Below are 57,671 nucleotides of genomic sequence, written 5' to 3' on the forward strand. Positions count from 1 at the left end.
GCAACATCTTGTCGGCCCATATCATCAGCGATGATAAAAACAATATTAGGGGAGGATGGTGTATTATTTTTGTCCGCTTCTGCTTGAGTATTCATACCAATGAGCGCAATAGATGCGATGATGAGCTTTAATAATTTATTATTCATGTAAACAGCCGTAAATATTATTTGAGTTTAAACTATCAGTATCTGACAACGTTATCAATAGGTTGTTTCAAATTTACATTAAATTTACTTTTTTAGTTCGAAAGTTAAAAATATCAGTGTAAAGATATGTAAAACCAATGGTGAATGATAATTTTATTGTTAATGTTATGTTGAATAAATACATTTAACAGTGGTTATTATTATGAGTACTACAAATAGCAAAGCAACTATTGCAGCAAATCGATTTGGCCTAGGTGCTAAACCCGGTGAGTTAGAGCTAGCCAAACAAAACCCTAAAAAATGGTTAGCTGCGCAATTAACTCCTGTAGTGTTTGATCAAAACTTGCCTTCATCCAATGACGTATTTTTGCAGCTCAGTAAATATCAAGCGATCAAAAGACAAAACAAAAAAAATAAAGTCAGTGAAGAACAAGATAAAAAAGACAATAAAGTCAGACAAAAATTTATCCAAACAACCTACCGGAAACTTGCTAGTGATACTTTTGTGCAAAGTATTAACAGTGATAATAGTTTAGCTTGGCGGTTACTCGACTTTTTCTCAAATCATTTCAGTGTCTCGGCAAACGGAAATGTAATGACCGCTATTGCTGCCACTCTTGAAAGGGAGGCTATTGCAGCCAACTTATTTAATAACTTTGAAGATATGTTGCTAGCCGTGAGTAAACATCCTGCAATGCTGACTTACTTAAATAATGAACGTTCATTTGGTCCAAACTCTAAATTAGCGACAAAATCTAAAAAAGCGAAGAAAGGCGTTGGCCTTAATGAGAACTTAGCTCGCGAAATATTAGAGTTACACACTTTAGGTGTGAAGGGGGGCTATAGTCAGGCTGATGTTATTGAACTTGCTAAAGGCATAACAGGCTGGAGTGTAGCCAATTCGCATAAAGAAGATGCAACCGGCTTTATATACAGGGCGTGGGGTAAAGAACCTGGAAATAGAGTGTTATTGGGTAAAACTTACAAGCAAAAGGGAATTAAGCAAGGTGAGGCAATGTTAAAGGGTTTGGCCAACCATCCTAACACCGCAAAATTTATTTGCCATAAACTGGTAAAGCATTTCATTAGTGACAACCCTGACTCACAGTTGGTAGATATTTTAGTTAAACGCTGGCAAGAAACTGGCGGTAATATAAAAGAAGTAATGCTAGCGTTAATTAACTCTGAACAGGCATGGCATGTTGAGCAAGAAAAGTTCAAAACGCCACGAGAGTTTTTACAATCTACCTATCGAGCACTGCCGCAAAATACTATCAAATTTAAACAATTGTTTTTTACATTAAATACATTTGGTCAACAACCTTTTCAAGCCGGTTCACCAGCAGGTTTTAGCGATGAGCAACAAGATTGGGATGGCGGTAATGCGTTAATGTCGAAAATTGATTGGACAACCTTATATGCAAGTAGGATAAGATCAAATGCAGAAAATATTATGAATAATACTTTAGCATTAGCTTCATCACACAATACCTACAAGGCAGTTGTTAGAGCCGAAAGTAGAAAACAAGCATTAGTAATGTTGCTAATGAGTCCTGAATTTTTACGTAGATAATGGGGAGTATAATTATGAAAAGACGTCAATTTATTAAAACCCTTGGAGCTTCTGCGTCATTAGTTTTATTGCAAACACCAGCGTTAGCCGCTGTAAATAAATTAGTTTCTAAGCCGAAGAAAATTGTATGGGTTGTACTGCGAGGAGCAATGGATTCTTTGCATACAATAGTCCCTATTACTGATAAAAATTATCATGTCTTAAGACCTAAGTTAGCGCCTTCAATAGCCAACGATTTATTACCTTTATCAACTGATTTTGCTTTTCACCCAGCACTAAAACACATGCATGGTTTATACAAAAGTAAGCAATTATTACCTATTGTTGCCGTTGGCTCTGGTTATCCAAGACGTTCTCATTTTGATGGACAGGATTATTTAGAAAGTGGCTTGTCGTCATTGGATCATGATACTGGTTGGCTAGGTCGAGCTTTAAATGAGATGACAGCAAATACGAAAGCATTAGCTGTCGCTAATTCTGTTCCTATTAGTATGCGTAGCAGCAGTAAAGTAAGTACTTGGTATCCTTCTCGTTTAAAAGATGCAGATGAAAATATCTATGAAGCTTTAATGAACTTATATCAAAATGATGAAATGCTATCGTCGCGTTTGCAAGAGGGCTTGAATACTCAAGAAATGGCAGGCAATACTTCGACCAAAAAGAAAGGTAAGTTTGTTGATTTAGCTAAATCTTGCGGAAAACTTCTGGCAAATAATGATGGTGTTGATTGCGCTATGTTAGAAGTTGGTGGTTGGGATACTCATAATAACCAGACGGTTAGGTTAAATCGACAACTTGAAGGACTTGATCAAGGGATTGCTGCACTACAAGCAGAATTGGGTGAATATTGGCAAGACACCGTTGTAATTGTTGCAACTGAGTTTGGCCGAACTGCCAAAGAAAACGGTACTGGCGGTACTGATCATGGCACCGGTAGTGCCATGTTTATTGCTGGTGGTGCAGTGCAAGGTGGTAAAGTGTTAGGAGATTGGCCTGGTTTGGCAAAAGAACAACTCTTTAATAACAGAGATTTAATGCCAACAACCAGTACATTTTCATGGATTGGCGCCGTGTTACAACAACATTGGCAGCTAGATTCAAAAACAATTGCCAATGTTTTTCCGGATAATCCGGCATACACCACACAACTAATAAGTTAGCATCAGATTATTTGAACTCAGATCAATTAGAGCATGATTTTATCATGCTCTAATTTCTTTCATTATTTTAACAAACGGTATAATCTTTACGTCAGTTAGCATAACAAAAATAAAATATAGGCTTTTTGTGCATTTTTCAAACTCATTTTTTCAACTTTTCTTTTTCATTCTAACTCTAGCAAGTATTTGGCTTTCGCCGACTTTATCTGCAAACGAGAACAATAATGCTTGTATTAGCTGTCATCAAGATCAAACAACCCAATGGCAAAAATCTGATCATGCAAAGTCTATGGCTATTGCTGATAAGAGCAGTGTGGTTGGAAATTTTGATAAGCAAACGGCAGAGCATTATGGACAAAAAGCTTACTTTTATCATCAACAAGGTAAGTATTTTGTCGATATTTCTTATGATGAAAAAACTGAAACTCTACCAATAACTTATACCTTTGGCCATTACCCTCTGCAGCAGTATCTAGTAGAAACCGAAAAAGGTCGATTTCAAGTTTTACCATTTGCATGGGACGCTCGCTCAACTGAAGAAGGCGGACAACGTTGGTACCATAATTATCAAAATGAAGAAATTAAGCCAGCAGACAGACTTCATTGGCGTCAACCACTACAAAATTGGAATGGCATGTGCGCCGACTGTCATTCAGATGGTTTGAAACGAAACTATGACAGCAATAACAACCAATTTGATTCAAGCTTTACTGGTATCAATGTTGGTTGTGTGTCATGTCATGCAAACATGCAAGGCCATGAAGACAAAAAGCAATCTAGTGAAATTAAACAAGGTGGTTGGCAACGAACCTCTGGTGAAAGTACCGCTCATTGGGTAGGTGATAAACGTGATAATAGCTTTATGGACCAGTGTTTTTCGTGTCATGCGTTACGCGCACCACTAACGGATGGTATCGACCCGAGTAAAAAATTCTTAGATCAATTTGCACCACAATTTATCCAAGCTCCTAACTATCATGTTGATGGTCAAATTAAAGAAGAAGTGTATGTTTATGGCTCATTTTTACAAAGTAAGATGTATGCCAATGGCGTAAACTGTATTGATTGTCATGATCAGCACACAATGAAAATTAAAATTCCAGATAATGGTTTATGTTTGCAATGTCATGCCAGTGAAGTATTTGACAAACCTGAGCATCATCACCATGAAAAAGGCAGCGAAGGGGCACAGTGTGTAAGTTGTCATATGCCTGAAAATACTTATATGGGCGTTGATGATAGACGTGATCATAGCTTTAAAATCCCTCGTCCAGATTTATCAGAAAAATTCGCTAGTCCAAATGCTTGTACAACATGTCATGAGCAGCAAGATAATAAATGGGCGGTAAGCTTGTTAAAATCTTGGAAAGTTAAACCAAGGGTTGATAGTGAAACTAGACAAAATTTTTGGCGTTTACAGCATGGTCAAAGTATTACTTTAGAGCAACATCTAGCGATAGTTAACGATGACGCAATTGATATTATCTCAAGAGCAACAGCATTACAGATGTTGGCATTTAGTACTGAACCGCTAAGTCATCAACTGTTAAAACCATTCGTTAACAATGATGAAAACTTACTTCGCCTTGCAGCCGCAGGCACAGCTTCAATAATAAACGCTGGTTTTAGAGCCGAGTTATTAAGCCCATTACTTATTGATGATTTAGCCGCTATTCGTGTTGCAGCTGCTCGCTCGTTATTGGATGTGTATATTCCAGACAGTGACAAGGCAAGTTTTAAAAGTGCCTTAAATGAGCTTATCTTTGCCAATAGGCAAAGTGGTTGGCGTGGTGAAGGGCGGTTAAACCAAGGTATGGTTGATATGGCTAAAGAAGATATGCAGGCTGCTGAAAAATCTTATTTGAAAGCCATTTCTGTTGATCCTTACTTTGATTCTGCCTATTCAAATTTGGCCGAATTGTATCGTACTCAAGGTAAAACTAATCAAGTAGTTGCGGTATATAACAAAGCGTTAAAAAATATCCCTATTTCAGCGATATTGCATTATGGCTACGGACTGCATTTTGTTCGCCAACAGCAACTCAACAAAGCGATTCCTTTATTTAAAAAATCAATGGCATTATCTCCACAAGATCAACAATATGCCTATATTTATGCCCTTGCTATTGATGGTAGTGGAGATACTAATAGAGCTATTGGATTATTAAAAGAAATGGTAAACGTATATGCGCAAAATCAGCAGTTGGTAGAATTAGGTTTGTCATTGTCACAAAAAGCAAATAGCAGATCTGACTTTGATTATTTTATGAAATTAAGGTAAGAGGCATTTAGGTAAAAGCTATAAAGTATTAACCTGTTTGTCGATACCTTGAGTGAAGTATTTTTACTCGGTCGACATAGACTAATGTTTCCCCATATGGTGGTACGCCACCATATTTTTTCACCGCACCTTCACCGGCATTATAAGCTGCGGCGACTAATTTTATGTTGCCTCGATATTTTTTTAATAGCTTGGCTAAATGTTTAACTCCGCCTTGAATATTATCTTCAGCATTTAAAGAGTTTTTCACGCCCAGTTCTTTTGCTGTTGCAGGCATTAACTGCATTAAACCCTGAGCTCCTACCTTAGATATCGCGTTTTCTTTAAAGTGAGATTCGGCATGAATAATTGCTCGGATTAATGCGGGGTCGACATTATGTAAAAACGCATTTTTGAGAATTAAATCGCTATAGGCACTAGTATTTAATGGTGTTTTATACCAGTTAACCATAGATCCAACATTACAGGCGAAACAGCCTACTTGGACTATTTTATAATTTACATTTTGTGGTTCTATATCTGAAAAAGAAGGAATACCTCGCTTTGATTTATATTTATAAACCAACGGGGTTTCAGCTAAGCTTTTTGGGATCAATAAAACGCCACTTAACGCGAGTACTGCTAGCCAGACCTGAATTTTTGATGAGTTAAATCGCAATTTATTATTCTTTTTAATTTTTTATTTTGTTGATATTCGTTTAAATTTTCAATATTGAGCTTTTAATTATAGCTTGATATTGAACTATTGTGAAAACTAAGAGGTAGAAGTACTTGTGTTATTAGTCTTACTTTCAAAATCTTGAGTTACGATAGACAAGGCTTTTAGCACTGTTTCATTATCCAATTCATGTTCTTCTAGTATCTGAATAATATCGACCGCCAATTGAATATATGCCGGAGCATTTTTAAGTGTCATGTTATTTCTCTTATTATAACTAATTGTTTTGTATTAAAAATACACAAAATATACTAGCGGCTTTAGTTGTGTTTTTTTCTATTAATTACTCTCCCCCCTTACTTTTAAAAGGAATCGAGTTAATTTGTCAATTGAGTGTAAAGCTTTCGTACAACTTATTACAGTTAATAAAATAACATTTTGCTCAATATGTCTTAAAATTAAAGGACCAATTTCAATTATTTTCAAAAGTTATCAATATGTTCAAAAACATAATGTTAGCAATTTCAATTATTGCTCTCTCCGGTTGTGTAGCAACAGAAAACTCAACTGCTACTTCCAATGCTCAATTAGAACAAGTAAATAGTAGTATCACTAACCTTGAACAATCTCTCTCAAAACAAATTGTTGAGAGTTGTAATCAGGATAATCAGCAACTTATTGCAGAATTGAAAGCTGCGATTAATACCAACGAAAATGGTAATTCATTACCTGCAGATAAAGAGGTGGTATATGTGGAGCGATGCTCAGTTAAAAACAAGCAAGCGAACCCGTCAGGCATGATATTGATAGGGGAAGTTGAAAATATATTTTTAGTCAAAGAAAAAACAACTTTTGCCGCAAGAATAGATACTGGTGCCGACACCTCTTCTTTAGGTGTTTACAATATTACTAAATTTGAACGTGATGGAAAAAAATGGGTGAAGTTTTCTTTGCAAGGTGACAAAGACTCTAAAATATTTGAATACGCAATTTATGACACCGTTAAAATTAAGCAGCAAAGTAATATGAAAGCTGAAGAACGCATAGAGATAAAGCTTGCGATTAAAGTAGGCAAAAAAGAATATCGCGGCCAAATATTTAATCTTGCCGATCGAAGTCATTTAGAGTTTCAAGTCTTAATTGGCCGCAATTTTTTAAAAGATATTGCCTTGGTTGATGTCAGTAAAAAACATTTACTAGGTGGAGAATAATTTTGACCTCTAGAACACCTTTTTTAATAATTGTTTTTGCCCTTATCGTTGCCGGAATTAGTAGTATTTATTATCGCCATGTTGAAATGGGGGTGCCATTAACTGCTGGCGAACAAATAGATATTTGGCAAATTGAAGCCGAAATAGAATTCACCGGAAAAAATGAACCTGTAAATGCCAAACTAACCTTGCCCAAAGATCCTAAATTCGAACTTGTCGATGAATTTACCGCTTCGCCAGCCTATGGCGTGCATGTTTTTAGAGAAGAAGATAAGTCAGAAGTTGTGTGGAGTAAACGACAAGTTCAAGGTAAACAAACTTTGTACTATCAAGCCTCGTACAAACACACGTTAAACCCAGAGAAAGAACTTGCCCCTATTGAGGATGTTGTTGCAGAAACATGGTCTGAGCCTTATCAGAGTTCAGCACAAACCTTATTAAATAATGCAATGGAAAAATCCGGTAACCAACAGTTTCTGGTGTTACAAATTTTAAATGTAATAAAATCTGATGATCAAAATGTCGCTCTGCTGTTATCAAGGTATTCAAAAACTGAAATTTTTGTTCAGCTTATGCAAATGGCAAAGATACCGGCGATGATGGTACGGGGTTTAGTGCTTGAAGATAGCCGTCGTAATCAGCAATTAATCCCATTATTAAAAGTGTATATCAATAACGATTGGCAAATGTTTGATGTAGAAAATGGTGAATTAGGCAATGAATTGCCTATTTTAGTGTGGCAACAGGATTCGCCATCATTACTCGATGTGGTTGGCGGTAGAAATTCTAAGATTGTCTTTTCAATCAGCCACAGTACACAAAGCGCATTACAAGAAGCAAACAGCTCTGCCACTGAAGGTGACTTTTTCGACTTTGGCTTATATCACTTACCAATTGATGAACAAAACCTATTTAAGGGCATTCTGTTATTACCAATAGGTGCTTTAGTGGTGGTGTTTTTACGAGTGCTTATCGGCCTAAAATGCAGTGGTACTTTTATGCCTATATTAATTGCTACCTCGTTTATTCAAACTGAATTAGTCAATGGTGTGGTTGGCTTCTTATTAATTGTTTCTATCGGTCTTATAATTCGATCTTATCTGTCGCACTTGAATTTGCTGCTGGTGTCACGGATCTCGGCCGTGGTCATAGTTGTTATTGGCATTATCGTATTATTTACTGTTATCGCTTTTAGAATGGGCTTAACCGAAGCGTTAACCATTACATTTTTCCCAATGATTATTATGGCTTGGACTATAGAGCGGATGTCTATTTTATGGGAAGAAGAAGGCGGTAAAGAAGTACTTATCCAAGGCGGTGGTAGCTTAATTGTTGCTGTTATCGCGTATTTAATGATGGATAACTATTTAATTCGTCATTGGGCATTTAACTTCTTAGGCGTACATGCCTTGATTATGGCAGCCATTTTGTTAATGGGCCAATATACTGGTTACCGCTTATTAGAGCTTCGTCGATTTAAACCATTAGCAGAAGATTAAGGGGGTAACATGTTTGATTTTGTTAGCCCATTTAAGTTACGTGAACGCGGTATTATGGGAATGAACCAACGCAATTTTTCCTATATTGGTCGCTATAACGATAGAGCGTTATATCCTAATGTTGACGACAAATTAAAAACCAAAAAATTGGCTATTGAAAGCGGCATTTCGGTGCCTGATTTACTCGGTGTGGTTCACTTTCAATATGAAGTAAATAGGGTATTTGATATTCTCAAAGATCATGACGGATTTTGCATAAAGCCAGCGAAAGGAAGTGGTGGTAAAGGCATTCTAGTTATATTAAAAACCGATGAAAATGGCTATATGAAAGCCAGCGGTGAATATGTGCCTAGAGAAGAGGTTGTTCGCCATATCACTAATATCCTTGCCGGTCTTTTCAGCTTAGGCGGAGCAGCCGATGTGGCTGTAATTGAAGCACTAATTCAATTTGATCCAACCTTTAAAGGTTTAAGTCATGAAGGTGTGCCAGACATTCGTATTATTATTTTTCAAGGCTATCCGATGATGGCGATGCTGCGTTTAGCAACTCACGCAAGTGACGGCAAAGCGAACCTGCATCAAGGCGCTGTTGGTGTGGGTATAGACATTGCCACTGGAAAAGCTAAACGAGCGGTGCAATTTGATCGGCCAATTACTCATCATCCGGATACTGATAAAAGTTTTGCTGATGTTGCTATTGGCAACTGGGACCGCATGCTTACCCTTGCGGCAGGATGTTATGAGATGTCAGGTCTGAAATATTTAGGTGCAGATATAGTTCTGGATAAAGAAAAGGGCCCATTAGTACTAGAACTTAACGCTCGACCGGGATTAGCTATTCAAATAGCCAATGGCATGGGGATGTTGCCAAGACTGAAGCATATAGAGTCTATGGATCACCGCCGCACGGCAAGTATTGAGGATAGAGTGAATTATGCAAAAACTCATTTTAACGATTAGCCTGCTTTTTTCGATTTTAACGACAGTAAGCTTCGCTTCTAGCGTGAAACCAAGCGCTGCTTTTGGCGCTGATATTCAGCAGCGTTGTGTACAAATGACTACAAGCTTAACTATGCCAAAAGGATTTACTGAACAGGCCGATTTTTATGGCAATATTCAACAGTTGGAAAGTGTGTTAATTCCGGCTAATAATTTGTTGTTTGAAAGCTACCTATACGCCAATGTTTCCCCTGATAAATCGATCATAACTACAGCTGAGCAGTGCCAGTTAACTACGAGTGCCAACATAGATAACTTTATCGGTTCAGCTCAAGTCAGTGCATTATTAAAGAAAACAAATTCACTTGCGAAATCTGCATTAGAAAAACGAGTACAAGATAAGTACCAACGCTTAAATCAACAGCTCTCAAATAAGTATTACGCTAAGCTAAAAGCCGACGGCAAAGCAATTGCTGCTGAATTTCGCAAAGGCGTTAGTGTAAAGGTTACCGACACCTTTGTATTACCAGGTGAATGCGCCGAGGGCCTAGATAAAAAATATCAAAAACGTTATTTAAAAGATGGTCAAATGGTTGCTGAATTGAAGGGCAGTCATTATGCAACATTTGTTAAAAGGTTACCTGAAGAAGCATGTCGCAAACTTGCATACAGTCAGTATCAAGGTCGACATGAAAAAACTAATAAAGACAATTTGTTAGCGTTATTATCCGCACGTAATAATAGTGCTAAGAGCTTAGGTTACAGCAATTTTGCCGAGTTATCTTTTCAAGATACCATGATAGATAATATTTCTGATGTTGATGCGTTTTTATCAAATATTGCTAAAGCTCAACCTGCAACCTATGCACCTTGGGATTACCGCTATATCCCTTATGCAAAAACAACTGATAAAAAAAGTTCTCCTACATTAACTCCTGTTGAGGCTCATCAAGGATTATTTACATTATTAGAATCTGAATTTGGCTTAACCGTAGTTAAATTAGATGAAGCAGCATGGCACAGCAGTGTTGCTGTTTATATGTTAAAAGAAGGCAGTGAGAACATTGGTAAGTTTTATTTAGACTTGTATCCTCGTGCTAATAAATATACAAAGAATCGTCATCGAGCAATTAAACGTGGGGTTACAGGTGTACAAGCACCTAGTAGCGCACTTATCTTGAACTTACCAAAGAAAGAGTGGAAACAAACTCATGTTAAGTCATTTTTCCATGAGTTTGGCCATCTAATTCATAACTTAGTAGCGACGCAAAAATACCATATTGTTGCCGGAATAAGCATTGAAAGTGACTTAGGTGAAATGCCAGCAAAATGGTTTGAGTGGTTAAGCTTCGATCCTAAAATGCAACAACGCATGTTTGGCAAGGTTGTGCTTGCTGGTGAAGCGCCTGATTCTGGTACTACCTTTAATTTACGACTTTATCGTGCAGGAATGGCATTAGCGTATTTTTCTCAAGATGTAACCAGCAAAAATATAGAACAGATTAATGCTGAACTGGCATTAAAATATCTCGGACATCCTTATGCTAAAGGCTCATCAAGCCAGTACAGCTTTAGTCACTTAGGCACTTATGGACCAAGATATTATAGCTATATTTGGTCAGAGGTTGTCGCTCGTCGTTTACTCGAAGATTATTTTGCTGGACGCTTTAGTGGACGTGATTATTTAACTTCTTTATTTGAGCAGGGCGGTAGTATTGCCATGACTGAAATGTTTGCCAAACTGTATAAAAAGCCGCTTACCTTACAAGATATTATTAAATGGGTGTCGTATGAAAAAACTCTTTAACGCACTAATCACTTCGCTGTTCCTGTTCACCTCGGTATGTAGCGCTGATAGCAGTGAGGAGGTTACAAAATTGAGTTACCAAGACGTATCTCAGCGCATACAAACGACCTTTGAAAGTAATTTATACCAATTACCACCAAGGACTCAGGGCCATTATGGAATTCGCTTGTATAGAATGACAGGTGATAAAAAATACCTACCAACGGCATTGTATGATTACTATGTGGTGAGTGACAGAATGCATACCATAGTGCCGTACTTAAATGATGATGGGTACATTGAAAAAAGCTCGAAACGATTAACCGATGCAATGAGTAAAGGTACGCGAGGTAAGGCGCGTAGAAAAGCGTTAAAGAAATTTCCTGAATTTATATTTTATGCAGATGAATTACTTCGCTATAGTTCACGGCTAGATGCCTTTGGTGTTGAATTACCCGATACAGTTTTGAATACTCTTAAAGAATATGATTTTTTACCTGGGCTAACCGACAAAACTATGATCAGAGCTTGGGCGGCACAGTTGGCAAATTATGTGTATTGGTTAAAGCAGTTAGGCATTGCTGATTATTCGAAACAATATAAAAAGGCTTTTCTAGAGGCTTATCCTGACAGTGAAGATGGTCAGTTAAGTAAATGGCATTTTAGAAACAAGCTGTATGGCCTAACGCACTTCATTTTTGCTGCATCGGGTTACTACCAACATTATGTATCAACCGATGAATTTGGCTGGATATTAAATTACTTTGAAGCGAATCAAGCGCGTGTTTTAAAGGATGCAACTGATGATATAACCGCAGAAGTTGGTATTAGTTATTTACTGATGGAGAAAAAGGATCATCCACTAGTAACAGAAACTAAAGATAGATTAGTTCAAGCGTTTAATGCGGACGCTGGTATGGTGCCATCGGTTTCTGGGAAAATAGATTTAGCGTCTGGTGAACACCGAAACGTGCTGACATTTATGTTATTTACCTGGCCTGAAAAGATGACAGAAGGACCTTATTTCCATGAGATACATTCGGTAAAAAAATACTTACCTACCAATGAATTTGAAGATTATGAAGATGAAACCGATGGTGATCATTAATGAAAAATTTTAAAGTTATTTTATCTAAGCCAATACTTGTCGCTGGATTTGTTCTTTCTAGTTGTTTTTTGCTGCCATTGACAGCCTCTGCAGCTGAAGAAAAACAAGCGATACCAAGTTTAACCGAACAATATTTAGCAACCGCTAATCGTATACGTACCAATTATGATAATAATTTTGTAAAACTCAGCGGTAATGCGCAAAATCATTATGCAGTGCGCATGTACCGATTAACCGGCGAAAAATATTATGCTCAGCAATCTGGCTCTGAAGTATATCAAATTACCGATAGACTAAATTTTTATCTACAGAACCTAGATTCAGAAGGCTGGCGTGATGGCCAAGCGCAAGCAATGATCGATGCTTTACCAAATACCCGTCGTGGTAAATTAAGACAAAAGGCATTAAAGGACACAGGGGATAGACGCTTTGCTTTATATCTTGTTTATCAAATGGCAAAGTTGGATGAATATGGTATTAAGCATCCCGGCCATGAAAAGTTTGTCGCTTATTTAAAACAGGCTGACTTGCATGATTTATTAATGTCAGCAGATTTTATTCATGCCTATGCGGCGCAGGTTGCTAACTATGTATATTGGTTAAAATATACAGATGTTGTAGATTGGACTGCCGATTTAAAGCCAGCATTTGAACAAGCCTATCCAGATAAAAAGGATGACGAGTTAAGTAAAAACGAATTTAATAATAAACTTTATGGTTTAACTCATATTGTTTTAGCTGATAGTAACTATTATCAACAATCGGTGAGCTTAGATGAACATTCATGGATTCTAGATTATTTTAAATTACGACAAGATAGAATTGTTGAAAAAAGTAAGGAAGATATCCAAGCTGAAATTGGATTATGTTTTGTACTTGCAGGAGTTAATGAACATCCAACCTTGAATGCAATGAAGCAGGTTATCAATGATGCAGTACACCCAGATAAGAACATGGTGCTATCAATTAGTGGTAGTGATAATTTAAGTTCAGGTGAGCATCGAAATGTATTAGCATATGCATTGCTTAATTGGCCTGAAAAACTACATCAAGGCCCTTATTTAATGAAAGATAAAAAAATGAAAGCCAATCTGCCATTAGTGTATCAACAATAATTTATTAGGTAGTTAGGTAGTTAGGTAGTTAGGTAGTTAGGTAATTAGGAAATTAGGTTGTTAGGTGAGTCATGAATAGAAAAAAGAAAGTAAAATCAACATTGAAAGCACAGTTAAAACGCTCAAAAGCCAAGTTGCAAAAATCGAGCAAACCTAAGTATATTTCTAAAGCTGAACGAGCAAAACTAGAGCTCGAACAGCAGGGGAACAATGAAAACAACACAAATGACGAATAATTTGAGATGTTTATTAATTTAAACCACGTCATCCTGTGTGAGCCTAAGCGAGGCACGGGACCTCCTTAATTGACAGTGTGCTTTTAAAATAACGCTGTTTTTCTTTCATCATTGCGATAATAATCGCAATCTGTCAGTTAATAGTTTGCCTTCACTACATCAATAAATTGCTGAATATCATCTGCATCATTATATATATGAGCCGACACTCGCATACCTAAATGACGCGCATCAACGCTGATATTAGCGTCAGCTAGAGCGTCCATAATTTTTTCTTGTTTATCAGAAAAATCTAAAATAACTGTTCCACTGCGGATCGCTTTATCTAGTGGAGATTTTAGTTCGCTATCAAACTCGCTCACAATCAAATCAACCATACTTTGATTATGGGCTCTGATGTTTTCTGAGCCTAATTGAGCAAAGTACTCAATCGAGTGACTTGCTAAAGCAAAAGGTGTTATAGATGGCGTACCACCCCAAAATTTCATTGCCGATTGATTATAATTAAAATTGTGAATATCGAACTCAAATGGATTTTCATGTGAAAACCAGCCAACATCTTTTGGTTGGCATTGTTCAATAATATCTGGATTTACCCATAAATAGCCTGCACCAGGTCCGCCACATAGCCATTTAACACTAGAGCCAATCATAAAGTCTGGTCTTACACTTTGTAAATTTAACGGAATCACACCAGCAGATTGAGCAATATCTAACACTGATATTATGCCAAGCTCTTTTGCAAGTGATATCACTTCAGCAACTGGTGCCAACTGGCCTGTGTTTGAATAGGCATTTGAGATAAATACTAAATCAATATCTTTTGATAAATGTTGTTGCCAAACATTGGTATTAGTAATGTCTAATGTTTTATCAATAAAGCGAATTTCTGCACCTTGTGGTAGTGCTTTTTGCAACGCAAAACCCATACTTGGAAAATCAATTTCGCTCATCAAAATAACTGTATTTGTTTTCTCTAAAGAGGCTAATGACATTACAATTTTTGTTAAACTACTCGACAAGTTCACTTGAGGGCAAAATTGTTCAATTGGAGCATTAAACATAGCGCTTAATGCCGATTGAAAGTTATTGACCACCTCTAACCAACTGCCCCAAGGCTCTCTGCCTGAGTTTTGCCAAGGTGATAAAAAACTGTCTTTGAAGGCTTGCTCAACAGTGGCTAAAGGCCGACCTACTGAGTGATTTAATAGGTAGTTACTATTAGCTAATAAGAAATCTTTTTTAAACTGGCTCATGTTAAAAGGCTACTTTTTAGAGTTTGAATATCTGCGTAACGAGTACGAATGTCATCACGTTTGTGCGCTGCACGTCTGTCACGTAGTTTTTCTAATGAATCTAGTAATACGTGTAATGGTGGTCCACTGGCAGTAACTTTATCCATATGTTTATCTGCCATCCCCGTTGAAGGTTTAGAAATGTATTTACCTACTAGTTGGTTATGATGTTGAATAGCTGTGGTGCCATGCAGTTTACATACATCTAAAAATAAGCTTAAGTTTTCTTGATACCATGATTGCTTATGGCAAGCACTGACATTTAAAAAATCATCCATAATACTGCTTCTGCGCATCGTATCACGCAAGATCAATTGATCTTCTGGCATCATATATAAAAACTTATCTACTAGCATTTGTGAATAAGAAGGTTCATTAGCAAAGCATAAGCCAAGCTGTAAATCGATAACGTTAATACCTGCAAAATCACCAGCATTTGCGCCTCGATAGACTTCTTTACCAACACGATATGGTTTGTAATATGGACGTACACAATTAAAGAATCTGTCAGTATCGAGCTTCTCAAACAGCAATTTATTAGAATCTATAACATCTTTTAGCCCCTGCTTTGCAACGTTTAATAAGTCAGCGGTAATAGGATGAGAAATACCCAATGGTTGAATTTTAATTATTGCATCAGCAGCACGTTTATAAGCCAAAATAGCTTTGGTGTTGTAATCAATAAATACCTTTTCATCTTCTAAATGAGTAAAGCGCTTGTAGTTACCATTAAATGCTTTGTTGTGAGTAGTTAAATGTGCAGTGGCAAAACGTGGCGTAACACCAATAGAAGCACCAATATGCATAGCAAGGGCAGATGCTTCAATTAAAGGAGATGATCGCTCTCTTGATGGTTCAGTAATTTCGTGGCGACGACAAGCAGCCATATAAAGCCCAACATTGCCTAATAAATCAAAAGCATTATCAAAACCGTTGTCGGTATTACCTTCATCGAGTAGCGGCAGTATTAATGCGCGACCTTCAGCTTCAAGTTGCTGCTTAAGATCTTCACCAATATTCACCACATTGGCTTTATCATCTTGTTGCCAATATAGATGTTCTAATTCTGTGTTTAAATCACAAAAGCTGGTTCTGATCCATTGATCAAATGCTCGGGAATTTGCGGTCACGTTCTTATCCTGTATTGCATGACTAAATTAATAGAATTTGTAAAAGCTCATGCTAGCAGAATGATAAAACAGTAATTCGCTAAAATCTCGCTCTAAAACTTATCTTTGTAGTGGAAATAATCAAAAACTGCTATTGTGTTAATGTATTTAACTAAATAATCTTAGGCTTTGTAGTGATTTTAGATAAAAAAGATAAAATGATAGTTGAAAAACTACAACGTAATGGTCGTATTTCTATGTCGGAGCTTGCGCAAGAGGTGAGTTTGTCTGATACCCCTTGCTTAAGAAGAGTAAAAAAACTTGAACAAGGAGGCGTGATAGAAGGTTATCAAGCAATCCTAAATAGGCAAGCGTTTAACTTAAACGTATTGGTATATGCTTTTGTGCGGTTAAGTGCTAATTCAGATAATTTGGCTAACCAGTTTGAACAAACAGTTGCCGGATTAGAGCAAGTGTTAGAGTGCTCTGTAGTTACTGGTGCTTATGATTATCTGTTGAAGATTATTGCCGAAGATCTAGAAGACTATGAAAGCTTTGTTAAAAAATCATTAGGAAGAATGGATTACATTGCCACTATTGAATCAACAGTGGTACTTAAACAAACTTTTTCTAGAAATACCTTACCAATTAAGCCGTTTTAGCGAGCTTCTTTTTGCGGTTAAAACGCTTCTTTTTAAAACCATTTGTTGGTTTACCTTTTGGCAGCTTACTGAATGATAAATTACTGGCCTGAATAACCATACTTTCTATTACTGATACTAAAGGTGACATGAAGCTTTGATAATTACTTTGTTGCTCACATATTGCATTTAACGTAGCTTCCCATTGTGCCGTCATATCGGGACTAGTGGCCATTATAGGTAACGCATCGATTAAAGACTTCCCGACTAATGTCGCTTTTATTTGCTTACCTTGGCGTTCTAAAAAACCACGCTTAAATAATAATTCGATAATGCCTGCACGAGTAGCTTCTGTGCCTAAGCCGTCCGTATCTTTAAGGATTTTCTTTATGTCATTGTCGGTAACATAGCGAGCGATACCTGTCATCGCTTGTAGTAGTGTTGCATCGGTAAAACTTTGTGGAGGTTGGGTGTTTTTTTCAATAAGCTCACCTGCTTGGCAGTGTAAAATGTCACCTTTGATTAATGCGGGTAAGTTTTGTACATCATGGTCGGTTGAGTTATGTTGTTTTGAATTAGCCGAGCTAACTGATTTTTTGAATAATACCTTCCAGCCTTGTTGCAGTGGATTTTTGCAATTAACCTTAAATTCACCACCACTAATGTTTAATAGCAGCTTGGTCTGCTCATAAGTAAAAGCCGGAAAAAATTGTGCTAAATATTGGCGTACAATGAGCTGATAAATATTCTTTTCAAAAGAATTTAAATTAATATTGTTGGCTGATTTTTCAGTTGGAATAATGGCATGATGAGCGGTTACTTTTTTATCATTCCAGGCTTTACTAACTATGTTTTTATCTGCGCTTTTGGCATGCTCTGCAAAAGGTAAAGCCGACTGTGCTAGCATATTAATAATTTGTTGCGCTTGTTTTAACTGATCTTTAGGTAAGTATCTACTGTCAGAGCGAGGGTAAGTAATAAGTTTGTGCTTTTCATATAACCCCTGACAAATATCGAGTACCAATTTTGCGTTCATCGAGAATGCTTTTGCTGCATCTATTTGTAGGGAAGATAAGTTATAAGGCAGCGGTGCGAATTGTTTCTTATGTTCCGTTTTTATATCACTTACCAAGGCTTGCTTGTTGTTAATTCTAGCAACAACATTTTCAGCTAAGGCTTTCACCAGTACTCTATTTTCATCATCCATATAAGGCTGACATGCCGCACTTGGTTGCCATTTTGCTTTAAATGTATCACCGCTTTTTGTTTCAATATGGGCTAATACGTCATAAAAAGGTTTACTAACAAAGTTATCAATCTCATTATCGCGAGCTACTACTAGTCCTAATATTGGTGTTTGTACTCGGCCAACAGATAAAACTCCTTGATAACCTGATTTTTGCCCTTGTATAGTGAAAGCTCTGGTTAAATTGATACCGTAAAGCCAGTCGGCTCTTGAACGAGCTAGGGCTGAAATAGATAGAGGAATAAAGTCTTTATTTGGTTTCAAGGTATTTAATGCGCGTTTTACTGCAGCTAGATTTAAATCACTGATTAACAAGCGTTGAATATTGGCTTTTTTAGTTTTACTCACTTTTAAGTAATCGATTACTTCATCAACCAGTAATTGACCTTCTCGGTCGGGATCGCCGGCGTGTACTATAGCATCGCATCGTTTTACTAGCTTTCTAAGAACGGTAAGTTGTGATCGAGTTTGAGTTTTAGGCTTTAACTGCCAAACTTCAGGGATAATAGGTAAGTGCTGCATATCCCATTTTTTGTATTTTTCATCATAAGCATCGGGATCTACTTGCTCAAGAATATGACCAATACACCAACTAACTACATCGCCATTACCTGCCTCAATATAGCCTTGTTGCTTTTTATGCGGTTTTGGTAAAGCATCGGCAATGGCTCTACCAAGGCTTGGCTTTTCGGCAATGTATAGTTTCATCAAAATTCCATTATGCAAATGACATTTTTGACAATAACATTTAACTGTTTATTTATACAGTTAAATATTCAGACTAGAAAGCTTGGAGCTTAAAGTTTAGGGCTGGTTGAGTTTCTTAACACCAATTTACATTTAAATTGACTTTGAACTTCATCAAAATCTTGCTTCTTGATATGACGGATCAGCTTTTGCACTGCATGTTTGGCAATATCAAAAATAGGTTGTTTAACCGTAGTTAATGATGGCCAAATTTGCTGAGATACTGGAGCATCATCATAACCAACAACTGATAAATTAGCTGGAATATTAATATGCATTTGAGCAGCTACTTTTAACACCGCTGCTGCCATATAGTCATTACTAGCAAATATAGCCGTAGGCTTGTGAACTTGGGTAAGGAGTTGTCTTGCACAGGTTTCGCCTGATTCAAAGGTGAATTGACCCTGTTTAATTAATTCATCATCCACGCGTACATTCATCTCGTCCATTGCTTGTAAATAGCCTTCATACCGCTTATGCGTTGCACCAAAATCAGGATGGCCTTTAATCATTGCAATATCAGTATGGCCAAGCGAAATCAAATATTTGGTAATTTCGTAAGCTGCTTGCTTATCATCGGATACAACATAAGGAGATGAATGTTCTTGATGAAATGGCGAAATTCTAACGAAAGGTATTTCATTTTTATCTAATAATGCGATGATTTCTTCATTGTCACATAAAGGATGAGTTAACAAGAAACCATCCTGGCTTGAGTGAGTTATAATTGATTCAATATTATTGATTAAATTTTCATTAGTATGATCACAAGGCAATATTTGTAAATTGTAACCATCACTATTGGCCTGTTCAATGGCACCATTTTGCAGTTCTAATACATAACTTGGGTTTGGATTTGAATAAAGCAACGTAAGAATAAAAGAGTTTTGGCCGCGTAAACCTCGTGCTAAAGGGTTTCTTTTAAAGTTTAATTCAGCAACTGCTTTATTAACTTTATCTTGCATAGCAGGGCGAACATTAGGCTCATTATTAATAACCCTGGAAACAGTTTTTACCGAAACACCAGCTAAACTAGCAACATCTTTAATTGTAGCTTTCATTTTTACTCACATATTTATTATTGTAAAATTAATGCATTGAAGTTTTTTTAATTCCATCAATCTGTATCGGGAAAACAGGGAAATACCCACCTTATTAATCTTTTCTAGTCAATAGCACTTCAGTTTTATTATATATCTTTAATTGTAATATTATCAATTGATAACGATGCTATTATAAAATAATAAAAAGGCCTGCAAAAATACAGACCTTTGATGCTGGGGAGCTTTTAAATTAAATTATTCTGCTTTTATTTTCTTTTTATCGTGTTTCATGAAAGAACGTAATCCATCATCGGTTTCACTTTTTTCCCATTGCTCTGGGAATTCAGCCGCTTTTGAACGAGAGCCTTCACGATAAACTGCGCCGGAGCTAAACTTTTCGGTAAATGGCACCGTATGCTCACCTTGATTGTTTGCTAAGCGATCAAATAATTTTTTACGCATTTCAACAACTACCGCTAAGTATTTTTCATCGTTAATTAAGTTTTTCATTTCACGAGGGTCGTTTTCTAAATCATATAATTCTTCAGTATCCCAAATTCCGTGATATTGAATTAATTTAAAGTTATCAGAGCGTAGTGCAAATGTTGTTGGTGTTGAAGGGTAATTAAACTCCCAGTAATACTCATATAGGAAATCATTACGCCACTTTCCATCAGCTTCACCTTGGGTAAGATTTAAGAAACTTTTGCCATCGAAATGATCTGGTGCTTTAACGCCGGCCATTGCCAATAATGTTGGCGCAATATCAATGTTAGCCACCATTTCTTCTACTACTTTCCCTGCTTCTAAATAACCTGGAGCATAAGCAAGTAGTGGTACTCGCATAGATTCTTCATAAGCATTGCGCTTATCAATTAAACCATGTTCACCAAACATAAATCCGTTGTCACCCATAAGGATAACGGTGGTATTTTCAGTTAAATCGTTTTCTTCTAACCAAGATAATATACGGCCAACACTGTCATCTACAGCCGAAATTGCGCGGTGATATTGTTTCTTATATGACTGTACATCCAATGAACTATGATATGGAAAATCTACACCATGCCAACTGTTACGTTGGTTTTGCACCCACATAGGTTTACCTTTACGGTTCTCTTTTGTGTCTGCTTGACTTGCCGGTACTGGTAACTTTACAGCGTCATAAAGGTTTTCATGGCGCTTTGCTGGTGCAAAATTAGAATGCACAGCCTTATGAGAAAGATATAGCATAAACGGCTTATTATCATTGCGATCAGTTAGCCAATTAATTGAATAATCAGTCAACTCGTCAGTAATGTAACCTGTTTGCGGTACTCGTTTACCGTTAACATTAAACGTATATGGTTTGCCATTTGGCTTCTTTTTTGGGTAATAGATACCTTGCCCGGGGAAACTTAACCAATAATCAAAACCAGGTTGTGGCGCATCATTTGCGCCGTGTCCCGCATCTTCGCCCATGTGCCACTTACCAATGAAGGCTGTTTGATAGCCAGCGTCTTGTAAATAACTTGGGAAAAATACTGTACCTGGCCTTGGTGGTTTATTATTGTCAACAACACCGTGGTTATGCATGTATTGACCTGTAAGAATTGAAGCTCTACTCGGAGAACAAAGGGCTGTAGTTACGAATGCATTTTTAAAGTGAACCCCTTCATTAGCTAACTTATCCATATTGGGAGTATTCAGAATAGGGTTTAAAATACCCAGTTCATCATAACGTTGATCATCAGTAAGGATGTAGATAATGTTGCGCTTTGGGGCTACTGATTTTTCTACAGCTTGCACTGAATATGTTTGGCTACAAAGCGCAATTAGCGTGCTAAGTCCAATAATTAAGCTTCTGTGTGTACTGACTGAAGTCTTTGCTAATATTTTTTTCAACGTTTTACTCCTACAACAAGGCTTAAATTCCATGTAACCTACTAAGCCTGTACTTTATTTTATCCATGAATAGCTGTTGAATATTTATTTTCAATGCTCTCGGGTATTTGACAACTTAATCATTAAATACGCTCTTGACACCGTTGTCAAGAGCGTATTTAATAACTAAAAATTATTTATAAAAAGAATCGACATAATGAAAACTAAATTTTCAATCTCTATCTTGTCATTAGCGGCTTTGTATAGCGCCTCTGTGTATGCCAGTACAGAAACTTTATTACCTTACAAAAACTCTAACTTGAGTGCCGAACAACGTGTTGATGACTTAATTTCACGTATGACACTGACCGAAAAAGCCGGTCAAATGAGTCAGTACGTTGGACTTGAGCATATTACTGCATCAGAAAAACAGCTAACTGAAGAGCAATTAAACAGTTCAGATGCTCATGGTTTTTACCCAGGGTTAAGTATTGAAGATCTGAAAATGATGATTGAAAATGGCGAAATCGGTTCTTTTTTACATGTTGTAAATGTAAAAGAAGCGAATACATTGCAGCAACATGCAATGAAATCTCGTTTAGGTATTCCGCTAATTATTGGTATAGATGCAATTCACGGTAATGCATTAGTCCGTGGTGCAACCGTTTACCCTTCACCGATAAGTGCCGCGAGTTCTTTTAATCTTGATTTGGTAAAAAAATCGTCGACAGAAACGGCCAAAGAAATGCGCGCTAATGGCTCACATTGGACCTTTACCCCGAACGTAGATATTGTTCGAGATCCTCGTTGGGGAAGAGTAGGTGAGACATTCGGCGAAGATCCATATCTGGTCGCTAAAATGGGCGTTGCCACTGTTGAAGGGTTACAACAAGACGACTTCAAAGGTCATGACAAGGTTATTGCTAATGCTAAACACTTTGTTGGTGGTGGCGATTCTATTAATGGTTTGAACCTTGCCCCTCTCGATGTTTCTGAACGCACTTTAAGACAAGACTATTTTCCTCCATTTAAAGAGGTCGTTGATGCCGGCGTTTTTACCATTATGGCTGCTCATAACGAAGTAAACGGTGTGCCCTCGCATGGCAATAAATTTATATTGGATCAGGTACTTCGTGAAGAATGGGGTTTTTCAGGCTTTGTAGTTAGTGATTGGTTGGACGTTGACCGTTTAAAAACCTTGCATAGAGTTGTTCCAACCCATAAAGAAGCTGTTCATTTAACCATTGACTCTGGCATGGATATGAATATGCATGGTCCAAATTTTGCGCCGCCAATTATTGAGTTAGTCAATGAGGACCGTTTAACCGAAAAGCGCATTGATGAGTCTGTAAAACCAATTCTATTAGCGAAATTTCGCTTAGGTTTGTTCGACACTCCTTATGTTGATGAAGCGTTAAGAGATAAAGTTAACTTTCATCCTGAGCATCAAAAAACATCACTTGCTATGGCCCGTGAGTCTATTGTTTTGTTAAAAAATGATAATAATATTTTACCTTTTAAAGCGCCTAAAAATATTTTTATTACTGGCCCAAATGCTGATGCGCACACCATTTTAGGTGATTGGTCTTTACCTCAACCAGAAGAAAACGTGACAACTGTTCTTGAAGGCTTGCAACAAGTAAGCTCAAAGCAAGTTAATATTGATTATTTAGATGTAGGCAAACAAGTAAAAACGCTAACAGATAAACAAATTAGCGAAGCAGCTAAACGAGCAAAATCTGCTGATGTTAGTATTGTTGTTGTTGGTGAGAACCCACTTCGTTTTGACAATGAAGGCAAAACTTCAGGTGAAAACGTTGCTCGTGCAGAGCTAGATTTATATGGTAAACAATTAGAGCTAATAAAAGCTGTTCATAGTGCAGGCAAACCTGTGATTGTTGTATTAGTTAACGGTCGCCCTATTTCGGAACCTTGGTTAGTAGAGAACGTTGATGCCATAGTTGAAGCATGGGAGCCAGGTAGCTTTGGGGGCCAAGCGGTTGCTGAAGTTTTATATGGCCAGGTAAACCCAAGTGCAAAAATGCCAATTTCTGTGCCATACAGTGCTGGCCATATCCAATCAATTTATAATCATAAGCCATCAACTTACTTTAAAAACTATGTCGACTTGCCAACTAAAAATTTGTATGAATTTGGTTTTGGCTTAAGTTACAGCACATTTGAATACTCAAATTTGACTCTTGATAAAACACAAATTAACAAAGACGGTAGTGCAACAGCTACAGTAAGTGTTACTAATACCAGTGATGTTGCTGGTGATGAGATTGTACAATTATATATTCGTGACAATTACAGCCAAGTAACTCGTCCGGTGAAAGAACTGAAAGGTTTTAAGCGTATACATGTTCCGGCTAATTCAGCTGTCGATGTGAGTTTCAAAATCAATCCAGACATGTTGGCATATTACAATTTGGCGATGCAATGGGGGGTTGAAGCCGGTGATTTTACTTTAATGCTAGGTTCATCTTCAAAAGATACTGATCTTCAAACGATTACTCTTAATGTGAAAAAATAGGAATAAAAATGCATTTTTCGAAACTCATTACAACAATAGCAATTACATTAAGTTGTGTATCAATTACGGCTTTTGCTGCAGCTGAGAAAAAACCACTTAATGTGTTATTTATCGCAGTGGACGATTTAAAACCATTAATAGGAGCTTATGGTAATGATAAAATTATCACTCCTAACATTGATGCTATTGCGGCACAAGGAACGCTATTTAACAACGCGTATTCTCAATGGCCAGTTTGTGGACCTTCTAGAATGAGTTTACTTACTGGTTTGCGTCCTGAAGTTAATGGCATTATGAATTTAAAAGATAAAATTCGTGACGTAAACCCTAGTGTGGTGACCTTACCGCAATTGTTTATAGAACATGGCTATGAGACTGCTGCTGTGGGTAAAATATTTGATCCACGAAATGTTGATAGTCGCAAAACAGATGATCCTGCATCATGGTCAATTGCCTATAAACCACCTACTTCTTTTATGAAAGGTAAGCAAAAATTAGCGGTAGAATCGTTAGAAGGGCCAATAGAAAAATTTGTAGATGGCAACATCAACAAACGCAGCATTAAACTATTAAAACAAATGGCTGACAGCAACAAACCATTCTTTTTAGCGGTAGGTTATAAACGCCCACATTTACCGTTTACTGCACCTAAACAATTTTTTGATTTATACGATCCTGCAACATTCACTTTAGCGCCGTTTCAGCAAGCTCCTAAAAACAGTAATGCCAAATATATTTTAAATAATAATGGTGAAATGTTGACCTACAAACCTACACCAAAAGCCGGTGAAAAGGTGAAACCCTACCCTAAAGGACCATTTTCTGAAGCCCATCAACGAGAACTTATCCACGGTTACTACGCCGCGGTGAGTTTTGTCGATCATTTAGTGGGTGAATTAACCGCTGAACTTGAAGCGACGGGGCAAGCGGATAACACAGCTATTGTGTTTTGGGGTGATCATGGCTTTCACTTAGGTGATCACGGTATGTGGGGTAAGCATACCACTATGGAGCAAGCCAACCATGTCCCATTAATTATTAAAATGCCAGGACAAAAAGCCAGTGTTTATAAAAAGCCGGTTGGCTTAATGGATATTTATCCAACGTTAGCTGAGCTGAGTAAGTTGAAATTACCTTATGAATTAAATGGTGACTCGTTAGTGCCTGCAATGAAAGGCCAAAAAGAAAGCAAGCAGCCTGTGGCAATAAGCCAATATAAACGCGTTGGAGCATTTGGTTATTCGTTACGCACAGAAAAGTACCGTTACACTGAATGGTTAAGTAAAAATAAAAAAGTTGTCTATCGTGATTTGTACGATATGGAGCATGATAGTGGTGAAACCAATAACGTAATAAATGATCCTAAATACCAAGATGTTGCCGATACTCTGGCTAAATTGTTACGTGAAAATAACAAGGGATTGAAACGTCTATAACGGTTAATACAAAAGCTTTAATGCTTAGCGTAGCATCAAAATAAAACGGTTGATAACGTTATCAATTGCTGTATGCTAATAAAAGATTCATACAATTTACCAGTTCGATTTGCAAACATAGTTAACGATAATATGATGTGTGATGTACTGGTAGATTGTAAAAATAAAACTATAAAAATTTAACAAAGCAATTTATATCGGAAATATTATGGCATCACTTGCAAGTACCAATGAACAAACTATTGTTGCACCTAATGAAAATCTTAATAACAACGTCAGCTTAGTTATTCTAACTTCACTGTTTTTTCTTTGGGGGTTTATCACTTGTTTAAATGATATTTTGATCCCTCATTTAAAGGGCGTATTTTCTTTAAACTACACGCAGGCGATGCTAATTCAATTTTGCTTTTTTAGTGCTTACGCCATTATGTCTATGCCTTCGGCCAGCTTAATCAAAAGAGTTGGTTTCAAAATGGGAATAGTGTCAGGATTAGTTATTGCAGGCATTGGCTGCTTAATGTTCTATCCTGCAGCTTCAAGTCAATCTTATCCTATGTTTTTAGCTGCATTATTTGTACTTGCATCAGGAATTACTTGTTTGCAAGTATCTGCTAACCCTTACGTAACAGCGTTAGGTGAAGCCAAAACTGCATCAAGTCGTTTAATAATGACGCAAGCGTTTAACGCTTTAGGTACTACTGTAGCGCCATTTTTTGGTGGTTTATTAATTCTTTCTGGCGTTGCTATTGGTGTTGAAGAACTAAGCTTAATGTCTGCTGCTGAACAAGCACAATATAAAATTGCTGAAGCTCAATCGGTACAAATCCCTTATGTTGGATTAGCAGTGGTTTTATTTATTCTAGCTGCTATTTTTGTATGGTTAAAACTACCAACAATTTCTAGTATTGATGGTGATGAATCAACAACAGCAAGTGAGAAGGTTAAATCGGCATGGACATTTCCGCATTTAACTTTAGGTGCTGTGGCCATTTTCGTTTATGTAGGCGCAGAAGTTTCAATTGGTAGTTTCTTAATTAACTTTATTAGTGAAGAGAATATCTTAGGTTTAGCTGAAGCTGAAGCTGCTCATTACATTGCCTATTATTGGGGCGGGGCGATGGTTGGTCGATTTATTGGTGCTGTTCTTACGCGCTACATTGCTGCAAACAGAATATTAGTATTCAACTCTATTGCATCGGTTAGTTTGATTTTCGTTGCGATGTTTACCAATGGCTATGTTGCAATGGTTGCTATTTTAGCGGTAGGTTTATGTAACTCTATTATGTTCCCAACTATCTTTTCATTGGCAGTAACCGACCTTGGTAAGGCGACTAGCCAAGGCTCAGGTATTTTATGTTTAGCAATTGTTGGTGGAGCAATTATTCCTCTATTTCAAGGCGTTTTAGCCGATACAATTGGTATTCAATTAGGATTTATATTACCTGCAGTATGTTATATATTTATTGCATACTACGGCTATAAAGGTGCGTTGATTCGCAAATAAAAACCATTAAATAAAACTATAACTATAAAATTAATAGGAAGTATTATGAAAAAAATTTATACAACAGTAGCAGTGGCAGCATTAATGCTTGGTTCTATTAGCAGTGCAAATGCTATTAGTGAACAATATTTTGCTAAGCTTGATATAAACAACGACGGCTCATTAGATGTAAGTGAGTTCTCAAAAAATTTAGATAAATATTTTGAGAAAAAAAATATTACTGATCCAGAAGATAAAAAGAAAAAAGCCAAAAATGGTTTTAATAAAAAAGACTTAAATGGCGATGGTAAACTTACTTTTGAAGAAATGAATACTGAACCAAAAAAATAACGTTAGTATTATTATTTAAATAAAGCCCTAAGTAAAAATTTTACTTAGGGCTTTTTTTATTCATAAATGACTGAACTAAGAATTGTATTAGACAAGTCTAGTACTGTTTATTTATGCCGAACTGGTTAAGTTGGTTGTTATGTAAGTGATTGATTTTTTGATTTATTTTTACTTTGTTTTAGTTTTTTTGTGAAGCAACATTTCATTAATAAAAGTCATTTGTTAAATAATTTATACTATTTTGTAAAGTTGTGTAAGTTTATGCTTTGACATCGTTATCATTTGATGTATGCTAATTGTACTAAAAAATTAATAATAAGTGTTTTTAATTGCTTTCTAAAGATAGCAACTAGTGAAAATTATAACTCAGGGGAAGGAAATGCTAGACAACTCTAAAAAGTCATTGTTGGCTCTTAGTATCTTAGCTATTTTACACGGCACTGCATGGGCTCAAGAAGAAAGCACAGCAACGGCTAAAGTAGAAGCTGATAAAGTTACCACAGAACAAGCTGACAGTGATGTACCAAAAAAAGATATTGAAGATATCGAAGTTATTGAGGTACAAGGTACTCGTGGCAGTTTAAAGCGCTCTATGAATGCTAAACGCTATGCTGACCAGGTTATGGATGGTATTTCTGCTGAAGACATTGGTAAGCTGCCTGATAATAATATTGCTGAAGCGCTTTCTCGGGTTGTTGGTGTTTCTTTAAGTCGTGAAGATGGTGAAGGTCAATACATAAGTATTCGAGGTATGGACCCTTCACTGAGTACTGTTACGGTAAATGGGCAAACTATGGGCTCTACTGCAAATGGTAGTGCCGAAACTAGTGGCTCTCGCAGTGTGAACTTAAATAATGTAGATAGCTCTATGGTTTCTGCTATCGAAGTATTTAAAAGCCCTACGGCTAATATGATTGAAGGTTCAATTGGCGGTACTGTTAATCTTAAGTCACGCGATCCTATTGCGACTGGGGATAGAGGTTCAATTGGTATTAAAGGTGAGTACAATGAAATTTCTGAAGAATATGGTAATGCTTTAAACTTGCTACTTAATACCGCAAACGAAGCTGAAACCTTTGGTGCAAATCTTACTGTAAGTACGTACAACCGTACCACCCAACGTAATTCATTTGAATCAAAAGGTTGGCGTAAACAAGCTAAGACTGAAGGTCTGGAATTAGAATATGCTGATATACCAGGTGAACTATATAAAATCGAAGATATTCGCTCTAAAAATGTAGTAGAAGATCGTGACCGTATTAACGTCGGCTTGAAGCTACAATGGTTACCAACCGATTCTTTAGATGCTAAGTTAAATATCCTCTACGGTAAGCAAGATATAAGTCAAGAAAGTCTACGTAGTATTTATATTTTTAGACATGAAAAACGATTAATTGACGCAGATAGTATTGAGATTGATTATGAAGACGCTGATTCAAGTGAACGTACTCTTGTTGATTATGGTGAAGATCCACTTGCCAATAGCAGCGGCAATGTAATTCAAGAAATTTCTAGTTGGAATCCAGCGTCGGCCAGTCAAAATAATTATGAATCTGAAGCCTATTTTTCTGAAGCGGAAAAAGAAATTTATAATGTAAGTTTAAGCGTTGATATTGATGTATCAGAAAATTTAACCATTACACCTATAATAGGCATGAGTTCAGCTGAAGATAAAACCGAATGGGTTACCCCAGCGTTTGCAGCTAATGCTGACAATATTGGTTTTAGGCTAGAAAACGGCACTTGGGACCCTGAAATAATTTATTCTGATGATCCCGCTGATTTGCATGCACTTGAACCTGAAAATATGTACCTTAAGCGTTTGAGTTTTGCTGAACGTAGTTTAACGGATGATCAAACTTTTCAACAAGTTGACTTTAATTATCAGTTAGACAGTGAATACTTCAGAGGTATTGAATTTGGTCTACGCCATTCTGATAATGAAAAGGATTGGGATCCAAAACGAAGTGATCCAACAGGTACTGTCGAAGATGTTGAATCAGCTATTGGCGAGCAAGTCATGTTTGCTGATTATGCAAAATTAAGAACTATCAATAATCAAACAAAATATGCTCCACAAGATAGCTGGTTTGCCCCGATTGAAGACAAAATTGTTAAAAACTTTAAGCAGTACGCTATTATCGAATCTACGCCAACAGAACCATATAATATTAAAGAAGAAGTATTTGCTGGATATGTGCAAGTAAATATTGATGCAACATTATTTGATATTCCTGTTCGTGGTAATGCAGGTGTTCGTTATGTTGAAACTAAAGTTGAAGCAAGTGCCAATCGTAATGAATCCCTAAATGGGCAAGAATGGGTTTGGACCACGTTTGAAAATGATTATGAAGACGTATTACCAAGCGTTAACTTAGCTTTTATTTTAACTGAAGACTTTATTTTACGTGCTGCTGGCGCTAGCGTTATGGCGAGACCTAATCATCGTCAGCTTGCTCCGGGTTTTAGATACGTTGACGATGGTAAAGAAGATCCTCATTACAACTTTGGTAATCCGTATCTTTCTCCATACCGTGCTAATCAATATGATTTAAGTGCCGAATGGTATTTTAATGCTGAAAGTTTAGTGTCAGTAGGTTTGTTTTATAAAGATATTGACAACTTTATAGTTACGATCAACGAAGAACGAACTATTCCTGAATATAATAATGGCTTTCCAATTATTGTTAAGCAGCCTATTAATGGTGAAGAAGCAGAAGTATCTGGTGTAGAGTTTAGTTATCAACAGGCTTTTGTAAATTTACCTTCGCCATTTGATGGACTTGGTACTGCGATTAATTACACCTATAACGACACAAATGCTGAATTACCAAATGATGTAAACAATGCAGTAAGCAGCTTACCTGGCTTCTCAAAAGATACCTTTAATACCACAGTTTATTGGGAAAAATACGGAGCAAATATTAGGCTTGCGTATAACTTCCGTAGCGAGTATTTCAAAAATTATGCATTTACCGGCGAAACAGTCCATGTTGATGACTTTGAGCAGTTAGATTTAAGTGCCGGATATCGTTTCAATAAGACTATGTCTGTGTCATTTGTAGCCCGTAATATTTTAGGTGAAGAAACATTCGAATACGTAAACATACCTTCGCAGGCATTTTCCGCTAAAGATAACGGTAGAACATATAGCCTAGGCTTTAAATATAACTTTTAATTTAATAATAAAAACGAAAACAATTAAATTAAACAAACTAGGGGAACTAGTATGAACAAAAAATCATTATTGGTATCGTCATTGACCGCTCTGGCTTTAATGGGCTGTGATGGATCGTCTGATGAAGGTACTGAACCAGTATTTAAAGCTTTTATGGAAGCGATTGAATTTACAGATGCTAATTTAAAAGCATGTGTAGAGCAAACTATTGAAGATCAGGATATAAACCAATCAGCACAATTAACGCATTTAGATTGTGAACAACCAATTGTTGATGCTTCTGGCTTAGAAAATTTTTATAGTCTAGAGTCTATCAACCTTGCAACTGCTGGTATGTCATGTGAAGAGTATGATCAAGTACAAAAGCAGTTGAATTTGCCTGGATTTCAATATGGCCGCAATGAGCCAATTGATGTACAACAAACTGACGAGTGTTTTTATAATGAATTAGAGTTTGCCGATGCACATTTAAGAGAGTGTGTTGTAAACGAATATAACCTAAATGGCTGGGCATCGACTGACGATTTAACTGTGCTTAGCTGTACTAATAGTGCAATTAAATCTATTGCAGGCTTGGAGGTTTTTACCGAGTTAATGTCATTAGATATTACAGAAACTTCAGTAAACTGTGCAGAAGCGTTTGATTTTGATGAAAGTAACCCGAACACAACGGTAGCTAACCCGAGCGTTTGTAATATTTCTAATATTGATTTTTCAGCACCGGTTGAGCAATGTGTTACTGCTAACACACCTGAAAGTGGGCTTGTTATTCATTTAGAGGCGCTTACTTGTGCAGATGAGAACATCATAGATTTAACCGGTTTAGATTTATTAACCTCATTAAAAACATTAGATATTTATGAAACAGGCACTGATTGTCAAAGCATTACTTTGTTAAAACAGGACTTACCTGAAACAGAGATGTTCGTTCCTGAACAATGTGTTTTAAATGCAGACATGCTATTAACAAATTTACCGCGTCCATACCCGGTATTAGATGAAGCGGGTGAAATTGCTTATGTTACTTTCCCTGATCCTAAAACGCGCATGTGTTATGAAAGACTGACTGAAAATAAAACTAAACTAGGTCAAGTGACGCAATTAAAGTGTGGTTGGAATAATGAAGATGAGAGAGGGCTGGGTTCGTTTGAAGGTGCCGAATACCTTTTATTTGTTAAAGAAGTAGCTGGTTCACATAGTGTGGTACAAGATTTATCGCCACTTTATAATTTACCAGCATTAACCCATATAGATATCGCTTATAACCTAGTAATTACTACCGAGCAATATGCTGAACTTGGTGAGCATCAAGGTGCCAACATTACTCATTTGCGTGCTATGGGTATGAGCTTTGTAAATTTAGATGCATTAGAGCAATTCACTGCTGCAATAGAGTTAAACTTAAGTTCAAGTAATTTGAGGTTTGATCCTGAAGCGTCAGATTGGGGAGCTATTCCAAAAATGACAAGCTTGAAAACATTACTTTTAAAGAAAAATAAAATACAATCATTACAGCACCTGCATGTTATGACTGCTCTAGAGGAAATTAATATTCAAGAGCAAGCTGATAATGGTATTTTAACATTACCATGTACAGAGGTTGATGCTCTGCAAGCTGCACTTCCTGACCTGAATATCATTCAAGATGCAAAAACTTGCTTTGAGTAAATATTAACATTAACTAAATAAAAACCAGTTCACTTTGAGCTGGTTTTTTTTTCGTTTTGTATAGCAATTCACTTTACATTTTGAACCGATATATTCATCTTATAAAAATGTTTATTAAGCCTGCTTGAAAGGCTAGACAACTCTGAATTACTGTTAAATTATTTTCTACCTCATAGCCTATACCCATTTATATTTCTTATTGTAGCTCTATCTAGGCATTAATAAACTAGCAAGCATTCTTGCATTAAAGATTACATCTAAAGCACTGTTTAAACATACACATTAACTGATAGCTTTGTTGATATATTTGTTAGCCAATTTGACCTAATATTTCTAAGGGATTATCGTTGCTTAATTGATTTTTTAGGCGACGTCATTGATGCACTAGCTTGAGCGACACAGGATGCCAAAGCTGATAACGACCGTTTATGCTGTATTCTCCTCAATGCCTTGCTTACAAGCCTTTAAGTTCTCACAGAGTAGAGTAGGAAGTAACTTATTCAGCTTGGTATGTAATCCTCTAAAACTAAGTATATAGAGTAATTATTTCCTGTCATAGACAAAGCCTTAGAGCTCTTAATTTTATAAGAACCGATACCAGCATCGCTACCTATTCAAATGGATTATGTGACTGTTTAGCGCTAACACAAAGTGGTTTTGCAGATGTTGAAATTACAATTCTGGTGGGCTGTGTAGTAAATAAAAGAGACTAAGTGGCAATGGAAAAGCGTATATCCGCAGTAAAAAAAAGTCCCTCGTAATAACGAGGGACTTTCTATGAGTGCTAGCTAGTGGTTAGCTGCAAAAGGTCTCAAAGATATAAACCCTACTATTTAGTTCTTCTAGCGAAGAAGCCAAACGATAATAACATCATTAACCAATATGCTGCGCCACCACCACTACCTTCTGGGTAAAGTTCATCTGCAGAGTGTTCTGCTTCAGGTAAGGTAACTTGCAATGTTTTCTCTGTGATTGAAAGGCCATCGGTAATTGTCACAACAATTTCTACAGTAGCACCTACACGGTAATCATAGTGATTAAGCTTATAGTTTAAGCCCGTAACATGTTCGCCATTAGAGTTTGTAGCAGGGTAACCATCAACCATCCAAGAAACTTCTAACTCATCTCCATCAATGTCTGCTGCTTCAAGTAAAATTTCAGTAGTGCGCTCTTCATCGTTAGTAATAGTTTCACCTTCAATGAAGCTGAATGTTGGCGCGCTATTTAACTGTACTAATTTAGTATACGTTACAGTATCTTTCTGATCTGATACTTCCACAGCAACTTCAACTACCTCACCAGCAGAGAAATCCGCAAAGTTAACTGTAAATGTAAGTTCGTTATAGTCTGTTACTTCAACACCATTTACAAACCACTTGAAGGTAATAGCATCGGCATCTTCAGGGTCATAATCAGTCATAGCAGCCGTTACAACGAAATCACCATTGCCAACATCTGTTAACTCTTCAAATATAACCACAGGTGCACTATTTTGTTTCTCACCAGGAATTGTAATTCGAGTATTCGTTGGCATAGACGCTAACTCACCACTTACAGCTACTACCTCGATAGAGAACGTACGACCAGAGTATTCTATTGATAAATTATCAAAGCTAATCGAATCAGTTGTTGCGTCTTGTACTACACCGTTTATTTTCCACTCATATTCAATTGCTGCTGAGTTATCAATGTAACCAACCGCCGTTAACGTGGTTGTATCGTTTGCGTCGGTAACGTTTAATGCTGCAATTACTGGGTTAAATGTGTCGTCAAATACGTTATGAACACCGTCATTATCTAAATCGTCATCATAAACGTCAATAACCATATCGCCATCTAAGTCGACAGCATTTCCGCCAACAGGTGTTAAATCTTCACCATCGAGCTCTAAATCACCATCATCATTGTTGCTTACCGCGTTTAAAATACCATCACCATCTGAATCAATGTCGTTGATAACATTTAGCTCTAAATCGTCAAACCAAACTTTTACTCCTGGATCTTGATTCATTACTATTTGTACTCGCAAAAGATCCGCAGGACTTCCTTCTCCATCTACATCAATTTGCGCATCAAATTCAAAATAAGTCCAATCAGTTGTACTGGTAAACATCTCATGAAGTTTAAGTGCGTTTGTTTTAGTCTTATCTATAGTGGTGTTTTTAGCCCAGGCTTGCACTTCTAATCTTGTTAAAGCAGAGCTTTCTGGTATTTCGATTTTAACCCAACCAGCAATTCTAACATGATTGATTTTTTCGCCTGTTACTGCTGTTAGTTCTGGGGACCTCAACTGAAAAATGTCAGTTGCAGGCGTTGTTGCACCTGGTTGCAACAAAAATGCATTAAGGGCATTTTTACCAGCCGTTTCATCTACATTTGCCGTAAAGTCAGGATTACCTTTGAACCAGGTAAACCATTTCATACCGTCTTTTCCTGCTGGAATATCATAATTAATATTCGCATTTCCACCAATAGCGGCTAATACGTTTGTTGCCGGCTGACTAAATAATGGTGAAGTTGGGTAACTATCATAAACATTATCCCACCCATCAAAATCTAGGTCGCTTAGGTTACTTTCTGGATCTAATGGATCTGTACCTGCAGATTCTTCTTCTTCATTACTATAACCATCACCATCTATATCAACTGGAGTTGAATCTGGGTTAGTTGGAGAACTACCTGCGTCTTCTTCTTGTTCATTTGTATAGCCATCTTCATCAATATCGACATTGTCCATAACAACTACCCATTCTTGGGTGTTGGCGTTACCATGAACATCGGTAGCTGTTATTGAAAGAGTAACTTCTTCATCTTCAGTATAATCAGCATATAATAAGGTCATGGTAGTTTCTGTGCTGTCTAATTGTTCACCATTTAACGTCCAATAAAATGTGAACTCATCGCCATCATCATCTATTATGCTTACATCAAAAATGCGGTCTGATGCTAACGTTGTTCCCATCGTATGGCCGAACCTTGGTGCTGCATTTTTTATGTCGCCAAGCATTTGAATCGTTTTACTAATTACAGCTGAAGGTTCATCGCCGCTGGTGGCTTGTACTGTGACAACAAATTCTCTACCGGAAGTATCATCAGTATTGACAAAAACTAATTGATTTCCAGTTTCAGCGTCAACTGTACCATTGATAGTCCAAACATAAGTTATGTCATCATCTAAATCGAATGCAACGGCAGTTAATGTACTTTCTGTTGCTGTTGTAATTTCGGTTAAATCTGGATTAATAAACAGATTGAAATCACTGTCAAAAGGATTGGCAACTCCATCGTTATCGTAGTCGTCATCGTAGTCATCTGGAATAGCGTCACTATCGCTATTTGGGGCATCATCACCTAAAGGTGTATCGTCTTCGCCATCAAGTAATGTTGGGGTCTCATCTGCAAGTTCAGCAACACTGTCATCATTGTTGTCTGACGCGTTAGAAATGCCATCGCCATCTGAATCAATGTCGTTAATTACATTTAGTTCTAAATCGTCAAACCAAACTTTTACGCCAGGAGCTTGATTCATTGCTAAATCAAAACGCAACGAGTTTGTTCCGGCAGGTAGCTCGTAATCCATTTCAAAATAAGTCCAGTCAATTGTACTGTTATATTTTTCATGTAAACTTATTTGCGGGTTATAGTAGTTCCCCGATGGTGACTTACTAAAAAGAGATGGTTTCAATAGAGTTAATTCTGCGTTGTCTTCCATTTCTATTTTAACCCAGCCAGCAAGTCGAACATGAGTTATCTGTTGACCTTCAACAGTGGTTAACGTTGGACTTCTTAATGCAAACTTTTGAGGATCTGCTGTAGTTTCACTTGTTTCTAATAAAAAGGCATTGGGTGCATTATGTCCTTCATTTTCATCAATTGTGACTGAGTATGAAGTTACATTCTTATGTTTCCACGTAAACCATACCGTACCGTCACCAGCGCTTGTACCTAAAGTGCCAATATCATTTGCATCTGCGCCAATGCCTGTTAATACGTTTGTTGCAGGCTGGCTAAATAGTGGTAGTGCTTCAAACTCATCAACATCATTATTCCAGCCATCACCGTCAATATCTGTTGAATTACTGTTAGCATCTTTCGGGTCGGTGCCCGCAACTAATTCATCTGCATTTAAATCACCATCACCATCGATATCATCATCGATGTTCAATGTGCGACCAGTTGTTGGGTCAACACAACTTAATAAGGTGGTGTCTGGGTTAATTGCTGCATCATTACAGTCAGCGGTTAAGAATCTATCAACCATATCTGCGGTTGCAGCTGTATAACCTTCATGAGTAGGATTGCTATCACCGTCTTGATCATGGGCTGCAATACTTTCATCAGGAAACGCATCAATCGGATTTGAGCTTTCTAATGCTGCTAAACAAAACTCATTACATGGGTCATTATAATAATCTGGATACTCATCACCATCGCTATCAACAGATGCTGCGGCGTTAAATGGCAGGTCATCATCGCCATCGGCAATACCATCTTCATCTACATCACCTGGGAAGTCTAAAGCATCATTTGGATCTGTTCCTAATAATCCTTCTTCTGTATTACTGTAACCATCTTCATCATTATCATAATCTACAGGAATTGTGCCACACATTTCATTTGGTGCTACACCTGTTAATGGGATAGTACATTGATCGGCCAAGTCATTACCCGTTAAGTCGGTAAAAGCGCCTATTTCATCTGGAAATGCGTCAATAGTATTTGTAGTTGTTAGTTTGTCTGCTTCACAAAATTCGTTACAAGGATCGTTGTAAGCATTAGGGTAGGTATCACCATCAGTATCAACTGAGAAGGCTGCATCGTTTTCAAAAGCGTCTTCGTCATTTAATATGCCGTCATCATCTAAGTCGTCATCAGTAACTGGTGGGTTAATAATTACTTCTGTTGACAAAAATATATCATCAAAAGCTATTTTATCGAGCCTATCTACACCACCAGAAACAATATGTATATTTACATTTCCAGTATATGGCTCTGAAAACTCATGAATGTATTTACCAATGACCCAAGCATTACTATTGTCATCAGGTAAAGTTTCAACTATTACTTCACCGGAATCTAATATTAATTTTATTTGGTTATCACTTGGGTATACAGCTGTTTTGCTCGTTGTTTGATACACATATGATAAGTAAAGTTTGCTAGAGTTTTCTATAGCAATAGGGGCTCTTAATTCAGCTGTTTTCCCCTCGCGAGCAACATACTTCTGTGTGCCTGCTTTATCATCAGCTCGCGTATATCCCGGAGGATTATAGTATGACAATTCAGGGTAATATCCAGTTCCACCTTTTATGCCATTTTTCCAAGACCATGTGACGTCTTTTGTGCAATCGCCTTTTAAACCATTTAGTTCGGAGCTAATTAATACATAGACAGCAGCTTCTAACAATGTATTACACAGGTCGAAAGATGGATTTACAACAAGGTTTTTACCTGCTGTCGTAGAGTTTATATGATTTAAGTAATTACCACCTAAATCGACCTCAGATGGAAAGTTTTCATCAATAGCTGCATTAGCCCCTACAGGTAAAAGCAAAGCTAACCCGAATGCTTTGCTGAACATTGTAAGTTTAGTCTTATTGGTTTTGCCGTAACTCATCTCTTTCCCCTGAATTTTTAATTCGTATTCGCATATTAGTTATTTTTATCGCGAGTATTAATATTTGTACATAACTTAATCTACCATATTTGACATCGTTATCAAGTTTATTCTTTACAAATCTTTACAGAATTACTTTTGCATAACAAAAAGCCAATAAATGATTAACATTTACTGGCTTTTATTAACGCTGTGTTGATGTTTTAGTGTCTTATTTAAGCACTGGAATTAAAATAGTATTTTCTATTTTACTGATACATAAAGCTGGTATTTAATTTAATATCAGTATGTGAAGCACCTATTAGAATATCAAATTGTCCTGCTTCAGCTAGCCAATCATTAGTGTTTACATCCCAAAACGATAAATCGCGCTGCTTTAATGTCATAGCTACTGTTTTAGTTTCACCTGGCTCTAACCAAACCTTAGAAAAACCTTTTAATTCTTTAGCGGGACGGTCTACACTTGCTTCAACGTCATTTAGGTATAATTGTACAATTTCACTACCGGCTACTTTACCTGTATTTGTTACCTTAACTTTAATTTCCACTTCTTCACCTGAAGAAATGTTTGCAGAAGAAAGTTCTACGTTATCATAACTAAACGTAGTGTAAGACAAGCCATGACCAAATGGGAAGATAGGCTTAATATTTTGCTGTTCAAACCAACGATAACCTATAAATACACCTTCTTTATAGAAAGATTCTTTTGAGTTGTAGTCGTTCAGTGCAATTGCAGCGGTATCTTCTAAAGCAACGGGTAGGGTGATTGGCATTTTACCGCTAGGATTAACATCACCAAATAGCGCATCAGCATAAGCGTGACCGCCTTCCATACCGCCGTACCAGCCCCACATAATTGCTTTGGCATTGTTTACCCATGGCATTTCAACGGCTGAACCTGCATTTAAAAATACCACTGTGTCAGAGTTTGCCGCTAATAAATTTGCAATAACTGTGTCTTGGCCGTTAGGTAGTTTCATATCTACACGGTCTTGCGACTCACGATCATCAGCATGGCTTAAGCCGCCAAAGTAAATAACTGCATCAGCTGCTTTTGCCGCTGCAATGTATTCTTCTTTGCTAGCAAATAAGCTGCTTGGGGCATCCCAACCTAAAACAAAGTTTTGGTTACCATCGTATTGAAGTTCAAACTTGTATTCTTTATCAATACTTAGTTCAAGAGGGTAGTTAAACTCCTTACCATCTTCACTTGAATGCGTTAATATTTTTTTGCCATTAACTTTTAACCTAAAGTCACCAATAGCACTTAGTTTCAAGGTATGAACACCTGATTCTAAAGGCTTAATCGTGGTCTTCATGGTGACATGTTCCATGCTTGAATCCGCAGGAGCGGTGTAAGCTGAATCGGGCACCCATGACCAATGTTTCCAATTTTTACGTGCTTTCTCTTTCCAATTAGATACTTGCCACGCTGGTGTGCCTGTACCAGGGTTACTCCTAATGATGTAATCGCCAGCAATTGCAGGAATACCAGTATCAGAGCGGGTGCGTAAAAAAGTAATATTTACATCGTCGCCAAGCTTAGTTTTTAAACCTTCTAGAGGGCTGATTTCGTAAAGTGATTTAACTTGTGAAGAGCCGCCGCCTTTACCGTGCTCTTTGTCAGTATTTGGACCAAGTACTAAGATGTTTTGAAGTTCATCTTTTACTAATGGTAATACACCGTCGTTTTTCAGTAATACAATACCTTCTTCGGCAATTTTACGAGCAGCCTCTCTGTGTTCAGGAATGTTACGCTGACCAGATAAACGGTTTTTATCCATCATGCCAATACGTAATTGCACGCGTAAAATACGACGAATTTTGTCGTCTAAAACGGCTACCGGAATTTTTCCTTCTTTCAGCATTTTCAAAAATGGTTTAGCTAATTTGTAATCATCAAAGCTTTCAGCGCGAGTACCCATTTCGATATCCAGACCGTTCATGGCAGCGTCATAGGTATTAATGTTTACGTCCCAGTCGGTAAGTAATACACCGTCAAAGCCCCATTCACCTTTTAGAATATCGTTAACCAAGTACTTACTTTGGTTGGCATTGGTACCACGGAAACTATTGTAAGCACCCATGATAGTGTAAACTCCGGCCTCTTTAACGCCGGCTTCAAATACTGGCAGGTACACTTCACGTAAGGCTCGTTCACCAGGAATAGCATCAACTTTTTGACGATTCAACTCTTGCGTATTTAGGGCGTAATGCTTTAAGTTTGCAGCAACGTCGTTGGCTTGAATTGCTTTGATTTCTGGAATAACCATAACTGACGCTAAATACGGGTCTTCACCAAAGTATTCAAAGTTACGGCCATAAGTTGGTAAGCGCGCTAAGTTAACACCGGGTCCTAAAATAACATCTTTACGACGATGTCTAGCTTCCGCACCCAATACATTACCATGCAGTTGTGCCATTTCTGGGTTCCAACTTGCGGCAACGGTAGTTAATGGTGGCAAGTAAGTTGACTGATCATCGGTCCAACCGGCAGATTTCCAGCTGTCCCTAGATACTTCTTTACGTACGCCATGCGGTCCGTCACTCATCCACATTTCGTGAATACCTAAGCGCTCAACAGATGCTATGGCAAATTTACTATTGGCATGAACAAGAGATACCTTTTCTTCTAATGTAAGCTGTGCAAGTAGGCTTTCAACTTTTTGCTCTACTCCCGCAAGCCTGTTTTGTAGCGGAGTAGCTTGTACTGTGCTGTTTGAATTTGTTTGTACGTCGGTACATGCAATTGTGCCGGTGCTTAATAAGGCTGCGGCAATTAATTTTAGTTTATAGTTCATTGATACTTTCCAGAAACGGTATAAATTATGATTTATTTGCGATGTGGATTTGTTGCTGTAATTGCACACTTAGATTTTCTACATCGTTTTGATATTTTTTATGTTCAGCAACGTTAACCAACTCTTCTGGATCATTGTCATGATCAAAAAGCATACGAGCGATTACTTTATCTTGCTTATTGCGCCATTCTGTATAATGAAAGCGGTTGGTTCTGATCGAATCTGAGTTTTTCCAACGAGTGAAAATCTCGTTTTTGCCTTTACTGTTTTTTGTGGTTAATTGCGGCACTAAGCTTACGCCATCTACTTGTTGTACTTTAGGAAGGTTAGCGAGTTCAACTAATGTTGGATAAATATCAACAGACTCAACAATGCCTTCAACTTTGTTGTCAGTTAAAAGCGCAGGGCCATTGAATATTAATGGTATTTGATTGGCTACACTGTAGGCAGAGTGTTTCGCCCATAAGCCATGTTCACCTAAACTCCAACCATGATCTCCCCAAAGTACGATTATCGTATTTTCATCTAACTCTAGTTCACTTAACGTATCTACTATTAGGCCAACTAAAGCGTCTGAATAGCTTGTTGCAGCAAAATAACCATGAACTAATTGTTTAGCTAAATCGGCAGGCATAGCACCTTTTTTAGGCATACCGTAGTAACTACGAAGCTCTCCCCAAGAATGGCTAGAGTTTTTAGGAGCATCTTTGGCGAGTGAATTGCTAGTAGCTACAGGTAACTCATCGTGGTTATACATATCCCAATATTTCTGCGGAGAATTGAAAGGTAAATGTGGCTTTTTTAAACCGACAGCCATAAAGAATGGTTGTTTATTTTTCTTAAATGTCTCAAGTTCTTGTGTAGCACGCTTTGCAATTTGACCATTGAAATATTGGAAGTCATCAACGTTAGCTATTTCAAAAGCTGGACCTTTTTTATTGTCATCAAATACCTTGTTAGCTTCAGCCGTTTGATAATTCATGCGAATTTTAAGGTTAGCCTTTTGGTTATTTTTACCTTTCAGTTTTAGAGCTTCATCTGGGCGCCAATTTGTATGCCAACCGTCTTTTTTATCATTTTGATTATTAAATACTTTACCTAAACTTACCGTAGTATATCCGTTACTTTTAAAGTGTTGAGCAAGGCTAATTGCATCAGGAGTATCAACGTCGGCAGGGCTAAAAGCTAAAAACCTGTCTTTGCTACCACGTATGCCAGTCATCAGGCTTGCTCGCGATGCACCACAAACTGGAATATTGCTGTAAGCTCTATTAAATGCCACGCCCGTGTTAGCAAGTTTATCTATATTAGGAGTTTTAGGACCTTGCTTTGCGTATGGGCCATAAGTGACGCGCATATCATCTATCATGATAAACAATACATTCGGTTTTTCTTGGGCAACAGGTTGTTCTATTGCGAAAACAGGCATCGTTATACTTATTGCTAAAACGGTTAATATGGTCAAACCTAAGTTAGATAAAATTTTTAGAGATCGCATTGTGCCTCAGTAAGTTTAAAATTATTATTAATAGTTAAATAGAATACAGATTCTGACAACGGTGTCAATTGATGTTGTATATTACCGTGTAAAGATTTTGTAAAAGAGCTTATGGCTGATAAATTCGTTAATGAACTTACCAGCTTAATTGCTAGTTACTTTATCAGCTTAGTTAATTCTTCTGCCAACATACGAGCGCCATTAACGCCTAAATGGACTGGATCTTTAGGATTATCTTCGCGTAAGTTTTTCGCTGAAGTAATTTCATCACCCTCAATTACAGTAATATTAATGTCGCCAGATAGTTGTTTTGCTTTCACGACATCAATTACGGCTTGACGGTAAGCTTGTATTGGTTGGTCTATATGCTTGGCTTTTTGAGTTTTTGTAAATAACGGTGTTATACAATAAATTTGTGTTTCAGGGTGATATTTACGGATGATGCTTAGTATTTCATCAATGTTGCTTTGGTATTGTTTTACATCTGCTTTTGGTGAGTTCCAATCATTGTAGCCAATTAGTAAGGTGATCAGCTTAATGTCATCAAAATCTTTTAACATTTCAGCAGTTGGAATAGATGTTTTACCCCCTCCTACAGCTATATTATATAGTTCTAAATCAAGAGCTTGTGAAACAATGTATGGGTAAGTCAAATGCGTGGCAGAACCTTGTCCAACACCATGAGTAATAGAGTCACCTATAGCTACGTATTTTGCTTTTCTAGGTGTTTTAATTGCTAATATTTCACTGTCATCATCTAACGTAATCGATTGTAGTGCAACATTAGACCAGCTTGGCAGTGTTAAACGGTACTCTTTGTATTGCGAGTTATCGCTTTTGTAATTGAGCAAAAATTTCTTATCTTTACGCTTAAATTTAAACGTTTTTACTAGGGTATCATTTTCATACAATGCAAATTCTGAACCTCTGTTCTCTTTGGGAAGAGGAATAAATTCAAAATTAATTTCTTGGCTTTTAGTGGCTAAGTTGACAACAATGCCAGATGTGGTTTGCGCTTTTTCAGGGTTAAAAGCTAGCTTCATTTTTGGAACTGCCAAAGTTCCTTTGTTATGGCGAGAAAAGCTAACTTGCTTGTTTTGATGATATACGTAGTTTGTACCTAAATAACGAATATTGTCATTTGCTAAGTCAACTGTTTTAGCCGCCATTGCCGGGGTAATAGCTGCGAAGGCAATTAAAGCCGTTGTAATAAAAAGGTGTTTTAAATTCATCATTGCTTTTCTACTTACTTAATTTTTTATTGATTTCTTGGCTTTCTTGCCAGCCATAACGTATCGCCTTTGCTGTTACCGTATCACCACTTTTAACGGCAAAAGGTTGATTGTAAACACGCCACTTTCCTCTATTTATTTGATAACCAAGTGATGCGCCATTATTGCTATTTGCTAGTACAACTAAACCTTCATTATTGATACTAATTGTTGGCTCAGGAGTAAGAGGTTGCTTACCTTGTGGCCAAAATAGATTTGCTTGGTCAATTTCTTTTAATTTACTGTAGTCTTTTACTTTGTGCTGCCAAGTAGTGAGTGCAGCACGCATTTTAGCTAATTGCTGCTGATGTGCAGGATCTTTAGCAAGATTATTTACTTCATCTGGATCGCTTTTTATGTTGTACAATTCTTCTTTGGGTCTTGGCAAAAACCAAGCTTTTTGAGCTGCGTTCATTTCACCGTTTTCAAACGTGCGCCATAACTCGCCCATAATAGGTAACTGCTCGCGATAGGCTAATTTTGTACCTCCGGGTTTATTCGGTAAATAGTTACGAATGTACTTAAATTCACTACTTCGAACGGCGCGTTCATAAAAATATTGTTCATCAAGTCTATCTTTTGAAGCAAATACATATTCACGTTTAGCTAGTGCATTATCTGCTAATAAGGCTGAACCTTGAATGTAACTAGGTACATCTACATTAGCCATGGCTAAAATTGAAGGTGCTAAATCGACAAAACTGATTAATTGCTGATTTACGGTATTTTCACTGATACCTTCAGGTTGGTATTTTTCAGGCCAATGTACAACTAGAGGAACTTTTATACCACTGTCGTAAATCTCACGTTTGCCTCGAGGTAAGCCATCACCGTGATCGGTAGTCCAAATTATTATTGTATTGTCGGCCAAGCCTTCAGCTTTTAATCTGTCTAAAATGGCACCAACTTGCCTATCCATTGCTGATACATTGTTATAAATTTGCGCTAACGCTTCACGAACAATTTTGGTGTCAGGGTAATAAGCAGGAACACTCACTTCTTTAGGCTTTATAATTTGTTTAACAATGCCTTTGGCAACATTCTTGGCAACTTTTTCAGGAAACAAGGCACTTTCATGGCTGATGTTAAAATGATACATTCCAAAAAATGGTTGATCTTGCTCTCTGCCTTTCCAGTCAGGTTTGCTACCTTCGTAATCCCAAACCGTGAAAGGTCCAGAATGAGCGGTTATTTCACTAAACTGATAATCTAATTTAGAAGACACATAAGTGTAATAACCATTCTTTCGTAATAGCTCTGGAAATGCTTTTATTTCTTCATTTGGCACTGCGCGATAAAGTGATTCTTTATAATCGCGAGTGCGCATATGTTGACCACCAATACTTGCTTGATGAACACCAGTAATTAATCCTGTTCTACTTGGCGCACAAACACCGGCAGTAGTGAAAGAGTTTGGATACATGATGCTTTTAGCTGCTAATGCGTCAATATTTGGTGTGATCGCTATGTCATCACCAAATGCTTTCACATGAGAGCTCATATCTTCAGCAACTAATAATAAGATGTTTGGCCGCGTATTTTTTGTAATATTGTCGCCTGAGGCAGAAGTATTGAAACTAATCAGAATAACTAGCGTTGTTAGAGCACGATTAAAGAATGTTGACTGTAAACTCATTATTTTTCCAATGGATGTTAGTTATTGATAATACGTTAATTTTTGCAAATGCTTGAGGAGTCTCTGATAACTAACTCACATTCAAATATCGACTTTATTTCGTCCCAAGTATTTTGCTTTATTTTACAAATAAGCTTTTGTGTTGCTATCTGGCCAAGTAAATGAATTGGTTGTTTTACTGTGGTAATTGCAGGCCATACTTGCTGTGATACTGAGGTATCATCATAACCTGCAATGGTAAGGTCTGCGGGGACGGCTAAGTTAAGCTGTTTGGATACTTTTAATACCCCTGCTGCCATGCAATCGTTGCTAGCAAAAATTGCAGAAGGTTTATGTTCTTGTGCAAGTAGTTGCCTTGCGCAATCTTCACCTGATTCAAAAGTAAAAAGCCCCTGCTTAATCAATTGTTCGTTTAGGTAGATATTATATTCTTTAAGAGCTTGCTTATAGCCAGCATATCTTTTATCGGTATCAGAGTGATCAGGATGACCCTTAATAAAACCGATATCTGTATGACCTAAAGATATCAAGTATTTAGTCATATCATATGCTGCTTTTTGATCATCACTACCTACAAATGGTGAATTATGTTCACTGTGAAGTGGTGAAATCCGCGTATATGGAATGTCTTTATTTTCTAGAAGTTCAATTAATTGATGATTGTCACTAAGCGGCAAGGTTAGAATTACACCATCTTGTGGTGAAGCATCTAGAAATGTTCTTATAGTTTCAATTATGTTTTCATCTTTATGGTCACAAGGAAATATCTGTAAATTATATCCTTCCGCATTTCCTTGCGCCATGGCCCCATTTTGTATTTCGAGTATATAATCAGGATTAGGGTTAGAATATAGCAAGGTGAGTATAAAGGTTTTGTTGCCTCTTAAACCTCTGGCCTGAGGGTTCGGTTTAAAGTTTAACTGGGCAACTGCAGAGTTAACCTTATCTTGCATAATAGGTCTAACATTAGGCTCTTTATTCAGCACCCTAGATACAGTTTTTACTGACACACCAGCCAAAGCGGCGACTTCTCTAATTGTAACTTTACTATTCAATTTTATCGTCCTAATAAAAATCATTAAGCATTTGCCAATGACTCAATAATTTTTTAATTCTTCTTTAGTGAACTATGCAGTAAAATAGATAACGTTGTCAATAAGGCGTGTCATATTATAAATTTATATTGATTTACACAAAAAAATTCCGCTATAGTGCTACAGCTAAATTATTTATCCGTGTTAGTTGTGTTCACTAAATTGAGTTCTTGATAGGAAATGTAAAATGATAAAACCTTTAATACCAATTCAATATGACTATATCTAAAAAAGGTTCTCTATGTCTGACTTGAATGCTAAGAGTCAATTAAGTAACAAAAATAATGTTGAACAAGGCTTAAGCTATAATTTTACGTTAGTTATTTTAACATCTTTGTTTTTTATGTGGGGCTTTGTTGCTTGCTTAAATGACATACTCATTCCACATTTAAAAAATGTATTTGATTTAAATTACACGCAAGCAATGTTGGTGCAATTTTGTTTTTTTAGTGCTTATTTTCTGGTATCAATTCCAGCTGGGAATATTGTAAAGAAAATAGGCTATAAATCGGGGATCGTTACTGGGTTGTTCATTGCTGGGCTAGGCTGCCTCACTTTTTACCCTGCTGCATCAACACAATCTTATCCTGTGTTTTTATTAGCCTTGTTTGTATTGGCTTCCGGAATTACTTTTTTACAAGTTTCTGCAAACCCCTATGTAACTTTACTCGGCCCCGTTAAAACTGCATCGAGTAGGTTAACATTAACCCAAGCATTTAATTCACTAGGTACAACGATAGCACCATTAGTAGGTGGTGCCTTTATTTTGGCATCAGTAGCACTTGGCGTTGAAGAAATTGCCCAATTACCTTTAGCAGAGCAAGCCATGGTAAAGACCGAACAGGCAAATTCTGTCAAATATCCTTACTTAGTCGTTGCCAGTATTTTATTCAGTTTAGCAATTATTTTTATCGCACTGAAACTGCCAAATTTACATCGAAATGAAGTTGATAACCCGCAGCATAGCTTAGAAAGAAAAATCTCAATTTGGAAAACCCCACACCTGTTATTGGGCGCTGGGGGGATATTTGTTTATGTTGGTGCTGAAGTTGCAATTGGGAGCTTGATTATTAACTTTTTAGGCGAAGATCATATCGCTGGAATTTCTCAATCTCAGGCTGCAAATTACGTTGCCTACTACTGGGGCGGCGCTATGGTTGGTCGCTTTGTTGGCGCTGCTTTAATGCGCTACATTGCAGCAAATAAAATTCTAACGTTTAATGCGCTGGCAGCCATGTGCCTAGTATTAACTGCAGTACTAGGAGAGGGGACACTTGCAATGTGGGCTATTTTATCAGTTGGCTTATGTAACTCAATTATGTTCCCTACTATTTTTAGTTTAGGGATTCAAGATTTAGGGAAGTCTACAAGTCAAGGCTCAGGAATTATGTGTTTGGCAATTGCTGGTGGAGCAATTGTGCCAATGATTCAGGGGATTTTGGCAGATTTAATTGGCATTCAATTAGCATTTATTGTGCCTGTTTTTTGTTATCTATATATTGTATTTTATGGTGTAAAAGGAGCGAGCATTAGGCTCGATAAGTAAATGAGCAAAGCGTTATCAATGAAAAGTTTTAAAGCCGTATTATTTACTAGTTTGTTATTAGGCGGTATGCCTTCGCAAGCTGAAAGTTCGCCTGCTGAGAATAATATAAAGCCAGCAGATGGTAGACGTTATAAAGATATAGTGGCTGATAAGTATCCTGAAAATGTATATATCGGTGGCACCATTCAATATGGTGAATTGTTTGGCCCGAAAGGGCAGTTACTAAACGATGAATTTAGCTATATAACTCCAGCCAATATTTATAAGCAGTCGCACATTCACTCAGCTCCAGGTAAATGGCAATGGCAGAAACCAGATCACTGGATTGCTGTTGCTAAACAAAATAATCAGTTGGTGCGTATACATGGACCAATAAGTCCACAAGTTTCCAAATGGGCAAAAAATGATAAAAGAACGGCTGTAGAGCTAGAGACTAACCTAATTGAATTTATGGGCGCATTGGCAGCACGTTATAATAACGAACCCCATGTAAAGTGGCTGGATGTAGTTAACGAAACGATCACCGAAGAAGGTACATGGTTTGGCCCTAAGCCAGGTGTTACCGAGTGGGAAAATCCATGGACAACTATGGGGTTCATTACTGATATTCCTGAGCAATTCCCTTTATTAAAAAAACTTGGTGTACCTAAATATATTGTAAGATCATTTATTGAAGCGAATAAATACGCGCCAAATTTAAAAATGGTAATTAATCAACATCGGATGACAACGCCAGAATCAATAGCATTAATGAAAGAGTTAGTGATCTACTTAAGAACTTTAGGTTTAAGGGTTGATGCCATTGGCTGGCAGGCACACTTTCGCGCAGAGTATACCGAATTTTCAGACATTAATAGTGAAGCGATTAATACATTTGATCAGTTGATTAAATGGTCACATGCCAACAATTTTGAATTTCATGTGACAGAAAACAACATTCACTTGAATAAAAATGAAGCATATCAAGCTGAACTCGTAGGTAAGGCTTATGCCAATATTGTGCAAACACTGTTGAACAATCGTAAAACAGGTGTGGTGTCATGGAATGCTTGGACGATAACTGACGGCCCACATTTTCGTAATCAAAAGACTACAACTACTGGTATTTGGAATGAGAATTATCAACCGCAAAAAGCATATTATGATATTCAAAAAGTTTTAGAGCAGAGTAAGTAGTCTAAACACAGAATAATAATTAGGATTACAGATGTTAAATAATAAGATGATCTTGTTAGTTAAGCTACCAATTTTAATCGTGACAGCTTATCTGTCAAATGTGAGTTATGCTGCTGAGGTAACTAGCGCAACCACGATAATAAAATCTGATCATTACTCGCTAACCAACAACCTTTTCAATGATGGTAGTGTGATGACTTATGATGAAAATTCAGTGGAGGTTAATGGCGCTGCCTTTTCACTTAGCTATATCGACCAAGGTGGCTCTGGCATGGATTCTTATGTTCAGGGCACTGTTGGCGGTGTTAAAGCTAGTGGTAGCTGGAAACCTGGTAGTGTTGCCTTAACAGGCATGCCGGTACAAATAGCAAATTTAGATGATAGCTTAAGGTTACAATGGAAAACTTTTCAACAAAACTCTAATGACAGTGATGATAAATGGTGGGCGACCATTAATGTAATTTTTGATGCCGGAAATGAAAATTTAGAGCCTGTTGATGCTGACCGTGACTATGATCTAGTGATTAAATTAGAGAGCTATAAACAAGATAGTTTTGAAGATAAAGAAAAAGCCGATAATAACTCTTATTGGTGGTTTGCGAGAAATGCTGACAGCTCTTTACACCCATTTTCGCTTACTATTGATAATGTTGAATATCAGTGGGCGGTGCGTTACAAGTTTTTCCAAAATAGTGGTACTAAAGACAATAAAGTTCATATCAAATTTATTCCGATAGATAATAACAACGTAGCACCATATTTAGATCATTCATTAAAGCTTTTCGTTGATGTAACTAAAGAATATTTAAACTATATTGAATTACCGGTAAGTGAACAAAAGCTTGCCACAGAAAAAGTGGCCGCTTCGAACTTATGGGTTAAGTCTGTTCGTGCGGGTTATGAGTTATATACGGGGCAAGGTACCTATGGCAATGAATACTTTAAAACTGTAGTAGATACATTAGCTCCTAGCAGACCAGAAAATTTTGTTTTGACCGTAATTGACAACGATATCGAATTGGCTTGGCATCAAGATTTAACTGATTCAATTGAAGAATATCGCTTATATCGTTCAAAAAATGGAGAGGAGTTTCAACTGCTAGCAAGCAACCTATATGCAAGTGAATATCTGGATGAATCTGTAGAAGCAGATCTTAGTTATGAATATTATGTAGTAGCAATAGATAGATCTTTTAATGAATCTGCGAGCTCTGATATCACTTCAGTTAATGTTGACGAATCGACTCCAGTTGAAACGGATCCGGTTGAAACGGATCCGGTTGAAACGGATCCAGTTGAAACGGATCCAGTTGAAACGGATCCAGTTGAAACGGATCCAGTTGAAACTGAGCCAGTTGAAACAACACCAGTTGAAACAACACCAGTTGAAACAACACCAGTTGAAACAACACCAGTTGAAACTGAGCCAGTTGAAACTGAACCTGTAGAAGAGGAAAAAAGTAGCAGTGGTGGTTCTATATACTTTTTATTATTAACTTCAGTTATGCTTTTAAGTCAAAAATACAACTCTAATTCGCCAAAAATTGTAATGTTACTGAGGGCCAACTGCTAATTCTGGCTGCTGCCATACACCAGAGAACACAAATGGGCCATGAATATAGTGAATGTTATCGCCATCGATGACACTGCGACCATTAGAGTAATAGTAAGGATAGCTACGCTCTTGGTTGCGTTGTTCAGCTTTGATCACGCCTGTATTACTAATCGGGTTTTGCTCATTTTTTAAATCAAGATCAAAAAGGTACAAGCCAGTATGATCCCAATTACTATAGCCGACACTACTGTCTGAAAGGTTTACTTCCACAGGAAAGGCTAAGCGATATTTGCTTGCTTCCGTATTTAATATTGAAATTGCATGATGCTCATAAAGTGCTTGGCTCCAACTGTATCTATCGCCAATAACTGTACTTGCCAATTGCTTGGGTTGATCTAGTTGCGAAATATCAAACAAGCCTAATTTTACGCCGTCACGACCATCACCTTCTTGGCCAATACCAAATAAATAATTTTCTCCAAGTGGATGTAAATAGGTAGAAAATCCAGGGATTTCCAATTCACCAGCAATAAGCGGATCGTCAGGATTGGATAAGTCAATTACATAAAGGGGATCTGTACGTTCAAAGGTCACAACATATACACGATCTTGAAAGAATCGTACCGCAAAAATATCTTCATTGGCTTTACCTATTTCTTTAGAACGGCTGTTATTAGGTAACTGACCAATAGCTTCTAGCTGGTTATTTTCATCATTTGTTTGCAATAAAAACAGTTGATGATCAAGCCTATCATTTTCGTCATCAACTCTTTTAGTTGTGACAATGCGCACTAAGCCATTGTTTTCATTTATTCTAAATTTTGCACCTTGCCCTAAGTAACCTGGCACAATACCGGTTGAACGGTAGTCTACGCCATTTTCGTTAAGTTGCATTTGCTGAATAACCGTATTGCTTTCGTTATGCTCTTCAGACCAAATAGTAGAGGTAAGGTAAATAGCGTTCTCAGACATGTAAAAATCGTGGTAGTAGCCATTAATACAAGTTGAACTGTATTGTTCTGGGGCCGTTAAATCAAAAACACTGATATTTATGATATTTCCATTTACTGAGTTACTAGTGTTATCTGCAGGTATATAACAGTCTTCAGGTTGATTGAGTAGTTTTACATCTTGATTGTCAAAACGGATCATTGGCAATAAGTGCTCTGTGGGTAATGCTGCTAATTGCTCTTCATTTGCCTTATATTCATCATCAGTTTCCGGTGCAGGAAAAGTTAGTTCAGGCTGGTTTGGGTTGTAAGAACTGATTACATAGAGTTTATTATCAATGCGGCGGCTTTGTAATAAATAACCTTCAATTTCAATGGACTTTGTTAACGTTGGAATTGCTGGAACGCTTGTATCGTAGGTAAAAATATGCAGGCTTTCTCTAGATTGGTAGTTGCTTATTCCCCAATCATCAGTAACCTCATTGTAATGATAATCATTAGCAAAAACAGTGAGTTGCTTATCATTTAAATACAACGATTGAAAATTATAATTGTCAGTAGACTCAATACGGCTGATCTCAATAGTTTGATTATTTTCATTAGCTTCCATTATTCGAATATAGGATTTTTCAGAATACCAGGAAGTATTGTCTACAGGCTCTGCTATTGATACATCATCACCACCAACTGTACCAACATGAGCATAACCATAACCTTGTTCGGCTAAAATATATAGATTATCACCATCGTACTTTACCCTGTCGGCTTCATCTACACCTGCTTCTATCAAATTGGTTTTTGAAAAATTAGATCCTGAATCGTCTGTAGAGCTAGTTGGTGCAGACTCGGCTGCAACCACCTCAGGATTGATGTCAGATGCACCATTAAAGTAGAAATAATTTGCTGAGTAGAGCATATTATTACGAATTGTAGATAACGTTTCATCTGCATTGTTTGCTTTACGAAAGCCTTCAGTTGATGCTGCCGGCGTATCTAATTCTATAATTTTATATGCTTGGTCTTTGTCATTACTGTTATTGGAAGAATCGCTGCCACAACTTGCCAGCAAAAAAATTAATGCAAGATAGTTGAGTGATTTTATTATATTCATCTAGATTTCCATGCGTTAATAACGTTATGAAGAGCTTGTTATTTATACTAAATTTAACTGAGACTTAAAACTTTGTCACCTAATAAATAAATTGAAAATTAACCAGATTCCATTGCTAAAATTGAATTAATATCTAATGTATCTATATATTGAATAAAGCCTAACTGTTTTTTCTTTCTCGCCAATACTGCCATGCGATCGGAAAGCTCATTGCCCTCAATGTTGGCATGACCTTTTACATGCTTAATTATCAAGTTAGTTTTTAGTTGCTCATATAAAGAAAAACCCTCTTTAATGATTTCAAGGTTTTTAATTTCTTCATTTTTACCGCGAGTCCAGCCTTTAGCCTGCCACCCTTTTGCCCACTTAGTAATGCAATCAATTGAGTATTTTGAATCTGATAGTACTTGTACCGTTTTCCCTTTAGCAATATGTGGGGCAGCATAACGAAATGCTTCTAGCATGCCATTTAACTCCGCGGTATTGTTAGTGCCCATAACTTGATGCAACCCATACCAAAGCTCAATTAATGTGTCTTTTTCATAAACAGCCATACCTGTTCCTGACTTGCCTGGATTGGGTGAGCATGCACCATCACAATAAATATTAAGATCTGCAACCTTCGCAGGCGAAGTCGCTTTAAGTTTACTTACCGGTTTTGATGTAGTGGTTGGGGGCGAAGATTGATTAGGCGTTTTTGTTAAAGAGCGCTTCATCAATGCTTTGCTATAGGTAGATTGAAAGGCTTGTTGTGCTTCATCTTTTGATGGAAAGCCCATAAACTGTGCATCAGCTCTTCCAGATGTTAATGATTGCACTGTTGACCAGTCATTAAAGACGCCTGTTTTTTCGCCTTTCCAAACTACGTAATATTTTTTAGCCATTAATTTTTCTTCGTTATCATTATGTTGCTCTTAATAGAGATAATAAAGTGGCTATATCTACTTTGCTACTTTATTTTTAGTCTTGTTATAGTTTATAGGATAAAACTATCTAATTAGGCTAACTGAATTTATAATCAGTTATTAGAATTGGTATTACGTAATTAACAAGTTCATCAGGAATTTTAATGAGTACAGTTGCAGAACAACAAAATAATCCGTTACATGGTTTAAAGCTTGATGTGTTAGTTAATGAATTAGTCGATCATTATGGCTTTGAAATTTTAGCTGCGTATACCAATATCAATTGTTTTAAAACCAACCCAAGTATCACTTCAAGTTTAAAATTCTTAAAGAAAACTGAATGGGCTCGAGAAAAACTCGAAGACTTTTATTTGTATAAATTTAAAAGAATGCCAAAGCCTGACGACAAAGAGTTTGAAATGCCACCAAGAGCTAGAGGGTTCAGAGACGGATTAGAGGCAAGAGAGCCACTTGCGTTAACACTTGAGCATGCAGAAGAAGTTAGAGTGAAAAAAGCAGAAAAAACACGTGAACGTAATGCTGGAAAATTTGATCCTTGGGCGAAACACAAGTAGTTGCATTACAACTTCATTTATACCCAAACAGGCATTAAAGAAATATTTTTAAAACTATTTTTAAAAATAAACTAGAATTACTCTCTAAACAAAACAACATTATGATAATGTTGAATAATAAATAAGTTTTAGATTGTTAATACGGAGCTTTGTTTGGTAAATGTTGCTAAGGGATTAAAAGCCACATTAAGTAGTTTGCTCATCATCGCAGCTGTTTTTTTGGGAGTAATGGAAACCCAACAGTACTGGCTTGCCAAAATTTCAATTTTTGAACAATCTTTATATGGGTTGTTTATTATCACCATTTTGTTTTCTTCTTATTTTAGTCACAGTAGCATTGCCTTTCTTAGCGCAATTTTAGGACTTTTTTATCTCACTATTAATGCCAACATGGCATGGTCACCTTGGCTTTTCGACAATAAGAATTGGCTAGTTGTAAATGGATTTTTAGTCTGTGGTTTTTTAGGGCTGATTAAAGATCGCGGTGTATTCTCAATCCATGGTTTTTACCGAATAATTTTACTCGGGCTGTGTGGCTTTATTGCCTATTTGTGGCTATTTACTTCTGATGTATTTTCTATGTATTTAAATGCCAATCAGTACCCGGAAAATTGGGGGACATATTTACCCATCGAAGTGCCATTATTTAGTGTTGTTTTACTGCTGCTCTGGCGAAGTATAAGCACCGCAAGTTTATCAGTTGTGGCGCTCTTGGTAAGTACACTTGTTTGGGGGTTTGAGCATTATCAATTAATAAACCTGCCATGGAGTATTATCCTGACGATATTGGTTAGTTACTATATCCTTGTTGTGGTTATCGACTCTTATTCCTTAGCTTATCGTGATGAATTAACTGGTTTGCCATCTAGGCGTGCACTAAAACAATTATCACTTTCGTTAGGCAACTCATATAGCGTCTCTATGGTAGATATTGATCATTTTAAAAAGTTTAATGATAAATATGGTCATGATATTGGCGATCAAGTATTAAAGCTGGTTGCCAGTAAATTAACCGAAGTAAAAAAAGGCGGTAAAGTTTTTCGTTATGGCGGCGAAGAGTTCACTATTGTATTTCCTAGAAAATCGCTTGAGCAAAGCAAACAAGAATTAGAGCGCATTCGTAAATTAATTGCTAACTATAAAATGGTTATTAGAGATCCTAAAAGACAAACTAAAGATGAGCGAACTCATAACAAAACGAGTAATAAAAAGGTAAGTGTAACCATTTCAATTGGTGTCGCTAAAAGAACTCAAAAACAAGATTTTGAGCAAACACTGAAGGTTGCCGACCAGGCTTTGTATAAAGCTAAAAAATCAGGACGTAATAACGTAAGTACTTAACTCGACTGATCACTTTAAATTAAAGAACTAATAGCAATACTACAAGCAATGGCACAACAATAAATACCGTATAAAGAAACACATTATCTGACCACTTAGTTTGCGTCTTTGCTTCTTTATGTTTTGTTGGTTTTTTCTTAGGTTGTCTTTTTTTTGTTGTCATAGGGCATCCCTTATTATTATTTTTCTATTTAATTCATTATGCACAAAAAAACAGAAAATGGAAAAATCAAAAAGATATATTTTATCAAGATACTGTTTTTTAATAGATAGTTACAGTGCGTGGCTGATCTAATAATGCTTTGAGGAATAAGACATTTACTGGATGGTTATAATTATTGTTTTTTATGGGATAGTAATGCACACATTAAAAAAAATAGAGCCATTTGATGATACCTAACATTGACACCGTTGAACCACATTCATCATTACTGACTGAGTATTTAGCAGAGGTCAAAAAGCTCAGTACAGAACTTTCTGTACTCGATTTGGCTTGTGGCAGTGGTCGAAATGGTCTGTACTTGGCTAGTAATGATATATCGGTTACTTTTGCAGATAGAAATAAAATGTCGTTAGACAAAATTTCAGATACAAGTGTAAATTCAGTGCCTTCTGGAAAAACTGAGCTATGGCAAGTGGACTTTGAAGATGAAAATACCAGTCCTTTATCTGATAAATGCTTTTCTGCAGTTATTGTATACCGCTATTTACATCGCCCCTTGTTCGAAAGCATCAAAACATCAATACAACCTGGTGGTTTGGTTATCTATGAAACCTTTACTACAGAACACCCTCAATTTGGACGACCTAAAAACCCAAACTTTTTATTGAAACACAATGAATTATTGCAGCAGTTTTCGGGTTGGGAAGTGTTGCACTACTTTGAAGGCATTGTGAGTAAAGGCGAAGGACAAGGCTCACAAGCGATAGCACAAATTGTAGCTCGGAAACCTTAGACTAGTGATCTTATAGATATAATTTTTCTTTGTCAGTTAATAGCTTACGCTAATATAGCGCCTTTTTGTTAATAATGGTGATAGTCAGATTTTGTACTAAAATGGTATTAATTATCTTCGTACCTTGTATTTTGTTTTAGGGATAGTTCATTGGCAAAGATAATAATTCAATAAGAATAACTATTTAGGAATTAATTATGCTCACCGATAATGAAATTGCCAAACAATGTCAGACTAAAGATATAACAGAAATAACCAAATCGTTGAATATCGACGAGCAGTTTTTAATCCCCTTCGGCCGTGACATTACTAAAATTAATATCGATGCACTGAAGCAAGAATCGAAACAAAAAAACAGTAAGTTAATCTTAGTTTCTGCTACCACACCAACACCTGCCGGTGAAGGTAAAACCACAACAACCATTGGTCTTGGCCAAGCTTTTACCCAGTTAGGTGATTCTGTTTGCCTAGCATTGCGCGAGCCCTCTTTAGGCCCTTGTATGGGGATGAAAGGTGGTGCTACTGGTGGAGGCTACTCACAAGTGCTGCCAGTAGAACGTATCAATCTTCATTTTACCGGTGATTTTCATGCCATAACCAGCGCCAATAATATGATCTCTGCCACTATTGATAATCATGTGTTTCATGGCAATGCACTTAATATCGATCCGCGTCAAATAGTCTGGCGCCGAGTCATGGACATGAATGACAGAAGCCTGAGAAATATAGTGCTTGGCCTTGGGGGTAAGATGCAGGGCATTCCAAGGGAAGGGGGCTTTGATATCACCGCCGCTTCTGAAATTATGGCGATTTTATGCTTAACAAAAGGTTTCAAAGATTTAGAACGTCGCTTAAATAATACTCTTATCGGTTACAGTTATTCTGATCAACCTGTGTTTGTAAGAGCACTAGGTATTACCGGTGCTTTATTGGCATTGTTAAGAGACGCATTACATCCTAACTTAGTACAGACCCTGGAGGGTACACCAACCTTTATTCACGGAGGACCATTTGCTAATATCGCCCATGGTTGTAATAGTATTTTGGCGACTAAAATGGCAATGCATCATGCCGAGTGGGCAGTTACAGAAGCTGGCTTTGGTTTTGATTTAGGCGCTGAAAAATTCTTTGATATAAAATGTAGAATCGCTGAACTTGATCCTGCTGCTGTGGTGTTAGTGACCACAGTTAGGGCGTTAAAAATGCACGGAGGCATGGATAAACGCCATCTAACCACAGTGAATTTAGAATTTGTTGAACAAGGATTGGATAATCTTGATAAGCACATTGAAAGTGTTGAATTATTCAATAAAGAACCAGTTGTTGCTTTA

General features: G+C 37.0%; 41 protein-coding genes (2 of these 41 running past the window's edge). 24 read left to right on the top strand and 17 right to left on the bottom strand.

Annotation, left to right across the window (positions count from 1 at the left end; translation table 11 throughout):
- Positions 1-146 carry the 5' portion of a sulfatase gene (locus RGQ13_RS03455; RefSeq protein ID WP_348392165.1) on the bottom strand. Its footprint begins 1,354 nt before the window's first position, so the window shows 146 of its 1,500 coding nt (coding positions 1-146); the start codon lies at positions 144-146; the stop codon falls past the left edge of the window.
- Positions 147-348: 202 nt separating this feature from the next.
- Here RGQ13_RS03455 and RGQ13_RS03460 point away from each other — a divergent pair, with 202 nt between their 5' ends.
- The 3 genes from RGQ13_RS03460 (at position 349) to RGQ13_RS03470 (ending at position 5,160) form a co-directional block, all read left to right on the top strand.
- Complete coding sequence (locus tag RGQ13_RS03460; RefSeq protein WP_348392166.1) at positions 349-1,719, top strand: DUF1800 domain-containing protein; 1,371 nt, start codon at positions 349-351, stop codon at positions 1,717-1,719.
- Between the two features lie 14 nt (positions 1,720-1,733).
- The gene (locus RGQ13_RS03465; RefSeq protein ID WP_348392167.1) at positions 1,734-2,879 is read left to right on the top strand and encodes a DUF1501 domain-containing protein; all 1,146 of its coding nucleotides are present in this window, start codon (positions 1,734-1,736) and stop codon (positions 2,877-2,879) included.
- Between the two features lie 127 nt (positions 2,880-3,006).
- Positions 3,007-5,160, top strand: a complete 2,154-nt coding sequence (locus tag RGQ13_RS03470; RefSeq protein ID WP_348392168.1) for a multiheme c-type cytochrome — start codon at positions 3,007-3,009, stop codon at positions 5,158-5,160.
- A gap of 28 nt (positions 5,161-5,188) precedes the next feature.
- On the opposite strand, the gene RGQ13_RS03475 is transcribed toward RGQ13_RS03470, so the two are convergent.
- Together RGQ13_RS03475 and RGQ13_RS03480 are read right to left on the bottom strand one after the other, a co-directional pair.
- A complete protein-coding gene (locus RGQ13_RS03475) occupies positions 5,189-5,818 on the bottom strand; it encodes a lytic transglycosylase domain-containing protein (protein ID WP_348392169.1) in 630 nt (209 codons plus the stop codon).
- Positions 5,819-5,914: 96 nt separating this feature from the next.
- Positions 5,915-6,076, bottom strand: coding sequence for a DUF2496 domain-containing protein (locus tag RGQ13_RS03480; RefSeq protein WP_348392170.1), 162 nt, complete (start codon positions 6,074-6,076; stop codon positions 5,915-5,917).
- Between the two features lie 239 nt (positions 6,077-6,315).
- On the opposite strand from RGQ13_RS03480, the gene RGQ13_RS03485 reads away from it, so the two are divergent.
- From RGQ13_RS03485 to RGQ13_RS03515, 7 genes are all read left to right on the top strand, one after another.
- Complete coding sequence (locus RGQ13_RS03485; protein WP_348392171.1) at positions 6,316-7,029, top strand: ATP-dependent zinc protease family protein; 714 nt, start codon at positions 6,316-6,318, stop codon at positions 7,027-7,029.
- 2 nt (positions 7,030-7,031) lie between these two features.
- The gene (locus tag RGQ13_RS03490; RefSeq protein WP_348392172.1) at positions 7,032-8,528 is read left to right on the top strand and encodes an inactive transglutaminase family protein; all 1,497 of its coding nucleotides are present in this window, start codon (positions 7,032-7,034) and stop codon (positions 8,526-8,528) included.
- A 9-nt stretch (positions 8,529-8,537) separates the two neighbouring features.
- Positions 8,538-9,488 carry an alpha-L-glutamate ligase-like protein gene (locus tag RGQ13_RS03495; protein ID WP_348392173.1) on the top strand — a complete coding sequence of 317 codons (951 nt, stop codon included), beginning with the start codon at positions 8,538-8,540 and terminating at the stop codon, positions 9,486-9,488.
- Positions 9,463-11,274 carry a M3 family metallopeptidase gene (locus tag RGQ13_RS03500; protein WP_348392174.1) on the top strand — a complete coding sequence of 604 codons (1,812 nt, stop codon included), beginning with the start codon at positions 9,463-9,465 and terminating at the stop codon, positions 11,272-11,274. Before RGQ13_RS03495 ends, RGQ13_RS03500 begins: the two co-directional genes overlap by 26 nt.
- The gene (locus tag RGQ13_RS03505; RefSeq protein ID WP_348392175.1) at positions 11,258-12,361 is read left to right on the top strand and encodes a DUF3541 domain-containing protein; all 1,104 of its coding nucleotides are present in this window, start codon (positions 11,258-11,260) and stop codon (positions 12,359-12,361) included. Before RGQ13_RS03500 ends, RGQ13_RS03505 begins: the two co-directional genes overlap by 17 nt.
- Entirely contained in the window at positions 12,361-13,476 is a 1,116-nt protein-coding gene (locus RGQ13_RS03510) for a DUF3541 domain-containing protein (protein WP_348392176.1), read from the top strand. The genes RGQ13_RS03505 and RGQ13_RS03510 overlap by 1 nt, the downstream gene beginning before the upstream one ends.
- 71 nt (positions 13,477-13,547) lie before the next feature.
- Positions 13,548-13,712, top strand: a complete 165-nt coding sequence (locus RGQ13_RS03515) for a DUF2986 domain-containing protein (protein WP_348392177.1) — start codon at positions 13,548-13,550, stop codon at positions 13,710-13,712.
- Positions 13,713-13,849: 137 nt separating this feature from the next.
- On the opposite strand, the gene RGQ13_RS03520 is transcribed toward RGQ13_RS03515, so the two are convergent.
- Both RGQ13_RS03520 and RGQ13_RS03525 read right to left on the bottom strand, forming a co-directional pair.
- A complete protein-coding gene (locus tag RGQ13_RS03520; protein ID WP_348392178.1) occupies positions 13,850-14,968 on the bottom strand; it encodes an aminotransferase class V-fold PLP-dependent enzyme in 1,119 nt (372 codons plus the stop codon).
- Positions 14,965-16,137 carry a PrnB family protein gene (locus tag RGQ13_RS03525; protein WP_348392179.1) on the bottom strand — a complete coding sequence of 391 codons (1,173 nt, stop codon included), beginning with the start codon at positions 16,135-16,137 and terminating at the stop codon, positions 14,965-14,967. Before RGQ13_RS03525 ends, RGQ13_RS03520 begins: the two co-directional genes overlap by 4 nt.
- Positions 16,138-16,313: 176 nt before the next feature.
- Here RGQ13_RS03525 and RGQ13_RS03530 point away from each other — a divergent pair, with 176 nt between their 5' ends.
- The gene (locus RGQ13_RS03530; RefSeq protein WP_348393373.1) at positions 16,314-16,778 is read left to right on the top strand and encodes an Lrp/AsnC family transcriptional regulator; all 465 of its coding nucleotides are present in this window, start codon (positions 16,314-16,316) and stop codon (positions 16,776-16,778) included.
- On the opposite strand, the gene RGQ13_RS03535 is transcribed toward RGQ13_RS03530, so the two are convergent.
- The 3 genes from RGQ13_RS03535 to RGQ13_RS03545 all read right to left on the bottom strand — a co-directional run bounded on the left by RGQ13_RS03535 (position 16,765) and on the right by RGQ13_RS03545 (position 21,677).
- Positions 16,765-18,711, bottom strand: a complete 1,947-nt coding sequence (locus tag RGQ13_RS03535) for a DNA topoisomerase III (RefSeq protein ID WP_348392180.1) — start codon at positions 18,709-18,711, stop codon at positions 16,765-16,767. The genes RGQ13_RS03530 and RGQ13_RS03535 overlap by 14 nt on opposite strands.
- Positions 18,712-18,800: 89 nt before the next feature.
- Positions 18,801-19,811 (bottom strand): LacI family DNA-binding transcriptional regulator, encoded by a 1,011-nt coding sequence (locus tag RGQ13_RS03540; protein WP_348392181.1) that lies wholly within the window; start codon positions 19,809-19,811, stop codon positions 18,801-18,803.
- Between the two features lie 237 nt (positions 19,812-20,048).
- Positions 20,049-21,677, bottom strand: coding sequence for a sulfatase family protein (locus tag RGQ13_RS03545; RefSeq protein ID WP_348392182.1), 1,629 nt, complete (start codon positions 21,675-21,677; stop codon positions 20,049-20,051).
- Positions 21,678-21,873: 196 nt separating this feature from the next.
- Here RGQ13_RS03545 and RGQ13_RS03550 point away from each other — a divergent pair, with 196 nt between their 5' ends.
- The 6 genes from RGQ13_RS03550 (at position 21,874) to RGQ13_RS03575 (ending at position 32,308) form a co-directional block, all read left to right on the top strand.
- On the top strand, positions 21,874-24,192 hold the full coding sequence (locus tag RGQ13_RS03550) for a glycoside hydrolase family 3 N-terminal domain-containing protein (RefSeq protein WP_348392183.1): 2,319 nt from the start codon (positions 21,874-21,876) through the stop codon (positions 24,190-24,192).
- 8 nt (positions 24,193-24,200) lie between these two features.
- Positions 24,201-25,628: a sulfatase gene (locus RGQ13_RS03555; protein ID WP_348392184.1), complete on the top strand. Its 1,428-nt coding sequence runs from the start codon at positions 24,201-24,203 to the stop codon at positions 25,626-25,628.
- Between the two features lie 208 nt (positions 25,629-25,836).
- Positions 25,837-27,132, top strand: coding sequence for a sugar MFS transporter (locus RGQ13_RS03560; RefSeq protein ID WP_348392185.1), 1,296 nt, complete (start codon positions 25,837-25,839; stop codon positions 27,130-27,132).
- 45 nt (positions 27,133-27,177) lie between these two features.
- Entirely contained in the window at positions 27,178-27,462 is a 285-nt protein-coding gene (locus RGQ13_RS03565) for an EF-hand domain-containing protein (protein WP_348392186.1), read from the top strand.
- 379 nt (positions 27,463-27,841) lie between these two features.
- Positions 27,842-30,640 carry a TonB-dependent receptor gene (locus RGQ13_RS03570; RefSeq protein ID WP_348392187.1) on the top strand — a complete coding sequence of 933 codons (2,799 nt, stop codon included), beginning with the start codon at positions 27,842-27,844 and terminating at the stop codon, positions 30,638-30,640.
- A 51-nt stretch (positions 30,641-30,691) separates the two neighbouring features.
- Positions 30,692-32,308, top strand: a complete 1,617-nt coding sequence (locus RGQ13_RS03575) for a hypothetical protein (protein ID WP_348392188.1) — start codon at positions 30,692-30,694, stop codon at positions 32,306-32,308.
- Positions 32,309-33,137: 829 nt separating this feature from the next.
- Here the strand turns inward: RGQ13_RS03575 and RGQ13_RS03580 are convergent.
- From RGQ13_RS03580 to RGQ13_RS03605, 6 genes are all read right to left on the bottom strand, one after another.
- Positions 33,138-37,925 (bottom strand): thrombospondin type 3 repeat-containing protein, encoded by a 4,788-nt coding sequence (locus tag RGQ13_RS03580; protein WP_348392189.1) that lies wholly within the window; start codon positions 37,923-37,925, stop codon positions 33,138-33,140.
- A gap of 248 nt (positions 37,926-38,173) precedes the next feature.
- Complete coding sequence (locus RGQ13_RS03585; RefSeq protein ID WP_348392190.1) at positions 38,174-40,726, bottom strand: beta-glucosidase; 2,553 nt, start codon at positions 40,724-40,726, stop codon at positions 38,174-38,176.
- Between the two features lie 25 nt (positions 40,727-40,751).
- On the bottom strand, positions 40,752-42,155 hold the full coding sequence (locus RGQ13_RS03590; RefSeq protein WP_348392191.1) for a sulfatase: 1,404 nt from the start codon (positions 42,153-42,155) through the stop codon (positions 40,752-40,754).
- Between the two features lie 224 nt (positions 42,156-42,379).
- Positions 42,380-43,459 (bottom strand): SGNH/GDSL hydrolase family protein, encoded by a 1,080-nt coding sequence (locus RGQ13_RS03595; protein WP_348392192.1) that lies wholly within the window; start codon positions 43,457-43,459, stop codon positions 42,380-42,382.
- A gap of 7 nt (positions 43,460-43,466) precedes the next feature.
- Complete coding sequence (locus RGQ13_RS03600; RefSeq protein WP_348392193.1) at positions 43,467-45,131, bottom strand: sulfatase family protein; 1,665 nt, start codon at positions 45,129-45,131, stop codon at positions 43,467-43,469.
- A gap of 35 nt (positions 45,132-45,166) precedes the next feature.
- A complete protein-coding gene (locus tag RGQ13_RS03605; RefSeq protein WP_348392194.1) occupies positions 45,167-46,186 on the bottom strand; it encodes a LacI family DNA-binding transcriptional regulator in 1,020 nt (339 codons plus the stop codon).
- A 280-nt stretch (positions 46,187-46,466) separates the two neighbouring features.
- Here RGQ13_RS03605 and fucP point away from each other — a divergent pair, with 280 nt between their 5' ends.
- From fucP to RGQ13_RS03620, 3 genes are read left to right on the top strand one after another with little or no spacing between them, the layout of a single operon-like run.
- On the top strand, positions 46,467-47,771 hold the full coding sequence (gene fucP / locus RGQ13_RS03610; protein ID WP_348392195.1) for an L-fucose:H+ symporter permease: 1,305 nt from the start codon (positions 46,467-46,469) through the stop codon (positions 47,769-47,771).
- Between the two features lie 18 nt (positions 47,772-47,789).
- A complete protein-coding gene (locus RGQ13_RS03615) occupies positions 47,790-48,947 on the top strand; it encodes an endo-1,4-beta-xylanase (RefSeq protein WP_348392196.1) in 1,158 nt (385 codons plus the stop codon).
- 31 nt (positions 48,948-48,978) lie between these two features.
- Complete coding sequence (locus RGQ13_RS03620; protein WP_348392197.1) at positions 48,979-50,520, top strand: hypothetical protein; 1,542 nt, start codon at positions 48,979-48,981, stop codon at positions 50,518-50,520.
- On the opposite strand, the gene RGQ13_RS03625 is transcribed toward RGQ13_RS03620, so the two are convergent.
- Both RGQ13_RS03625 and RGQ13_RS03630 read right to left on the bottom strand, forming a co-directional pair.
- Positions 50,500-52,563, bottom strand: a complete 2,064-nt coding sequence (locus RGQ13_RS03625) for a beta-propeller domain-containing protein (protein WP_348392198.1) — start codon at positions 52,561-52,563, stop codon at positions 50,500-50,502. The two genes, RGQ13_RS03620 and RGQ13_RS03625, sit on opposite strands and share 21 nt — an antisense overlap.
- A gap of 98 nt (positions 52,564-52,661) precedes the next feature.
- Positions 52,662-53,447: a ribonuclease H family protein gene (locus RGQ13_RS03630; protein ID WP_348392199.1), complete on the bottom strand. Its 786-nt coding sequence runs from the start codon at positions 53,445-53,447 to the stop codon at positions 52,662-52,664.
- 185 nt (positions 53,448-53,632) lie between these two features.
- Between RGQ13_RS03630 and RGQ13_RS03635 the strand changes: the two genes are divergently transcribed.
- Together RGQ13_RS03635 and RGQ13_RS03640 are read left to right on the top strand one after the other, a co-directional pair.
- Positions 53,633-54,043, top strand: coding sequence for a VF530 family protein (locus RGQ13_RS03635; protein ID WP_348392200.1), 411 nt, complete (start codon positions 53,633-53,635; stop codon positions 54,041-54,043).
- Positions 54,044-54,271: 228 nt separating this feature from the next.
- Positions 54,272-55,384: a GGDEF domain-containing protein gene (locus RGQ13_RS03640; protein WP_348392201.1), complete on the top strand. Its 1,113-nt coding sequence runs from the start codon at positions 54,272-54,274 to the stop codon at positions 55,382-55,384.
- A 19-nt stretch (positions 55,385-55,403) separates the two neighbouring features.
- On the opposite strand, the gene RGQ13_RS03645 is transcribed toward RGQ13_RS03640, so the two are convergent.
- Entirely contained in the window at positions 55,404-55,547 is a 144-nt protein-coding gene (locus tag RGQ13_RS03645) for a hypothetical protein (RefSeq protein WP_348392202.1), read from the bottom strand.
- A 226-nt stretch (positions 55,548-55,773) separates the two neighbouring features.
- Between RGQ13_RS03645 and RGQ13_RS03650 the strand changes: the two genes are divergently transcribed.
- Together RGQ13_RS03650 and RGQ13_RS03655 are read left to right on the top strand one after the other, a co-directional pair.
- On the top strand, positions 55,774-56,340 hold the full coding sequence (locus tag RGQ13_RS03650; RefSeq protein WP_348392203.1) for a methyltransferase domain-containing protein: 567 nt from the start codon (positions 55,774-55,776) through the stop codon (positions 56,338-56,340).
- A 197-nt stretch (positions 56,341-56,537) separates the two neighbouring features.
- Positions 56,538-57,671, top strand: partial view of a formate--tetrahydrofolate ligase gene (locus RGQ13_RS03655; RefSeq protein WP_348392204.1) — the 5' portion only. Its footprint extends 534 nt past the window's final position; 1,134 of the gene's 1,668 nt are visible here — the first part of the coding sequence; its start codon is at positions 56,538-56,540; its stop codon lies beyond the right edge, outside the window.

It is taken from the genome of Thalassotalea psychrophila (assembly GCF_031583595.1).
Classification (GTDB): Bacteria; Pseudomonadota; Gammaproteobacteria; order Enterobacterales; family Alteromonadaceae; genus Thalassotalea_A; species Thalassotalea_A psychrophila.

Bases quoted from the DNA above. Each gene is read 5' to 3' on its own strand.
- RGQ13_RS03600 (WP_348392193.1), bottom strand. From the start codon at position 45,131: ATGAGTTTACAGTCAACATTCTTTAATCGTGCTCTAACAACGCTAGTT.
- RGQ13_RS03590 (WP_348392191.1), bottom strand. From the start codon at position 42,155: ATGCCTGTTTTCGCAATAGAACAACCTGTTGCCCAAGAAAAACCGAAT.
- RGQ13_RS03485 (WP_348392171.1), top strand. From the start codon at position 6,316: ATGTTCAAAAACATAATGTTAGCAATTTCAATTATTGCTCTCTCCGGT.
- RGQ13_RS03540 (WP_348392181.1), bottom strand. From the start codon at position 19,811: ATGAAAGCTACAATTAAAGATGTTGCTAGTTTAGCTGGTGTTTCGGTA.
- RGQ13_RS03500 (WP_348392174.1), top strand. From the start codon at position 9,463: ATGCAAAAACTCATTTTAACGATTAGCCTGCTTTTTTCGATTTTAACG.
- RGQ13_RS03460 (WP_348392166.1), top strand. From the start codon at position 349: ATGAGTACTACAAATAGCAAAGCAACTATTGCAGCAAATCGATTTGGC.
- RGQ13_RS03560 (WP_348392185.1), top strand. From the start codon at position 25,837: ATGGCATCACTTGCAAGTACCAATGAACAAACTATTGTTGCACCTAAT.
- RGQ13_RS03585 (WP_348392190.1), bottom strand. From the start codon at position 40,726: ATGAACTATAAACTAAAATTAATTGCCGCAGCCTTATTAAGCACCGGC.
- RGQ13_RS03515 (WP_348392177.1), top strand. From the start codon at position 13,548: ATGAATAGAAAAAAGAAAGTAAAATCAACATTGAAAGCACAGTTAAAA.
- RGQ13_RS03580 (WP_348392189.1), bottom strand. From the start codon at position 37,925: ATGAGTTACGGCAAAACCAATAAGACTAAACTTACAATGTTCAGCAAA.
- RGQ13_RS03555 (WP_348392184.1), top strand. From the start codon at position 24,201: ATGCATTTTTCGAAACTCATTACAACAATAGCAATTACATTAAGTTGT.
- RGQ13_RS03495 (WP_348392173.1), top strand. From the start codon at position 8,538: ATGTTTGATTTTGTTAGCCCATTTAAGTTACGTGAACGCGGTATTATG.
- RGQ13_RS03635 (WP_348392200.1), top strand. From the start codon at position 53,633: ATGAGTACAGTTGCAGAACAACAAAATAATCCGTTACATGGTTTAAAG.
- RGQ13_RS03595 (WP_348392192.1), bottom strand. From the start codon at position 43,459: ATGATGAATTTAAAACACCTTTTTATTACAACGGCTTTAATTGCCTTC.
- RGQ13_RS03505 (WP_348392175.1), top strand. From the start codon at position 11,258: ATGAAAAAACTCTTTAACGCACTAATCACTTCGCTGTTCCTGTTCACC.
- RGQ13_RS03615 (WP_348392196.1), top strand. From the start codon at position 47,790: ATGAAAAGTTTTAAAGCCGTATTATTTACTAGTTTGTTATTAGGCGGT.
- RGQ13_RS03625 (WP_348392198.1), bottom strand. From the start codon at position 52,563: ATGAATATAATAAAATCACTCAACTATCTTGCATTAATTTTTTTGCTG.
- RGQ13_RS03645 (WP_348392202.1), bottom strand. From the start codon at position 55,547: ATGACAACAAAAAAAAGACAACCTAAGAAAAAACCAACAAAACATAAA.
- RGQ13_RS03535 (WP_348392180.1), bottom strand. From the start codon at position 18,711: ATGAAACTATACATTGCCGAAAAGCCAAGCCTTGGTAGAGCCATTGCC.
- RGQ13_RS03465 (WP_348392167.1), top strand. From the start codon at position 1,734: ATGAAAAGACGTCAATTTATTAAAACCCTTGGAGCTTCTGCGTCATTA.
- RGQ13_RS03550 (WP_348392183.1), top strand. From the start codon at position 21,874: ATGAAAACTAAATTTTCAATCTCTATCTTGTCATTAGCGGCTTTGTAT.
- RGQ13_RS03510 (WP_348392176.1), top strand. From the start codon at position 12,361: ATGAAAAATTTTAAAGTTATTTTATCTAAGCCAATACTTGTCGCTGGA.
- RGQ13_RS03480 (WP_348392170.1), bottom strand. From the start codon at position 6,076: ATGACACTTAAAAATGCTCCGGCATATATTCAATTGGCGGTCGATATT.
- RGQ13_RS03620 (WP_348392197.1), top strand. From the start codon at position 48,979: ATGTTAAATAATAAGATGATCTTGTTAGTTAAGCTACCAATTTTAATC.
- RGQ13_RS03650 (WP_348392203.1), top strand. From the start codon at position 55,774: ATGATACCTAACATTGACACCGTTGAACCACATTCATCATTACTGACT.
- RGQ13_RS03575 (WP_348392188.1), top strand. From the start codon at position 30,692: ATGAACAAAAAATCATTATTGGTATCGTCATTGACCGCTCTGGCTTTA.
- RGQ13_RS03640 (WP_348392201.1), top strand. From the start codon at position 54,272: ATGGAAACCCAACAGTACTGGCTTGCCAAAATTTCAATTTTTGAACAA.
- RGQ13_RS03565 (WP_348392186.1), top strand. From the start codon at position 27,178: ATGAAAAAAATTTATACAACAGTAGCAGTGGCAGCATTAATGCTTGGT.
- RGQ13_RS03570 (WP_348392187.1), top strand. From the start codon at position 27,842: ATGCTAGACAACTCTAAAAAGTCATTGTTGGCTCTTAGTATCTTAGCT.
- RGQ13_RS03630 (WP_348392199.1), bottom strand. From the start codon at position 53,447: ATGGCTAAAAAATATTACGTAGTTTGGAAAGGCGAAAAAACAGGCGTC.
- fucP (WP_348392195.1), top strand. From the start codon at position 46,467: ATGTCTGACTTGAATGCTAAGAGTCAATTAAGTAACAAAAATAATGTT.
- RGQ13_RS03520 (WP_348392178.1), bottom strand. From the start codon at position 14,968: ATGAGCCAGTTTAAAAAAGATTTCTTATTAGCTAATAGTAACTACCTA.